At 45.1% G+C, this 57,671-nt stretch carries 34 protein-coding genes, 1 tRNA gene, 1 rRNA gene and 1 pseudogene (1 of these 37 running past the window's edge); 32 read left to right on the forward strand and 5 right to left on the reverse strand.

All coding sequences use genetic code 11. From position 1 onward, the window contains the following. The first annotated feature begins 4 nt into the window (after positions 1 to 4). Positions 5 to 121: ribosomal RNA gene (gene rrf, locus CLHUN_RS18675) — 5S ribosomal RNA — on the forward strand. 278 nt (positions 122 to 399) lie between these two features. Here the strand turns inward: rrf and CLHUN_RS18680 are convergent. Continuing rightward, positions 400 to 792, reverse strand: coding sequence for a pyridoxamine 5'-phosphate oxidase family protein (locus CLHUN_RS18680; protein WP_080066147.1), 393 nt, complete (start codon positions 790 to 792; stop codon positions 400 to 402). A gap of 128 nt (positions 793 to 920) precedes the next feature. On the opposite strand from CLHUN_RS18680, the gene CLHUN_RS18685 reads away from it, so the two are divergent. Together CLHUN_RS18685 and CLHUN_RS18690 are read left to right on the forward strand one after the other, a co-directional pair. Then, complete coding sequence (locus CLHUN_RS18685) at positions 921 to 1,253, forward strand: winged helix-turn-helix transcriptional regulator (RefSeq protein WP_080066148.1); 333 nt, start codon at positions 921 to 923, stop codon at positions 1,251 to 1,253. A gap of 218 nt (positions 1,254 to 1,471) precedes the next feature. Continuing rightward, the gene (locus CLHUN_RS18690; RefSeq protein WP_080066149.1) at positions 1,472 to 4,123 is read left to right on the forward strand and encodes a translation factor GTPase family protein; all 2,652 of its coding nucleotides are present in this window, start codon (positions 1,472 to 1,474) and stop codon (positions 4,121 to 4,123) included. 117 nt (positions 4,124 to 4,240) lie between these two features. Here CLHUN_RS18690 and CLHUN_RS18695 read toward each other — a convergent pair whose 3' ends face one another. Beyond that, positions 4,241 to 5,959, reverse strand: coding sequence for a methyl-accepting chemotaxis protein (locus CLHUN_RS18695; RefSeq protein ID WP_080066150.1), 1,719 nt, complete (start codon positions 5,957 to 5,959; stop codon positions 4,241 to 4,243). A gap of 1,059 nt (positions 5,960 to 7,018) precedes the next feature. On the opposite strand from CLHUN_RS18695, the gene CLHUN_RS18705 reads away from it, so the two are divergent. From CLHUN_RS18705 to CLHUN_RS18745, 9 genes are all read left to right on the forward strand, one after another. Continuing rightward, complete coding sequence (locus CLHUN_RS18705) at positions 7,019 to 8,218, forward strand: glycosyltransferase family 2 protein (RefSeq protein ID WP_080066152.1); 1,200 nt, start codon at positions 7,019 to 7,021, stop codon at positions 8,216 to 8,218. A gap of 132 nt (positions 8,219 to 8,350) precedes the next feature. Then, positions 8,351 to 13,804, forward strand: coding sequence for a non-ribosomal peptide synthetase (locus CLHUN_RS18710; protein ID WP_080066153.1), 5,454 nt, complete (start codon positions 8,351 to 8,353; stop codon positions 13,802 to 13,804). A 43-nt stretch (positions 13,805 to 13,847) separates the two neighbouring features. Continuing rightward, the gene (locus CLHUN_RS18715) at positions 13,848 to 19,544 is read left to right on the forward strand and encodes a type I polyketide synthase (RefSeq protein WP_080066154.1); all 5,697 of its coding nucleotides are present in this window, start codon (positions 13,848 to 13,850) and stop codon (positions 19,542 to 19,544) included. Continuing rightward, entirely contained in the window at positions 19,541 to 20,986 is a 1,446-nt protein-coding gene (locus tag CLHUN_RS18720) for an MATE family efflux transporter (protein ID WP_080066155.1), read from the forward strand. Before CLHUN_RS18715 ends, CLHUN_RS18720 begins: the two co-directional genes overlap by 4 nt. Beyond that, positions 20,973 to 23,744, forward strand: coding sequence for a type I polyketide synthase (locus tag CLHUN_RS18725; RefSeq protein WP_080066156.1), 2,772 nt, complete (start codon positions 20,973 to 20,975; stop codon positions 23,742 to 23,744). The genes CLHUN_RS18720 and CLHUN_RS18725 overlap by 14 nt, the downstream gene beginning before the upstream one ends. 40 nt (positions 23,745 to 23,784) lie before the next feature. Beyond that, positions 23,785 to 26,292 (forward strand): penicillin acylase family protein, encoded by a 2,508-nt coding sequence (locus CLHUN_RS18730; RefSeq protein ID WP_080066157.1) that lies wholly within the window; start codon positions 23,785 to 23,787, stop codon positions 26,290 to 26,292. Positions 26,293 to 26,372: 80 nt separating this feature from the next. Beyond that, the gene (locus tag CLHUN_RS18735) at positions 26,373 to 27,341 is read left to right on the forward strand and encodes an NAD(P)-binding domain-containing protein (RefSeq protein ID WP_133051122.1); all 969 of its coding nucleotides are present in this window, start codon (positions 26,373 to 26,375) and stop codon (positions 27,339 to 27,341) included. Between the two features lie 24 nt (positions 27,342 to 27,365). Then, the gene (locus CLHUN_RS18740) at positions 27,366 to 33,491 is read left to right on the forward strand and encodes a condensation domain-containing protein (protein WP_165755797.1); all 6,126 of its coding nucleotides are present in this window, start codon (positions 27,366 to 27,368) and stop codon (positions 33,489 to 33,491) included. 21 nt (positions 33,492 to 33,512) lie between these two features. After that, a complete protein-coding gene (locus tag CLHUN_RS18745) occupies positions 33,513 to 34,742 on the forward strand; it encodes an adenine nucleotide alpha hydrolase family protein (protein ID WP_080066160.1) in 1,230 nt (409 codons plus the stop codon). 143 nt (positions 34,743 to 34,885) lie between these two features. On the opposite strand, the gene CLHUN_RS18750 is transcribed toward CLHUN_RS18745, so the two are convergent. Continuing rightward, entirely contained in the window at positions 34,886 to 35,374 is a 489-nt protein-coding gene (locus CLHUN_RS18750; protein WP_080066190.1) for a hypothetical protein, read from the reverse strand. Between the two features lie 396 nt (positions 35,375 to 35,770). Between CLHUN_RS18750 and CLHUN_RS18755 the strand changes: the two genes are divergently transcribed. Continuing rightward, the gene (locus CLHUN_RS18755) at positions 35,771 to 36,010 is read left to right on the forward strand and encodes a hypothetical protein (protein ID WP_080066161.1); all 240 of its coding nucleotides are present in this window, start codon (positions 35,771 to 35,773) and stop codon (positions 36,008 to 36,010) included. Between the two features lie 259 nt (positions 36,011 to 36,269). Continuing rightward, complete coding sequence (locus CLHUN_RS18760) at positions 36,270 to 36,953, forward strand: single-stranded DNA-binding protein (protein WP_080066162.1); 684 nt, start codon at positions 36,270 to 36,272, stop codon at positions 36,951 to 36,953. 143 nt (positions 36,954 to 37,096) lie between these two features. Here CLHUN_RS18760 and CLHUN_RS18765 read toward each other — a convergent pair whose 3' ends face one another. Then, entirely contained in the window at positions 37,097 to 38,851 is a 1,755-nt protein-coding gene (locus CLHUN_RS18765; protein ID WP_080066163.1) for an NAD(P)/FAD-dependent oxidoreductase, read from the reverse strand. Positions 38,852 to 39,080: 229 nt separating this feature from the next. Between CLHUN_RS18765 and CLHUN_RS18770 the strand changes: the two genes are divergently transcribed. The 17 genes and pseudogenes from CLHUN_RS18770 to CLHUN_RS18850 all read left to right on the forward strand — a co-directional run bounded on the left by CLHUN_RS18770 (position 39,081) and on the right by CLHUN_RS18850 (position 55,619). Beyond that, a complete protein-coding gene (locus CLHUN_RS18770) occupies positions 39,081 to 39,491 on the forward strand; it encodes a NusG domain II-containing protein (RefSeq protein ID WP_080066164.1) in 411 nt (136 codons plus the stop codon). Continuing rightward, positions 39,488 to 40,024, forward strand: a complete 537-nt coding sequence (locus tag CLHUN_RS18775; RefSeq protein WP_080066165.1) for a Gx transporter family protein — start codon at positions 39,488 to 39,490, stop codon at positions 40,022 to 40,024. Before CLHUN_RS18770 ends, CLHUN_RS18775 begins: the two co-directional genes overlap by 4 nt. 177 nt (positions 40,025 to 40,201) lie before the next feature. Further along, entirely contained in the window at positions 40,202 to 42,673 is a 2,472-nt protein-coding gene (gene priA, locus CLHUN_RS18780; RefSeq protein ID WP_080066166.1) for a primosomal protein N', read from the forward strand. Between the two features lie 30 nt (positions 42,674 to 42,703). Continuing rightward, entirely contained in the window at positions 42,704 to 43,180 is a 477-nt protein-coding gene (def, locus tag CLHUN_RS18785; protein ID WP_080066167.1) for a peptide deformylase, read from the forward strand. A 13-nt stretch (positions 43,181 to 43,193) separates the two neighbouring features. Continuing rightward, entirely contained in the window at positions 43,194 to 44,132 is a 939-nt protein-coding gene (gene fmt / locus CLHUN_RS18790) for a methionyl-tRNA formyltransferase (RefSeq protein ID WP_080066168.1), read from the forward strand. Next, positions 44,122 to 44,868, forward strand: coding sequence for a DUF116 domain-containing protein (locus CLHUN_RS18795; protein ID WP_080066169.1), 747 nt, complete (start codon positions 44,122 to 44,124; stop codon positions 44,866 to 44,868). The genes fmt and CLHUN_RS18795 overlap by 11 nt, the downstream gene beginning before the upstream one ends. Positions 44,869 to 44,915: 47 nt before the next feature. Beyond that, the gene (locus CLHUN_RS18800) at positions 44,916 to 45,614 is read left to right on the forward strand and encodes a zinc metallopeptidase (RefSeq protein ID WP_080066170.1); all 699 of its coding nucleotides are present in this window, start codon (positions 44,916 to 44,918) and stop codon (positions 45,612 to 45,614) included. Between the two features lie 58 nt (positions 45,615 to 45,672). Beyond that, entirely contained in the window at positions 45,673 to 47,022 is a 1,350-nt protein-coding gene (rsmB, locus tag CLHUN_RS18805) for a 16S rRNA (cytosine(967)-C(5))-methyltransferase RsmB (protein ID WP_080066171.1), read from the forward strand. A 167-nt stretch (positions 47,023 to 47,189) separates the two neighbouring features. Next, positions 47,190 to 48,224 carry a dual-specificity RNA methyltransferase RlmN gene (rlmN, locus tag CLHUN_RS18810; RefSeq protein ID WP_080066172.1) on the forward strand — a complete coding sequence of 345 codons (1,035 nt, stop codon included), beginning with the start codon at positions 47,190 to 47,192 and terminating at the stop codon, positions 48,222 to 48,224. A gap of 30 nt (positions 48,225 to 48,254) precedes the next feature. Beyond that, positions 48,255 to 48,989 (forward strand): Stp1/IreP family PP2C-type Ser/Thr phosphatase, encoded by a 735-nt coding sequence (locus tag CLHUN_RS18815; protein ID WP_242656561.1) that lies wholly within the window; start codon positions 48,255 to 48,257, stop codon positions 48,987 to 48,989. Positions 48,990 to 49,002: 13 nt separating this feature from the next. After that, complete coding sequence (gene pknB, locus CLHUN_RS18820; RefSeq protein WP_080066174.1) at positions 49,003 to 50,820, forward strand: Stk1 family PASTA domain-containing Ser/Thr kinase; 1,818 nt, start codon at positions 49,003 to 49,005, stop codon at positions 50,818 to 50,820. A 26-nt stretch (positions 50,821 to 50,846) separates the two neighbouring features. Further along, complete coding sequence (gene rsgA, locus CLHUN_RS18825) at positions 50,847 to 51,764, forward strand: ribosome small subunit-dependent GTPase A (RefSeq protein ID WP_080066175.1); 918 nt, start codon at positions 50,847 to 50,849, stop codon at positions 51,762 to 51,764. Continuing rightward, positions 51,761 to 52,408: pseudogene (rpe, locus tag CLHUN_RS18830) on the forward strand (ribulose-phosphate 3-epimerase); the annotation flags it as partial. The gene rsgA and the pseudogene rpe, both read left to right, overlap by 4 nt. A 342-nt stretch (positions 52,409 to 52,750) precedes the next feature. Then, complete coding sequence (locus CLHUN_RS18835) at positions 52,751 to 53,386, forward strand: thiamine diphosphokinase (RefSeq protein ID WP_080066177.1); 636 nt, start codon at positions 52,751 to 52,753, stop codon at positions 53,384 to 53,386. 72 nt (positions 53,387 to 53,458) lie between these two features. Further along, positions 53,459 to 54,016 carry a prolyl-tRNA synthetase associated domain-containing protein gene (locus CLHUN_RS18840; protein WP_080066191.1) on the forward strand — a complete coding sequence of 186 codons (558 nt, stop codon included), beginning with the start codon at positions 53,459 to 53,461 and terminating at the stop codon, positions 54,014 to 54,016. Positions 54,017 to 54,339: 323 nt separating this feature from the next. Further along, positions 54,340 to 54,415: transfer RNA gene (locus CLHUN_RS18845), tRNA-Ala, on the forward strand. Positions 54,416 to 54,674: 259 nt separating this feature from the next. Further along, positions 54,675 to 55,619: a DUF4062 domain-containing protein gene (locus tag CLHUN_RS18850; RefSeq protein ID WP_080066178.1), complete on the forward strand. Its 945-nt coding sequence runs from the start codon at positions 54,675 to 54,677 to the stop codon at positions 55,617 to 55,619. Between the two features lie 688 nt (positions 55,620 to 56,307). Here CLHUN_RS18850 and CLHUN_RS18865 read toward each other — a convergent pair. Then, positions 56,308 to 57,027, reverse strand: coding sequence for a MurR/RpiR family transcriptional regulator (locus CLHUN_RS18865; protein WP_080066180.1), 720 nt, complete (start codon positions 57,025 to 57,027; stop codon positions 56,308 to 56,310). Positions 57,028 to 57,427: 400 nt separating this feature from the next. Between CLHUN_RS18865 and CLHUN_RS18870 the strand changes: the two genes are divergently transcribed. Next, on the forward strand, positions 57,428 to 57,671 hold the start of the coding sequence (locus CLHUN_RS18870) for an FAD-binding oxidoreductase (RefSeq protein ID WP_080066181.1). Its footprint extends 1,235 nt past the window's final position; 244 of the gene's 1,479 nt are visible here — the first part of the coding sequence; its start codon is at positions 57,428 to 57,430; the stop codon falls past the right edge of the window.

Raw genomic sequence — 57,671 nt, forward strand, 5'->3', positions numbered from 1 at the left:
ATTTTCTGGTGGAAATGACGAGATGGATACACCCGTTCCCATACCGAACACGGCAGTTAAGCATCTCAGTGCTGATAATACTTGGCTGGACACGGCCCGGGAAAGTAAGTCTCTGCCAGATTTATATCAAGACCTCAAGTTCAAAACTTGAGGTCTTGTTTGTTTTGAGGCGATATATTTTGTTAATCACTTTATTTATCCTTGAGGCTTTTGGTCTTATGTGTTAATAGCGCGAAGACTTGTTTTATTTTTGGATATGTTGGGCATATTTGCTTATGAGGCATTTCGGTGATTCATGTGGGGTTTAAACTTTGTTTTTGCATAGGAAAAGCCTGAAAGAGATATATATAATAAACACTTTCGTCCTTTTCCTATGCACCTTTATATTTCAAGGTCGTATTAGAATTTAACGGTTTTTGTCTCTCCTCCAAAGGATGCAAATACGGCCTCGGCATCTTTCATATAATAGAGCTGTGTATTTCCGTCTCCGGCTTTATACATTCCCTGCAGACTGGGATAGGCATCCAGCATGGACTGTTGTGCCTCAATACGGTTATCCTCCACAAGAACAGCCGAAAGACGAATCCATGTCTTCCCGTCAAAGGCGCTTATCTCTGTCTTTGGATTCAATGAAATCTGTTTTGCTACATTCTTAACTTTACCTGTCTGAATGTAAAGCTTGCCCTCAAAAATATTTACTGTGCCGAAGGGGCGTACTCTTGGCTGATCTCCCTCAACAGTGGCAATATAGTAGGTGTTGCATTTTTTTAAAAATTCGTAAGTTTCCTGCATGTTTTATTCCCCTTTAATATAATTTGACGTTCAAAAACCTCAATGATACAATTATATAGCTTACATTATTATTTTCAAGTACAATTTTTTATTATAGTAAGTATCTTTTGAGATACTAATGGAGGAATATGAAAAAAGACTTATTTGGGATATGTCCCTATACAACTGCTCAGAAAATATTGTCCGGTAAATGGACCTTGCTTATTCTATATCTTCTGAGCTGCCAGACAATGCGATTTAATGAGCTTCAGAGGGCTCTGGCCCATATGACGCAGGCCACCCTGGCAAAGCAGCTTCATTTAATGGAGGATAACGGGCTGATTATCCGAAAGGCGTACAATCAAATACCGCCGAAGGTGGAATACTCCCTGAGTGAGCTGGGGCTAAAATTTCTTCCGGTATTAACCGCTTTGGAGTCCTGGGGGAACGATTATATTGAGTATCTTAAGGCTAGAGAATAAGCAGTTATTGTGAAAAAAGCTTTTGCCAATTGTATCTCCCTGACCGGCAAACAAATATCTACCTGCCATAGTACAAAAAACCAGACTGAGTAATGAAGGTTGAAACCCTGGGTTTTAACCTTCATTGACTTTATGTAGCTTTTACTAGTATCATATTGGTAAGAAGTTAATGCAGCATACAGACATACTAAAATATAAAAACGGAAGATTTGATATAGATGACAAATAAACTGGTGGTTGGAATACTGGCGCACGTGGATGCAGGCAAGACAACTTTATCTGAAGGAATGCTTTACCTGAACGGAAAAATCGGAAAACTTGGACGGGTGGATAACAAGGATGCCTATCTGGACACCTATGAACTGGAGAGGGCAAGAGGAATTACCATTTTCTCAAAGCAGGCGGTGTTTGGAATGGGAGACATGCAAATAACACTGTTGGATACTCCTGGCCATGTGGACTTTTCTGCCGAGATGGAGAGAACGCTTCAGGTGCTTGATTATGCCATTTTGGTGGTAAGCGGCGCCGATGGGGTTCAGGGTCATACCAAGACCCTGTGGCGGCTTCTGGACATGTACCGGATTCCTGTTTTTATCTTTGTAAATAAGATGGATCAGGCAGGTACAGACCGTAAAAAACTGATAAAAGAACTGAAAAGTCAGCTTGATGAAGGTTGTATTGATTTCGGACAGGACCAGTCCGAGGTGTTTTATGATCAACTGGCCATGTGCAATGAGGCCATAATGGAGGACTATATTACAGCGGAAAGCGTTGGGCTTGGTAAAATAAGGCAGGCGGTCCGGGACAGGCAGGTATTTCCGAGCTTCTTTGGTGCGGCACTGAAACTGGAGGGTATTGAGTCTTTTATGCAGGGAATCATGAGATATGCCGTTATTCCAGCGTATCCGGAAGAATTTGGAGCGAAGGTATTTAAAATTTCCCGTGATGAACAGGGCAACAGGCTCACACATATGAAACTTACCGGCGGCAGGCTTAAGGTAAGGGATGTTGTAAAAAACAAGGGCTGGGAAGAAAAGGTTAATCAGATACGTATTTATTCAGGCCAAAAGTTCCAGCCGGTAACAGAAATTGAGGCCGGATCGGTATTTGCGGTGGCAGGACTTACTCAAACCAGACCGGGAGAGGGCCTGGGAGCAGAGGAAGAGTCCGATGCACCTGTATTGGAGCCAGTGCTGTCCTATCGGATTATGCTTCCGGAGGGTTGTGACCCAAGAATGTTTATTCCAAAACTTCGCCAGATCGAAGAAGAGGAGCCCGAGCTCCACATAGTCTGGGATGAAGAACTCCAGGAAATCCAGATGCAGATAATGGGAGAAGTTCAGTTGGAAATCATGCAGAGCCTCATACAAAGCAGGTTTGGGATTTCAGTATCCTTTGACTCGGGAAGAATAGTCTATAAGGAGACCATTGCAAATGTAGTGGAGGGGGTGGGACATTTTGAACCACTCAGGCATTATGCCGAGGTACACTTGCTGCTGGAACCGGGTGAACCCGGCAGTGGTCTTGAGTTTAGAACTGACTGCAGTGAGGATGTCCTGGGGAAAAGCTGGCAGAGGCTTGTTTTGACCCATCTTATGGAGAAATCTCACAAAGGGATTCTGACGGGTGCTGACATTACAGACATGAAAATAACCCTTGTTTCAGGCAAGGCACACAACAAGCATACAGAGGGCGGAGATTTCAGAGAGGCCACGTACCGGGCGGTTCGTCAGGGCTTAATGGAAGCACAGCCGGTACTGCTGGAACCGTTTTATTCCTTTCAACTGGAACTTCCTGAAAAAATGGTGGGAAGAGCCATGACCGACATTGAGAAAATGCACGGCTCCTGTGAAATCTCAAGTACAAACGGGGAACAGGCCATACTTACGGGAAGTGCACCGGTCATTGCCATGAAAAATTATCAGAAGGAAGTGGTTGCGTATACCAGGGGTATGGGTAGACTGTTTTGCACCCTGAAGGGATATGAGCCGTGTCATAACACCGAAGAAGTTATAGCCGAAATTGGATATAATCCTGACAATGATTATGGGAACCCCACAGGATCGGTTTTCTGCGCCCAGGGCTCAGGTTTTATTGTGAGCTGGGATCAGGTGAAGAAGCACATGCATTTGGAGAGTTATCTTCAAATAAAAGCGGGAACTGCTGATGAAACGGCTTCCAGACCGGTTTCCTTCAAGGGGGAAAGAAATATCAGCCCACAGGAGATAGACCTGATCCTAAACCGGACTTTCTATGCAAACCAAGGGAGGAAGTCTTCCTGGAAAAAGCGCAGAACAGCCCGGGACAGCTATTATGAACCTTCAAACCGCAATATCAGGCGGGGAGAAACTGTGGTAAGGAAAGAATACCTGCTTGTGGACGGTTATAATGTGATTTTTGCATGGCCTGAGCTGAAGGCCCTTGCGGAGGAGAACATGGATGGTGCCAGAACCCGGCTGCTGGATATCCTGTGCAATTATCAAGGAATCCGAAAGTGCCGGATTATTGCGGTTTTTGATGCTTACCGTGTGCAGGGGCACCGGGAGGAAACGGCTGTATATAACAATATTCATGTGGTCTACACCAGGGAGGCCCAGACTGCAGACCAATACATTGAGAAGTTTGCTTATGACAATCAGATGAAATACAACATAACGGTGGCCACCTCCGACGGACTCCAGCAGATTATTATCCGGGGGGCAGGCTCTTCTCTTCTGTCTGCTCGAGAATTAAAACTGGAGATTGATGGTGCCAATCAGAGGATAAAGCAGGAAATCAGTGAAAATCAGGCAAAAGACAGAAATTATCTTATGGATGCCCTGTCAACGGAAATAAAAGGACACATGGAGAAATTGACAAAGGGTGAGTAAGGGAAAATATATTAATTTTCCCTCCTACCTGTTCTGCTAAAATTATTTGCTGGAAAAAAGTCCGTTGGGGACTTTGGCCTCAAAGCCCATTGACCTTTTAGGGCCTGTACCGGCAGCTCAAAGAGTAAAAGCAGCTACCGAACGTATTATTGTTTCTGAGCTTTCGGTTACATTTTGGGATAAATTAATGGTTGTATTGGATAAATGAGATATATTCATTGTTTTTTCCGCTATGTAATTCAACTCAGATACTCCCTGGTTTGTTGCCCTTGATATTTCCATAACAGCCTGTACCATATTCTGGATTGAAGCCAGTAGCTGCTGGCTTGTGGCACTCAGCTCATTGGAAATATCGTTATAAAATTTTGCATCATTGCTATATTGCTCGCTGGTGTCTATTAATATGGAGTAATCCTTATAGACCTTGTCACTCACAAAATTCAACATTACGGTGGAGTTTTCCACCAAGCCGTTTACAGAAGAGGTAATTTCATTTGACAGCTCCTGCATTTTTGCAACGGTATTTTTTGATTCAACAGAAAGCTTTTTAATTTCATCCGCAACAACAGCGAACCCTTTGCCGTGCTCCCCTGCCCTTGCGGCCTCTATGGAGGCATTCAGAGCCAGCAGATTTGTCTGCTCCGTAATTGCTAAAATTGAACTGTACATTTCATGCAGATTTTTTACCTTTTGGACACTGTTTATGGCAAGCTGCATTTTTTCCTTTGCTTCCGCAAAGGCCTGCTGTGTGTCATTTAGGGACTGTACTGCCTGACTCTTGGTATGCGCGGCTCTTTTACTGATATCGGAGGAATTGCTTGCTCCTTCATAAGCCTTGGATGCCACAAATTCAACTGCTTTTTCTATTTCGCCTGCGGTTGAGGTTATGTCCTGGATGGATGAAGCGGTTCCCTCCATCTCGGAAGTCAACTGCCGGGTGATATCGGAAATTTCGGATATTTGTGAGTTAAGGTTCAGCATGCTTTCATTTGCCTGTATTACGTTCTCCTGAGACTTTTTGGATTCCATTATCACAGACCTGACAATAGCTATAAGGGAGGACTGCATAAAGCTCAGAGAACGGGCTATTTCTCCGACTTCATCCATATTCTTTTCATATGTATCGGGTACGACGGCTGTTAAGTCGCCGGAACCTATCTTTTTAAGGTGCCCGGAAACAATGCCCATGGGTTTTGATATGTTTCTTGCAATAAAATATATAAAGGCAACGGCCAGTACGGTTGCCGCAAAAAAGGCCACAATAAGGGCAACAACAGCTTTATCCAAATCCTCCGTATTTTTATTGTATATGCCTTCGGATAGTTCTATCATATGCGTTGCCATATCACGGTATTGCTGCTGGTAATTTTCTATAGTCTTTATATTTTCATTCAGGTAGGCTTTGGCCTCCTCCTGCTTACCCGCCATTCCCAGCTCCACTATTTTATTATATATTTCATCATATTCCGATATATTGGTAGAGGCGGATGAAATGGCTTCTACACCAAAAAGATTGGCATTGATTGCTTTTAAGTTATTAATATCGTCATTTATTTGCTGATTTAAGGCCTTGATATCCTCCAGCTTTTGCTGCTGGAGCTTCGCGTTATCCTTGCTTAGAATAATATAAAGTATATTTGCCTCATTTGCGCGTGCGCTTGCTCTTATGTCATTTATGTACTGGGTTCCTTTAAGATAATCGTTGTATAAGCTGTCTATATCCTTGTTGGCCTTATTGAGATGAAAATATGATACTATACCCTCAGCTAGCAGTAATGCCAAAACAAGTATTGATAATAAAGATATTTTTTGAAATACTTTCAGTTTTTTAAACATAACATCACCTGTCCCTTTGTAATTGATATATTGATTACTTTGTATATTTTACTGTATGTGAATATTTTGACACTCAATTTAATTTTATTACTTAACATAAATATTTTCAATCAATTTGGGGGCTTTTTAAAAATACTTTTTATAAAATAAATTATGAAAAGATTAAAAAAAACGCACCAGTAAAAAAGTTCCGGTTCCGGCACCTATCAGCCCGTATAATATTTACCGGCTCAAAAAGATTTGCCAAAAGGCGTGTAAATCAATTCTGAGCGCTTATAAAAGCTGAATATCCAGTGCTGATTTACCGGTATTTCAGTACTGCTGTAAATATATGTTGATAAATGTAAAATATTAACGTATAATAATATAAATGGTAATTATGGATTTGTTTTGGTAATACAATGTTGTGAGGTGTATTTTTATGTAATCAAAATACTATTTACAGATATAATACATTAACTACCTGACATGGATTTGTATGAATTGATAATGCTTGTACATTCGCAGATAAACCTGGTATGGAAATTTATTGGGTACTTGGCTGATTTGAAGAAGAACTTTGGACTACTTGTATGACTTAATGAATGATGAAAGGCGTTATTTACAATTTAATTTTTGGCAGCTCCATCATAAGCCATTTCAGTCTTAAGTTTTTCAAGGATTAACTTGGGAATAGGGACAAAATCAACATGAGCAGATATTATAAATCGCAGTTGCTGCACTTTTATTAATGCGCGCAATTTATGCGGCAGATTGCCGTATTGCAATTTGTACGCTGTAATCGGCATGCTGCAATGTCCTTGAGCCTCCGGAAAAATCCTCAAATCAGAATAGAACAAAATGAATAATATTATGTACTCTTTTATTTTCATAGTTAACAATTGAATATAGCGGTTATGATTAGTTTCACTGTCCTTTTTAAATATATTTTAATTATGCATTATATCAATGCATACAAGCCAAAGTTTTACGCAGTCACGTACCTCAGGGTTGTCCGTAAACATGGTTTTGCTTCAGTTGGTTACAGCTTGAACTGAAAGAAAGGGATGGAGCAGGTATATGAAAAGGTTTAGTTTTGTTATCCCGACTTATCAAGGGAAGAAGCTTGTAAAAAATACACTGGAAGCCTTAAATTATCAAGAAGGCTATTACAGTAAGGATTACGAGGTTATTTTAGTGGATGACGGCTCCACTGATGGCACAGGGGAACATATAAAAGGTGTCAACAGAAATTACCATATGAAATACATATATATTGAGCGAAATGCCGAGTCCAGCAGGGCAAAGGCCAGAAACCAGGGGTGGAAGGCTGCTGAAGGCGAAATCATCATATTTATAGACGGGGATATTCTTGTAAAAAAGGATTACCTTATGGAACTGGACAGGTGCTATGGTCTGGATAAAGACATACTCGTCATAGGAAACAGGATAATGCTTGGGGAGGATCTGTCTTATGAGAGTGTACTGAACAGGACAGCCATGGAGGGACGGATTTTTTCCATGGACAGACGTTCCCAGCTTGAGTCCAGATATTATAAATATTACAGGTTCTCCTACAATATAAATTACCAGCTCTATCCATGGCTGGATGTGTTCAGTTGCAATATGGCAGTCCCCAGATCATGGCTGGAGAGAACGGGAGGCTTTGATGAAAGCTTTAAAGGCTGGGGTCTGGAGGATGTGGAAGTGGGCTATAACATGTACAAAAAAGGAATAAAAATAGTCCTCAACAGCAAGCTGGAAGTCTTCCATCAGAATCACCCCGGAAGTGACAGCCTGAAACTCAGCAAAAAGAAATATGGAGATATTGATAAAAATATAGGCCATTTCTTAAAAAAGCATCCTGAAGCTTTTACTGCTTCGGAAAATTTAATATACAAAGTACTGAAGGGCTTGGCGGAAATAGATTTGACTCCACGAAAAAAGCTCTTTTCAAAGAGGGTTACACTGGACTTTATGGACAAAAGCACACTTGCGGACTTAAAGAGGACAGTTATGGAGTATTCGGCCCAAAAGGACATAAGGCTCAAAATCATCGATCATCTGGAAGAAACCGATCTGGACATATGGGTTCAACTGCTTGGCAAGAGAGAATCCACACCACAATATGTACCGGTTTCAAAAAGAAAAGAGTTCCGGCGCTTGCTGGGTTTTACCCGACGGCTGATATATTGGTGCTTTGTAGCCAAAAGGCTTTTATTAAAAAGCCTTTCAAGGGGTCAGACCTATTTGGCTTCACATGAGTGGGTTACTGATTAAATTTGTAAAGAAACTATAAATCAAAGAGGATTAAAAGTTTATTTTATGTCTTTAGTTTATAAATAAAGACATTTGTATTATCAATTTACATTTTTAATTGCTGCTTAATGAAAGGAGGGCTGACCGTATTCAATGACTAATTATGAAAAAAACAATCCCTTCGAAAAATTCGGAACGCTCATTGATGTAATAGGCTGGAGGGGAAACAATCAAGCTCAAAAAACAGCGTATCGATTTCTGACGGATACAGACAGCGAACAATGCCTTACCTATGCTGAACTGGATCAAAAAGCAAGAAAAATCGGCGGTTACCTGCAAAGTATCAAGGCTCCCAGTGAACGGGTATTATTGTTTTTTCAGCCGGGACTGGAGTATATCACCGCTTTCTTCGGCTGTCTGTATGGAGGTATGATAGCTGTACCGTCCTATCCTCCTAAAATCAACTCACAGGATCTGCGTATGAGTACAATTATCAAGGATGCAGGAGCAACAGTGGTTCTGAGTACAGGAGGAATACTGTCAAAGCTTGGCCGGGCCATGGACAGGCAATCCGCATTAAAAGAACTTGAGTGGGTTGATATCTCCAACATTCCCGGATATTTCAGCGATAAGTGGCGTGCTCCGGGGATGACCAGAGAGGATACGGCTTATTTGCAGTATACCTCGGGTTCCACTGCCCAGCCCAAGGGCGTAATAGTCAGCCATGGAAACATAATGCATAACTCGGAAATGATTTACAGGGCTTTTGGGCATTCAGATGCCAGTTGCGCTGTGGATTGGCTTCCACCCTATCATGACATGGGATTGATAGGTGGCATTATTCAGCCTGCATATGGCGGATTTCCGGCAGTTCTCATGTCTCCGTTCAGATTTCTTGAAAATCCATTGGCATGGCTCAAGGCAATATCCCACTATGGTGGAACAAGCTGCGGCGGACCAAATTTTGCATACGAGCTATGCATGCAGAAAATACCGGAAGAGCTGAGAGCAGGCCTTGACCTGAGTTGCTGGGATGTGGCCTTTAATGGAGCAGAACCGGTCCGTGCGGATACCCTGGAAAATTTCTCAAGGGAATTTGCCCCTTATGGCTTCCGTAAAGAGGCCTTTTATCCATGCTATGGCCTGGCAGAGGCTACTCTGCTGGTGTCCAACTGCGGAAAAAGTGATATTCCCACAGTATTATCAGTTGATGAGCTGAAGCTGAGCCAGCACCAGGTAGAGACGGATGACTCGGGCAGCGGAAAAAAGCTGGTAAGCTCCGGTCAGCCATTTCCGGGAGAAAAATTGCTGATTATAGCACCTGAAACCGGACTTCCCTGCCAGGAAAATCAGGTGGGGGAAATATGGGTTCAAAGTGAAAGTGTTTCAAAAGGTTACTGGAATCTCCCGTTTGAGACGGCAAAAACCTTTGGGGCACTTCCGGAAGGTCCAGTGGAGGGGACATATCTGCGAACGGGAGATCTGGGGTTTTTAAGGAACGACGAGCTCTATGTAAGCGGACGCCTTAAAGACCTTATTATAATCAGAGGAAAAAATCATTATCCCCAGGATATAGAACTGACGGTGGAAAGAAGCCATGAGGCATTTCAGCCGGGGAGCGGCGCGGCTTTTTCCATTGAGGCTGACGGAGAGGAGCGCCTGGTAGTAGTGCAGGAAATAAAGCGTACCTTCCGAAATCCAGACGTGGAAGCAATTGCCGCAACTGTAAGGGAAGCTGTAGCGGAAAATCATGAAATACAGGTATATGCTCTTGTTTTAATCAGGGTAATGAGCCTTCCAAAGACATCCAGCGGAAAAGTACAGCGCCAGCTTTGCAAGAAAAAATACCTGGCCGGTGAACTTATAGTAATAGGTGAGAGCGTTGTTGACGCATCTGCCGGTTCAAGGGGCAATACTGTGAAAAATGAATCCCAGGACGCTGAAGAAAATACCCAGGCCGAGGATTTTATCGTAACAGCATTAAAGCTTGTCTCCCAACCCGAGGACAGGAAAAAATTGATAATAATTTACCTTAAAAAGAAAGCTGCGGCCATCTTAAAAGTCGGAGAGTCGCAAATTAATGAAAGTATGCCTTTAACCGGCCTTGGACTGGATTCACTAATGGCTGTGGATTTGATTCACAAAACAGAAAAGAGCTTTGGTGTATTAATACCGCTGTCCCAGCTTTTGGAAGGATTAAGTCTTGGAGACATGGCCGGAAGGATTGAGGAAAAATTGTCCTCTATTAATAATGAACGCGCTTCCCACCACATGAAGGAGCAGTTGGATGCCTTCAGAAAAGGACAGCCCATGCCTCTTTCACATGGCCAACAGGCCCTGTGGTTCATTCATCAGTTGGCAAAAGAAAGTGCGGCATATAATCTGGCTTATGCAGTTCACATCCATAAAGAATTACAGCCGGAATTACTGCACAAGACCCTCCTATTGATTGTGCATAGGCACCCCATATTAAGAACCTCCTTTGAGTCCACCAATTCCGGACTTACTCAGATATGCATGCCTGAACCTGGATTTCTGCTGGAGCAGCGGTCTTCTGCGGAATTTACGGAGAAGGAATTGATTCTGGAACTGGAAAGATTGTCAGTTCTGCCTTTCGATCTGGAAAAAGGCCCCCTGTTTAAAAATTATCTGTTTAAAAACAGTAAGGGTGAATTTACCTTGCTGATGGTAATTCACCATATTATTGCGGACTTTTGGTCCCTGTCCACACTGCTTAAGGAATTGGGAAGCATCTACAGGTGTCTGGAACTGGCAAGACCAGTGGAACTGGCTCTTCCTCAGAGCAGTTATTTCGACTACATACAGAAACAGGACAGCTTGCTTTCAGACAACCCTGGTTTGGAGGCCTACTGGAAGGAAAACCTGAGCGGTGAATTACAGTCGCTTAACATGGCAGCGGATTACCGGCGGCCGGCAGTTCAAACTTACAATGGGGCAGCCAGCAGCAGGCTTCTCAGCCGGGAGCTGTTTGACAGAATTAAAGGCTTCAGCTCCGAAAGGGGAACAACTATATATATGACCTGCCTGGCGGTATTTTCAGTACTGCTTAACCGCTACACGGGACAGGAGGATATTTGTATAGGGACTCCCACAGCAGGCAGGAACAGCACAGCTTTTTCGGACAGCATAGGTTATTTTGTAAATCCGGTGGTACTCAGGGTTCTGATGCATGGCAATCCAAGCTTCAATCAACTGCTGTCAAAGGTAAAAGCGCTGGCTTTACGCGCTTTTGAACATCAGGACTACCCCTTCGAACTGTTGGTTGACAGGCTTCAAATAAAGAGAGATCTCAGCCGCTCACCGGTTTTTCAGGCAATGTTTGCTTACCAGAAAGCCCCTGATCCGGATATGCCGCAGTTGGCAGCATTTGCTTTTAACCAGCAGAGAACTGAAATGGAATTGAATGGGCTTCCGTTGGAACTGATACCAATAAAAAACCCTTCGGCCCAATTTGAACTGTCACTGACCGCCGCAGAACTGGAAACAGGCCTGGGACTGTCGGTGCAATACAACAGGGATATTTTCAAGCCCGGTACCATGGAACGGCTGCTGGAGAATTTTGAATACCTGTTCCGGGATATACTGGATAATCCATATAGGCAGCTTTCAGAGCTTTCACTGCTTTCACCGTCACAAAGGCAGGTGGTCTTATATGCTTGGAACAATACAAACACAGATTACAATAAGACTTCCTTGCATGGGCTGTTTGAGGCTCAGGCTGAGATAAGCGGAGATGTCCGGGCAGTCATATGCGGAGCGGCAGCACTTACATATGGTGAGTTAAATGAAAGAGCCAACCGGCTGGCAAATTACATAAGGCATCTGAAAGCCGATGAACCGGGTATGATTGCCGTATTTCTGGACCGCTCCACCAATCTGGTGGTGGCTTTGCTGGGGATATTAAAGTCAGGAGGCTGCTACCTGCCGCTGGACCCTGTCTATCCCAGGGACAGAATTGCCTTCATACTGGGAGACGCCGGAAAACAAGGACATCCGCCCCTGGTGATTACTGAGAAAAAGCTGCTGCCTAATCTTCCGGATAATGCCGGAAAGGTTATTTGTATTGACCGGGATTGGAGTGAAATTTGCCTTTGCAGTGCGGAAAATCCCAATGTGGAGGAAAATCCGGAAGCTTTGGCTTATGTTATTTACACCTCCGGTTCCACCGGCAATCCCAAGGGAGTCATGATATCCCACAGGGCTGTGGTCAATTTCCTGAATTCCATGCGGAAGCTGCCCGGTATGAAGCCTCAGGATATTTTACTCTCGGTAACTACAGTTTCCTTTGATATTGCAGGACTTGAAATCTTTCTTCCGCTCACTACCGGCGCAGGAGTCGTACTTGCCGGTTTTGAAGACACCATATCAGGCAGGCGCCTGACAGAGGAGCTGGAGAAGAACAATATAACAATCATCCAGGCTACTCCCTCACTGTACAGGCTGTTGCTGGAGGCCGGCTGGCAGGGAAGCCCGGATTTGAAGATTTTATGCGGAGGAGAGGCTTTTCCGCGCGATCTTTCGGCCAAATTGGTCAAAAGGTCCAGTGAGGTCTGGAATATGTATGGTCCCACAGAAACTACCATATGGTCAACCATCCACAAGGTGGAGTGTGAAGACGATGCATTGTATATAGGCCGGCCCATTGACAATACACAGGTGTATATTCTGGACAGGCATTTGCAGCCGGTGCCCATAGGCGTGATCGGAGAATTGTACATTGGAGGAGATGGAGTGGCTCAGGGCTATTTCCAGAATGCTGATCTGACAAGGGAGAGATTCCTGCCAAACCCATTCCGACAGGCGGATAACAGCCTGATTTACAGGACCGGTGATCTGTGCCGCTATCTGGAAGATGGCCTTATAGAATTTCAGGGAAGAGCAGACCACCAGATAAAGCTTCACGGACATCGTATCGAGCTGGGAGAAATTGAAGCGGTGCTGGGCAGGCACCTGCTGGTAAAAGAAGCCCTGGTGGTATTGCAGGAGGATGCAGCCCAAGGCAAACGGCTGGTGGCATATATAGTTCTCCGGAGTTTACAGGGGGAGGCGGGCTCTTCAGCCTTTGAAACTGTCAGTATATCGGAACTGAGGGGCTTTCTGAAGGAGAAGCTGCCGGAGTACATGATTCCTTCTTACTATATGTTTATTGAAAGTCTTCCAAAGACACCCAACGGTAAAATTGACCGGAAAGCACTGCCTCAGCCCGACAATACAAGGCCTGAGCTGGAAACCCGGTTTGAAATGCCGCAAAACGATTTGGAAAGGCTTATGTCGGATATCTGGAAGGATAAGCTGAAGCTTGACAGGATTGGCATTAATGACAACTTTTTTGATCTTGGAGGACATTCGGTATTACTGGCCCAGATATACCAGGAACTGGGCAGGGTGCTTCCCGACAGGGAGCTTTCAATAGTTGATTTGTTTCAATATCCTACTGTACATTCCCTTGCCCAATATCTGAATCAAAGCAAGGCTGAACCTGAAACGGGACTGCAGGAGGAAGAACGGAGCAATATACGCCGGAACAGGAGAAATACCTTGCGGGAGGACAGAGAATTACGGCGAAAAGCCCGTTTTGAGAATTAATACTCATACAGGCAATTCCTGATTTTGAGAATGGGAGGATAGCATGGAACAGAAATATAAAAATTACAATGAAAATGATATAGCAATTATCGGAATGTCCTGCAGGTTTCCAGGGGCTGATTCAGTAGCAGACTTCTGGGAGAATCTTAAAAATGGAGTGGAGTCAATTACGGTTTATACTGATGAGGAACTGGAGGCATCAGGTGTAAACCGGAGTCTGCGGGAAAACCCGAAATATGTAAGGGCCAGCGGCAGTCTGGAGCAAATTGAAAACTTTGATGCATATTTTTTTGATTACAGTCCCAAGGAAGCCTCAATGATTGATCCGCAGCACAGGCTTTTTCTGGAACAGGCCTGGATAGCACTTGAGGATGCAGGCTGCAATCCGGAGCGGTATCCGGGGCTTATCGGAGTGTATGCAGGTACCGGAATGAATACTTACCTTTATCGCAATTTGCAGTCACATGCCAACCTTTTGCAGGAGGGGAGCGGATACTATACCATGGTGGCCAGTGACAAGGATTTTTTGGCCACCCGTGTTTCATATAAACTGAACCTGACCGGGCCAAGCATGACTGTACAGACAGCCTGCTCAACCTCTTTGGTTGCAGTACACCAGGCCTGCCAGAGCATACGTGCCGGTGAGTGCGATATGGCCCTGGCGGGGGGTGTATCCCTGCGAATACCACAAAAAGCGGGTTATTTATACCAGGAGGGCATAGTTTTATCTCCGGACGGTCATTGCAGGGCCTTTGACGCCAAAGCCGGCGGAACAGTCATAGGCAACGGAGCAGGTGTGGTGGTGCTGAAGATGCTGTCAGACGCTCTGGAGGACGGAGACCGGATATATGCTGTAATAAAGGGCTCGGCTCTCAATAATGACGGTTCGTTAAAAGCAGGCTATACGGCGCCCGGCCTGGACAGGCAGGCGGCAGTTATCACAGAAGCCCTGGCCGTATCAGGCGTGGAGCCTGATACCGTTTCTTATGTCGAGGCACATGGCACAGGTACTCCCATAGGTGATCCCATAGAAATAAAGGCACTGAATAAGGCGTATGGAAATACCGGCACCCAAAAGTGTGCCGTGGGCTCGGTAAAGACCAATATAGGGCATCTGGACGCCGCAGCAGGAGTAGCGGGACTTATAAAGACCGCCCTGTGCCTTCACCATGGGCAGATACCTGCAAGTCTCAACTTTGACCAGCCAAATCCCAAGATTGATTTTGCAAATAGTCGCTTTTATGTAAATACAAGCTTTAAAAAGTGGGAAAGTGCAGGTCTACCCAGGCGTGCCGGGCTCAGCTCCTTTGGCATCGGAGGCACAAATGCCCATGCCATATTGGAGGAAGCCCCGGTCAGCATTATTCCCGGACCGGCACGTGAAGTGCAGTTGCTGGCGCTTTCAGCCAGAACCGAAGCAGCCCTGGAAGAAATGCGGCAACGCCTTGCACAGCATTTATCCGGCAGGACCGGGCAAGAGCTGGCCGACATTGCATTTACACAAAATATTGGCAGGAAGACCTTCAAACACCGGTTCATACTTACCTGCCGCAGCAGGGAGGAAGCTGCGGGCTGTTTGCTGGAATCCTCTCAAAATAGCTGGACGGCAGTGGAAGAGGCTGTGGACCGCCCGGTTGCCTTTCTCTTTCCGGGACAGGGCTCTCAGTACGTTAACATGGGGCTGGAACTATACAGAACCGAGCAGGTTTTTAAGGATGTTGTGGATGAATGCTGTGATATCCTGCTGCCTGAACTCAAACTGGATTTGCGGCATATTCTATTTCCGGAAGCTGCAGAAAATGGTGCTGTAAAGCTGAAGGAAGCAGCGGAACTCCTGGGACAGACACAATATACCCAGCCGGCGCTTTTTGTGATTGAATATGCATTGGCTAAGCTATGGCTCCATTGGGGAATTCAGCCCCATGCCATGATCGGCCACAGCATAGGTGAATATGCGGCAGCCTGCCTGGCAGGAGTCTTTTCCCTCAGTGATGCCCTGTATCTTGTAGCACGGAGGGGAAGGCTTATGAACAGTCTGCCTGCCGGTTCCATGCTTATGGTTGCATTACCTGAGGAACAGGTAAATGGAATGTTGAACGATAAAATATCCATAGCTGCCATTAACGGTGCTTCACTGTGTGTGGTCTCCGGAGAAAATGAAGCCATAGGCTTGCTGGAAGAGAGCCTGTCCAAAACAGGAGTAACCACAAGACGACTGCACACCTCCCACGCCTTCCACTCCGCCATGATGGAGCCGATTTTGCCGGAATTCAGGGAAGCCTTGCAGCGGGTTACACTTAATCCGCCTCAAATACCATGTATATCAAATCTGAGCGGAGAGCTTCTGAAACCGGAGGAAGCTGTAAACCCTGAATACTGGGTCAGGCATCTGAGACAGCCGGTACGGTTTGCGGATGGGCTTGTGCAAATGCTGTCCCAGCCTGACCGGATTTTGCTGGAGGTGGGGCCGGGCCGCACACTTTCCACCCTTGCAAAGCGCCATCCAAAGAAGGACCCCGCCCAGGAGGCCTGCAATTCACTTCCAAACGGGGATGAAACACAGCCGGCAGATGCATATACTATTGCTGTGCTTGGAAAACTGTGGCTCAAAGGCGTAAAAATCAATTGGAACAGATATTACCAGTATGAGGAGCGGAAAAGAGTGTCGCTTCCCGCATATCCTTTTGAGAGACAGCGTTACTGGTTTGATTATACTGCGTCAGGTGCGGCAGAAAAAAATGTTCTGGAAAACAAACGGGCTGATGTCCGGAGTGACAGGTCGGACTGGTTTTACCAGCCCTCCTGGAAAAGGGCCGATCTCCCTGTTCAGGTAAGGCAAACCCGTAAGACGGAAGAACCCCGGGCAAAAGAGCCTCAGAATGAACAGTGGCTGGTATTCTGCGATAACGAAGGCTTTGGGGACCTGTTTCTTGAGAAGACATCCGGAGTTGGGGTAATTACGGTCAGACAGGCGCAGAACTATGAGAAAACGGGCAGCAGCTCCTTTGCTGTCAATCCCGTAAAGCAGGAGCATTACCTCCAATTGTTCACCGAGCTCAAAGAGCAGGCTGCAAATATTACTAAAATAATACATATGTGGAGTGTGGACCAGGGCATTGCCGGAGGAGAAATAAGGAATAATGTATCCCAGACGGCCTTGGACCTGGGCTTTTACAGTATCTTATACCTGGTACAGTCCATAGGTATGAAGAATTTGTCACAGCCAATGGAACTGGACATAGTCACTTCCCTGCTTCAGGAAGTTACAGGCGAAAGCATTGACGAGCCTTTAAAAAGTGCTGTTCTGGGTGCGCTGGCAGTGATTCCCTATGAATACCGGAATATTACCTGCAGAAGCATCGACTTGGAAGGGTTGTCCGCAAAAGATGCAGGGCTGCTTTCTGCTGAATTGTCTGCAGACGCAGGCAATGAGACGGTAGAAATGGTGGCCTGCCGCAGGCAGCACCGGTGGATACGCACTCTTGACCCGGTGCGGCTTGCTCCTGGAAATGAGGACCCCATACTGCTCAAACATGGAGGAGTATATCTTATAACAGGAGGAACAGGTGGTATCGGACTGGTTCTTGCAGAGTATCTTGCCCGGAGATTCCAGGCCCGCCTGCTGCTTACAACCAGGTCGGAATTTCCCGGGGCTGATGAATGGTCTAAGTGGCTTGCTGCACATCCTTCGGGCAATAAATTCAGCCGCATCATCACAAAGATAAGGCAGATAGAAGCTTTGGGAGGAGAGGTCCTGGTGCTCCGGGCTGATGTTTCGGACCGTGGAGCTATGGCAGTTGCTCTGTCCCTGGGGATTGAAAAATATGGAGTAATAAATGGAGTATTTCATGCAGCCGGCATTGAGGGCAGCGGAATGATACAACTGAAAACAAGAGAAATGGCGGAGGAAGTATTTGCACCAAAGCTCAAGGGCGCACTGGTGCTTCAGGAATTGTTCAGCACAGTTCCTCCGGATTTTATGGTTTTGTTTTCATCCATAAATTCCATAATCGGAAGAATAGGGCAAATGGACTACAGCGCAGCCAACATGGCTTTAAGTTATCTGACGCACAGGGAAGCAGCAGATTACCCGGTCCTGGCCATAGCCTGGGATACCTGGAAGGAGGCGGGGATGGCAGCCAATCCGGTATATCATCCGCTTTTGGACAACTGCCTGCTGAAAAGTGAAAGTCAGGCTGTGTACCTGACCCAATACAAGGTTGACACTCACTGGGTGCTGAATGAGCACGGCATCATGGGGAAAGCAACTGTACCGGGAACCACCTATATGGAAATGGCTCTTGCCGCATTAAGTGACTATCAGGGCTGCTCCCGGGGTGAGATTACAGATGTTCACTTTTACACTCCCCTGGTGCTTGCAGATTATCAGCGCCGGGATACTTATACAATAATAAAGAAAAAGGACAGGGGATACCAGTTCTATATTGTCAGCAGACTGCAGGGGCAGAAGCCTCAATGGCTTTCTCATGCAGACGGGATTATCCGCCCCGGCATGGCGGAGGTAAATCAAGGCAATATGAAGCCTCAGCAATTTGTCACAGACACCTGGAAAAAAATAATTGAACCCCTCAAACAAGGCTTTTTGGGGGATATGGCTATTCAAAACCGGGCAATTTCCCGGGGTTCCGTTACAGTTCCCAGCATGGTTATAGGAGCGGCACAAGGGGACCGGGATCTTTTCATGGAATTCGGACCCAGGTGGCAGTGCCTGAAGGAAGTACAGTTTACCGGAAAGGAAGGCCTGGCTCTGTTTGAACTTGACACCGGACTTATGGAGGAGGCGGGCAGTTACGTGCTCCATCCGGCATTATTGGATTTTGCCACCAGCTTTTTAAGGCTGTTTACCAATCAGGGCAGTTACCTGCCTTACGGGTACAAAAGGCTGGAGGTCTATAGAGCGCTGCCCCCGGCTTTGTACAGTCATGCCAGAATGCTGGACAAGGCGGGTTCTTCTCCCCGGGAGGATGAAAAGACACTGCAGTTTGATATTGCGATTTATGACAAGGAAGGAAATATATGTGTCAGGATAGAGGAATTTTCTGTTATGAGGGTTCAGGATAGTCATAAAATAACCGAACTCACAGAAATAACAGCAAGCATTCCTTTCAACAATCCCGATCCGGCTGTTATTAATGACAGTCTGCTGCTGCGCCGGGAGCTTTTTGAAGAAAATATGGATTACGGCTTGACCAACGCGGAAGGCATGGAAGCACTAATGAGAATTCTGTGGGGAGGCCTGAAGGAAGTGATAGTCTCCAAACAGCCTTTGGAGGCCAGGATGGCACGAAACCTGGAACGCTACCGCAACATATTCAAGCAGACTGACCGGGCGGAAGTTCAAGCAGCAAAACATGCAAGACCCAAGCTCTCCACCCCGTATGCACCTGCCCGTGATGAAACTGAAAAGGCCATTGTGGGCATCTGGGAAGAAGCACTGGGCATAGACAGGGTTGGCATATATGATAATTTCTTTGAGCTGGGCGGAGATTCCTTGCTCATCTCTCAGATTCACAGCAGGTTCAAGGAGCATTTTGAGGACGATGTTTCGCTGGCCAATTTGCTCCAGTACCCCAATATATCCGACCTGGTCCAATTCATGAAAAAGGAGGAGCCGGAGCAGGACAGGCTCAGTAGTGTCAAGGAATTGACCGGACAGCAGAGGGGCGCCCTTAAGAAAAGGCAGGAAATGATGAAAAACAGGCTGGAGGCTAAAAAATGAGTTTTGCCCGAGAAAAAGACCAGATTGAAAAGCAGGGTGAAGCTGGGCCTGTTCAGACAGAGGTGATGACTGAAATATTTGAGGGGCCTGTTTTAAGAGCCGTTCTCAGGTTAAGTGTTCCTATGTTTGTTTCATTGCTGCTCTCCTTTTTATACAATGCAACCAATACTCTGTTCCTGTCTTATGTGGACAGGAACTCTACAGCAATTATAAGCGGAATTACACTGGCCACACCCATATACAATTTTGTGGCTGCATTGAGCAACGGCTTGCGGGTGGGTATAAGCACAAGAGTGGCTATAAGCATCGGAGAGAAAAACCATGGGAAAGCAGATGTTATTTTTAATTCCGGCTTATTGATTGCAGTGCCTGTTGCGGTGGTTGTCGTTGGTATGGGATATTTGTCCTGTGCTCCGGTTATCAGGCTGATGGCGGGAGATGCTCTGGAGCCGGAAGCAATCCGGGCGGGGATTGAATACCTCTATTACATGCTGCCTGGTTTTGGACTGTTCATATTAGGGCAGGTCTTCATGGGAGTTCTCTGGGGCGAAGGGAGGACAGTCCCTTTGGGGATTGCCATGCTCATATCAAATTGCGTAAATATTATTCTTGATCCTATATTTATATTTGTTTTCCATATGGGGCCGGGGGGAGCCGGTCTGGCTACCTCGGTTTCCATGGCATTCACGGCAGTCTATATTATTATTGTTTTCACAAGGCGGAAATCCGGAGCTCCTGTCAAGCTTAAGCCTTCCGGCGCCAACAGCCGGACAGTGCTGGAAATATGCAGGACAGGACTGTCGCAGGTGCTGAGCATGGTTTCAGTAACCTTGTCCTTTATTATTCTGAACAGGGTTATAGGCTCCATAGGACAGCTTGAAATGAACTCATGGGGCCTGTGCAACAGATTGGATCAGTTTGTATTTATCCCGTTGTACGCTATTTCAAGTGCCAACCTTGTAATGACAGGTCAGAACTACGGTAAAAAAAACTGGAACAGAATCAGGGAAATATACCGCTGCAATACCCGATATGCTTTGATTTCCGTCCTTATACCGGCGCTGGTATATATGGCAGGAGCACCTGTTTTCTTCAGGCTGTTTTCCGAGGTGGGCCAGGTAATTGCAGAAAGCGTTCTGCAGGTTCGGATAGTAACCCTTTCATTTCTGGGGATTGCAGTGGAGACAATTTCAATGAATACCTTCATGGGTCTGGACCAGCCGTTGAAAGCGTTTGCACTCATTACCTTCCGGATGTTCGTCCTGTCCATACCTCTGGTATACATAAGCATATATGTGCTTTCTCTGGGAATGGCCGGTGTTTTTATAAGTCTCTGCACTGCACATGTAATAAGCGGCTGCATAGCATACTTTTGGATACAGAGAAGTTTTCACAATATCATTTTAAATGAAAGAAGGAATAAACCCTATGGATTGGAATGACTTTTTAGAAGATTACCAGGGAAATCCGGAGGAGCATATTGCAATTATCGGTATGGCAGGACGGTTTCCGGGTGCCGGCAGTGTGGACAGCTTTTGGGAAAACCTGAAAGAAGGCAGAGAATCCATTACATTCTTTACACGGGAGCAGCTTGAGAAAACCAACCTGGAAAAGCGGCTGCTCAATGATTCGCGGTTTGTGGGAGCAGATGGTGTAATAGAAGACATGGACATGTTTGATGCCGAATTCTTCGGGTTTTCACCCCGGGAAGCCGAGATTACCGACCCGCAGCACAGGCTGTTTCTGGAATGTGCCTGGGAGCTGATGGAAAATGCGGGCTATGACTCCGAACACTATACTGGCCGGGTAGGAGTATATGCCAGTGCAAACCTGAGCACCTATCTGCTGCGGAACCTTATGGCAAACCCTGAACTTCGGTCCCAGGCTACAAGCTTTCAGACAGTTCTGGGCAATGACAAGGATTTTATTGCCACAAGGGTATCCTACAAATTAAATCTTAAGGGCCCCAGCGTGAATGTGGCAACACTTTGCTCCTCTTCGGCAGTTGCAATTCATCTTGCCTGCCAAAGCCTGCTTACCTTTCAATGTGATATGGCCCTGGCCGGGGCGGTATCCTTGCAGGCCTCACCCAACGAAGCCTTCTTTTACCAGGAAGGCGGCATAGGTTCGGCTGACGGACATTGCAGGGCATTTGACAGCGAGGCAAGCGGCACGGTAAGCGGCAGCGGCCTGGGCCTGGTGGCCTTGAGGCGGCTGGAGGATGCAGTGAAGGACGGGGATAATATACTTGCCATTATCAGAGGAACTGCCCTCAACAACGACGGTGCAAATAAAATGAGTTTTACTGCTCCGGGTATGGAGGGGCAGGTGGGAGTAATTGCAGAAGCGCTTAATCTTGCGGAGGTTGCTCCGGACACCGTCAGTTATGTTGAAGCCCATGGCATGGGTACCCCGCTGGGAGATCCTATGGAAATCGAGGCATTGACCAAGGCTTTCAGGCTGAGTACTGAGAAAAAAGGCTATTGCGCCATAGGGTCTGTTAAGACGAATATTGGGCATCTGGTAAATGCAGGAGGGGTAGCCGGTCTTATAAAAACCGTACTTTCACTTAAAAATAAGCAGATACCTGCCAGTTTGAATTACCGGAGCCCCAACCCCAGGATCAGATTTGAAGACAGCCCGTTTTATGTAAATACCCGGCTTTCAGAATGGAAAACCGGTCCGGCACCACGCAGAGCAGGAGTGAATTCCTTCGGAATAGGGGGAACCAATGTACATATGATTTTGGAGGAAGCTCCGCAAAATACAGCATCAGGCAGTGCCAGACAATGGCAGTTGCTCCCTCTTTCCGCGCGGAATGAGGAGGCTCTCAGACAGAAAATACAAAATCTGAAGGGCTGCCTGTCTCAGGAAACACAGCTAAATGCGGCGGATGTGGCTTACACACTGCAGGTAGGGCGAAGGTCCTTCCCCCACAGGGCATTCTTAGTGTGCCGGGATACGGAGGAGGCCGTACGGATTATTGATAATTCCAGTGAAAATAAAATCTTTACATGCCTTCAGGAGAACCGGGAGCAGCCGGTGGCATTTTTGTTGGACGGGCTTACAGCACCTTTGCCTGAAGCCTTTGTAAAGGAACTGTATGAAAGGGAACCAGGTTTTAAAAAAGCAATGGATGCCTGTATTTCAATTATAGAAGATATAATGCATTACGATCTCAGGAAGCAGTTATACGATGAGAGTGCCGGTGATGAAGGGAATAATGCCGGCAGCCTGGACAGGGTGGAGGCTTTTGCAGCACAATATGCCATGGCAGCTTTGTGGCTGGAATGGGGTATAATGCCCCGGGCCGTTATGGGGCTGGATTGGCTGGGCAAATGCATGGCGGCTTGTGCTGCCGGAAGCCTGTCGCTGGAGGATGCCATTGCCGCAGCGGCTGCCGGAAGTTTTGGAGCTGTTGGGGGACTTGAGCTGAAGCCGGCGGGAATTCCTGTAATATCAGGTAAGGACGGAACTCTTATGGGTGAGCAGGATATCTTGAACCCTGAGTACTGGGACAGCCCGGAGGAAACGCTTTCTGCAGGCAGTCTTAAAACACTGCCCGGCTCATTTCACTACATCTTTCTTGAAATAGGGTGCGGACGCGCAGAATTTCAAAATAAGGAAAATACCATACTGTCTCCGGTGATTCCGGCCTCCTTTGACAGTACTGCATCTGAAGAGGCTCTTTTAACAACCCTGGGGAAACTATGGCTGGCGGGAGCGGCAGTAAACTGGAACGGTTTGCATATGCACCAGCATCGCCACAGGCTGCCTTTGCCCACTTATCCCTTCCAGAGAAAACATTTCTGGATAGAACCTGCCCCGGAAAACAAGGCGGAAGTCCGGGAAATGCAGGCAGCAGCCCTTACTTACCATGAAAGGCCTGTATTGCCTACAGAATATACAGCTCCCAGAAATGATACGGAAGCGGAACTGGCCCATGTATGGCAGGAATTAATGGGGATAAAGCCAATTGGAGTCTTCGACAGCTTTATTCAACTGGGAGGACATTCCTTGCTTGCAGCTCAGGTTATTTCCCGTGTAAGAGAGCTGTTTCAGATTGACGTTCCATTAAATCAGATTTTTGAAGAACCGACTATTGCCAATGTTGCCGCATATATAGACGCTGTCCGGTGGGCGGCCGCAGGAACGGAAACTGCTGCGGCCATGGAAATCCGTGAAGAGGGCGAGCTGTAATGCCGAAACAGGTGGCTATAAAAATGAAAGGGGTTCAGATATGAAGAAAAAAATCTTCCTGAAAGTATTAAAAGCGGCAGGTATTGTTCTTGCTTCTGTAATCTTGCTGGCAGTAATTGCCGGAGCATGGTTCATTATTAATCCCTGGCCAAAGACCAGCGGCAATCTTTCTGTCAAAGGACTGCAGGCTCAGGTAACTGTTGACAGAGATGAGTGGGGAGTTCCTCAGATTTACGCAGATAACCCTCATGATTTGTTTTTGGCTCAAGGCTATGTCCATGCACAGGACAGGCTGTTCCAAATGGAAGTCAATAGGAGGCTTGGCACCGGAACCCTCAGCGAAGTAGTTGGTTATCCGGGGCTGGATACTGACAAGGTTTCCCGTATTATGGGCTTGAGACGTATTGCGGAAAAATCACTTCCGATGGTGGATAAGAGTACAAAGGATATTCTGGACGCGTATTGTCAGGGAATCAATGCTTTTATTGATGACAACAAGCACAGTCTTCCCGTGGAATTTACCATTCTGGGCTTCAAGCCTGCTCACTGGACTCCTCTTGATGTAATGAGCTGGGCCAATATGATGGCCATGAATAATGGATTGAATTATGAATATGAGCTTTTCCGTGCCCAAATAACAGCCAAGCTGGGAGAAAAGCTTGCCAATGCTGCCCTTCCGCCCTGGGACAACAGCAATCCTTTGATAGTTCCAAAGGAGCTGGAAAAATACCAATGGCTGAATAATGATAAGATTACAGGAGTCCTTGACATGGAGAAGGCCTTCCCGGGTTCACAGACCTTCGGCTGGGCCAGCGGCGCCTGGGTGGTAAGCGGGAAGTACACACAGACCGGCATGCCCCTGCTGGCCAGCGATGTCCATATGAGCCTGTCAATGCCTTCGCTCTGGTATGAAAATGGCCTGCATGGAGGAGGCTTTGACGTGACAGGCTACTCTCTTCCCGGAGTGCCCATGGTTATGATCGGGCATAATTCCAGTATAGCCTGGGCCTTTACAAATATGAATGCTGATGTTCAGGACCTGTATATGGAAAAGTTAAATGACCTGCAAAATCCCACTCAGTATGAATATAAGGGCAAATGGGAAAATCTTGAGAAACAGACTGAAGTAATCAAGATAAAGGGACAGGAGCCTGTAAATCTGGAATTACTTTTTACACGGCACGGGCCGCTGATAAATGACCTGGTGGAGGTTACAGACGGTGATATTCAAGCTGTTAAGAACTACCAGCCTACAAATGGCGACTGGTCTGCCTTGAGGCGGAACCGTTGGGAGGGCGCAGAACCGGTTGCACTCAACTGGATGGTGCATGACCGCTGTATTGTAATAGATTCCATACATAAGCTGAACCTGGCCGGCAACTGGGAAGAATTCCGCGAGGCATTAAGGGATTGGGATTCCCTGAGCCAGAATTTCGTATACGGAGATGTAAAAGGCAATATTGGCTATCAGTCGGCAGCCAGAGTACCCGTGAGGGTCAAGGAACATCAGGGAACCGTACCGGTACCGGGCTGGACGGGTGAATATGACTGGAAGGGTGTAATTCCTTTTGATGAGCTGCCCTCACTTTATAATCCTCCGACCGGATACGTGGCAGTAGTCAACAATAAAACCATAGGTGACGACTATCCGTATAATCTGTCCTACGATTGGTTTCACCCGGGCTACAGGGCTCGAAGGGTAAATGAAATGCTGGAACAGCTCATTGCAAAAGGGGATAAAATCTCCATGGAGGATATGCGTGTAATACAGGCCGACAACTATTCTTACGCCGATGCAGCCTTATGGCCTTATGTAACTGCCGTAAAGCCAAAGAACGAGGTTGAGGCCAAGGCGATGGAATATATCAGGAAGTGGAATATAAGCTTTGACAATGATAGTGTAGGCGGCGCTATTTTTAAAGTCTGGTATTGTTATATGGACAGAAATGTTTTTGATGATGAACTTCAAAAAGCCAATGTATGGGGAAATTATTATCCTTTAAAACGTACCGAAGCACTGGTTGAATTGATACCCGATGCACAGAATGCCTGGTTTGACGATGCAGGAACACCGGAGACTGAAAACAGGGACGACATGATAAGCAAGAGCTTGACGCAGGCAGTAGACTGGCTTTCAAAAGAATATGGTGAAAATGTTGAGAATTGGACACTTGGCCGTATCCAGACAGTTAACCTGCAGCACCAGATTTTTGGATATGTGCCATATCTCAAGGATATATTCAACAGCCGGAAGAGCCTGCCCTTCTCAGGAAGTCCTACCTCCGTGGCATTTGCCTACAGCTACCGGACTCCGCCCGGAAGATTCAATATAGGCTTTGGAGCCAACCAACGCCAGATTATTCCAATCGGCAATTGGGATGATATGCAGTCTGTCAATTCCACCGGAGCCAGCGGCCATATTTTCAATCCGCACAGGGAAGACCAGATGAAGCTATGGGCAGATGTAAAATATCACGGAATGCCATTTTCAAAGAATATTATTGAAAAGGAAGCCAAGGATATTTTGGTTATGAAGCCTGAAAAATAAAAGTCCCGATTCTGCGATTGGGTTGACCGGGGGAGGCTTCCCCCATAAAATTCGGGAATAGTTAAGGAGGTCTGAGGCCTTTGGAAGGTAATAAACTAATGAAGGTTATGTCTGTTCATGCTGACAGGGAAACAGCAAATAGTCAAATAGGCTTTATAGGCTTTGGTGAGGTGGTTTACCATACTCTGGCAGGTTTGAGTAAAGAAGGTATCAGGGGTATGAGGGTTTATTCCCGTTCGGCAAAAGATCCGGCACGGAGTCTTCTGCAGCAAAAGCGGGCCGGCGAGGTGGGAGCTGAGCTTGCCGTGAGTCTTGAAGAACTGGTAAGAAGCTCAAGGGTGATTATATCCTCTGTAAAAGGAGATGTTTCACTGGAGGTTGCGGCAGAGGCTGCCAGATATTTATCACCGGGACAGATTTTTGCCGATCTCAACAATGCCATACCCTCGGTAAAAAGACGGTCAGCAGAAATTATCAATGCCTGCGGTGCAGGCTTTGCGGATGTGTGCCTGCTGGAACTGCCCATTCAGGTGGGCAGCAAAGCGTTAATGTATGTTTCCGGAGACAGCGCCGAAAGATTTAAGAATATAATGGACTGCTATAACATGAATATTCAGGTCATTCCCGGAGAGGCGGGAATAGCGGCAAGTATAAAAGCCCTGGTGAACATATACCAGAAGGGTGTCCAGAGTGTTTACCTGGAATTCGCAGCCTGTGCCCATAAGGCGGGTATTGATATCCGGCTGCTGGAGCCATTGCTGGTGAAGCCTCTGGTAAATCTGCCCAGGGAAAAGGATATGGCTTTCTGGCTTATAAGGGGAGCCTTGCTGGCCAAGAGGAAAGCAGGAGAAATGAAAGAAGTGCTGAAGATGGTTGAGGAATTGGGAATCCACCCCATAATGCTGGAGGCAACCATCCAGCGTTTGGCCTGGGTAGCCCGGTTTGAAATGAATAAGTACTTTGAGGCAGATATGGAACTGGATAAGTACACTGAAATAATTGATAAAATTTTTGAAATCAGTCGCGATATAGAGCTGGAAGTCAGATAAGCGGCCTTGATGAAAGGAGGAAACATGTCTATTACAGTATTTTTGGCAGAACTTCAAAAGATGGATATAAGGCTGTGGCTTGAAGAGGGACGGCTGCGCTACAGCGCGCCTGAAGGAGCTCTGACGGAAGAAGTAAGAAAAGAAATACTGGCCCGCAGGCAGGATATAATAGATTTCCTGCAGGCAGTGAGGCATAGTGAAAGGACCAGGGAAAACAGCCTCATGCCTGAGCCCCGGCCGGAAAAAATACCCCTATCCTATGCTCAAAAATGGCTTTGGTTGTACAGCCAAAAGGAATCCAGCAGCTTTGCCTACAATATTCCGGCTGCCCTGAGACTGAAGGGGCAATTGAAGGTTGCTGCCCTAAAGGCAAGTATTGATGAAATAGTGCGCCGGCACGAGGTCCTGAGAACTACCTTTCACATGGACGATAATGAATTGTATCAGGTAATCCTGCCTGAGCTGGAAATCCATTTGCCGGTAACCGATTTAAAACATCTGGAAGCATCGCAGCGGGAAGAAAAGGTAAATGAGTACCTGAACATGGAGACCAGGCTGCCGTTCAGTCTGGAAGCAGGTCCCTTGCTGAGGGCGGCATTGCTGGTGCTGGCTGAGGATGAATATGCTCTTTTGATTACACTGCACCATATCGTAAGTGACAACTGGTCCCTGAATGTATTTATGGGTGAACTGGCTGAACTGTATAAGTCGTATTGCACAGGTGTGCCTGCCGGGCTGCCCGCACCGGATATCCAATATGCCGACTATGCCATATGGCAGAAAACCTCTCTGTCAGGGGATTCACTCAAGGAACATCTTATCTATTGGAAGGAACGGCTGAAAAACATAGCTGCCGTTCCTGCCTTGCCTACCGACTTTATGCGGGCCGGAGTACAGACTCATAACAGTATCCGGCAGTATATGCTTCTGTCCCCGAGGCTTACTCAAAAGTTAAAGGAAATGAGCCGGAGCCGGAATTGTACACTGTATATTACAGTATTATCCGCTTTCCAGGTATTACTGCAGCAATATACCGGTTTCAAGGACATATTGGTGGGCACTCCTGTTGCGGGGCGTACCCATAAGGAGCTTGAGAAGCTGATTGGAGTTTTTATTAACACGGTAGTGCTTTGGAATTCTCCGGAGCAGCAGGAAAGCTTTGTAGAATTGCTTCAGAAGGTGAAGAAGACCACAGGTGAAGCCTTCGCCCATCAGGAAGTACCTCTGGAAATGCTGGCCGAGGAGCTTCAGGACCCACAGAACCCACAGGGACAAAGCAGGCGTCCTTTGTTTCAGGTCTTGTTCAACATGTTCAGCGCATCCTTTGAACTGGAGCTCCCCGGTTTGAAAATGACTCCTTTCTCGCTGGAGGTGATAGGTGCCCAGAATTTGAATTCAAAATTTGACATTGCACTGCTGGTCATAGAACATCGTGAGGGCCTTCAGGTGGATTTCTCCTTCAATGCGGATGTATTTGCTGAAAGTACAGCCATTTGGCTTATGAAGCATTTTAATGCCTTGCTGGAAGCAATTGCTGAAAATCCTGACGGACTTTTGTGCCGGCTTCCTGAACTTAAGCCCTTGGAGCATTTGAAAATAAGGCCTGACAATCCGTTTACCCCATTTGAGAGAGCGGAAATTGACCAGACACTGATAGAAAGATTCGAACAGCAGGTTTCAAAATGGCCCCGGCAGGTGGCCCTGCAATCCGGTACGCGTTCCTTGTCCTACTCTGAATTGAATCAGTTGGCAAATGGTATAGGGCGTATGCTATTGGAAAAACATGACCAGGGACCGGGACTTTCGAAAGAGGAAAAGCTCCGGTACGGCAGGCAGATAATTCTGGACGGCTGGGGAATCGAAGCCCAGGAAAAATTGAAGGAGGTTACTGTCTTTGCTGCCGGTGCAGGAGGCTCCGGCTCACCAACCATAATGCAGTTGGCTTTGCTTGGTGTGGGCAATATAATCATTTGCGACTTTGATAAAGTTGAGCTGTCAAATCTGAACAGGCAGGCTCTCCATGACGAATCACGGCTGGGAATGAACAAGGCAGAATCGGCAGCCCTGACAGTCAGAAGAATGAATCCCAATGTAAATGTAACGGCCAGGGCCGAAAAGCTCACCAGGGAGAATATTGCAGAGCTGGCAGGCGGTGCGTCGATTATTTTTGACAACCTTGATGACCTGGAAGCCAAATTTGTGGTATCTGAGTATGCTGTTACCAGAGGAATACCCCATGTCATTTCGTCCATGATTGAAAGGAGCTCCTATTCGGCGGTGCTGCACAGTCCATACACACCCTGCTTTCATTGCCTTTATGACAGCGGCAGGCTTGAAACCGTCCGTCAACTGCGAAGGGAAAAGAGCGGCTGGGACAAGGTGCCAAATCCGGTTGCATCACCGGCGCTGTTTTTAAGCACGGGTTTTGCCTGCAATGAAGCGCTGAAGATTATTCTGGGGCTCGAAAACGTAGCCTATAATAAGTACTTTTTCTTCAATCAGCAGGCTTCGGAGCGGCTTCCCGCCACAAACGGTTTTAAAATTGTCACCTATCCCTTCTCAGAGCATTTCAAGGAGCTGTGCAAAAAGCAGGGCTTTGATTGGGAAAAGGGTTTCAGCGGGCGCTTTGTTGAAGAAATCACTATTGAAAAAAATCCTGCCTGCCCTATGTGCGGCAGCAGGGCCGAGGATGTGCCGGGCAGGCTGCAGGGTATTCCTGCTTCAACCGGTTTTCAAGCCGGCAGGGAAGGTTCAGTTGACAGGTTGCGTTCCGCTTCTCCTGGTCAGCAGACTGTCGCACTTCTTCTGGAGCATGATGTGGAGATGGTGGCGGGTATATTGGGAGTGCTGAAATCGGGCAATATATTTGTGACCATGGATTCGTCATACCCGGAGGAGCGCCTGGCATATATTCTGGAAGATACCGGCTCCCGCATTATTTTAACCGATGATGCCAATCAGGCTCTGGCGTATAGTGTCAGGGACAAGGTAAGTCCAGGCATAAGAGTTTTGAACATGAAAGAGCTGCAACATGCCGGAAGTTCTGAAAATCTGCCCGTTATGGGGCGACCGGAGGCATTGGCCTATATCATGTATACTTCAGGTTCTTCTGGTCATCCAAAGGGAGTAATGCAGAGCAACCGGAATGTACTGCACTATATAATGAACTATACAAACGGTACACAAATAAGTCGGCAGGACCGGCTTTCTCTGATACCTTCCTTCAGCTTCAGCGCTGCAATGATGGATACCTTTGCGGCATTGTTGAACGGAGCTGCCCTATGCCTGTTCAACTTTCGGGAAAAGGGCCCTGCGGAGCTGGGAAAATGGCTGGTAAATGAGGCAATATCGGTATATCACTCAGTTCCCACGGTTTTCCGCCAGCTTATGGCCGCAGTTACAGCGGATATGAGCTTTCCTGCCTTGCGCCTCATAGACTTTGGGGGAGAAGCGGTATCAAGTGCGGATGTACAGCTTTATAAAAAATACTGTCCTGATTCCTGTATTCTGGTTAATGGCCTGGGAGCCACAGAACTTAATGTAATCCGCCAGTACTGCATAAATAAGGAGACTGATATTTCGGGCAAGCTTGTACCGGTTGGCTATCCTGTTGCAGATACCGAAATTATGCTGGTAGATGAGGATGGCAGGGAGGTGGGCTACAATTGTCCCGGAGAGATAGTAATCAAAAGTGAATTCCTGTCCCCCGGCTACTGGGGGCTGGAAGAACAGACCGGTCTGGTGTTCAGGACCGACCCGGAAGACAGCACCAGGAGGCTTTACTATACGGGAGATATGGGAAGGCTGAGAACAGACGGATGTTTGGAACACCTTGGAAGAAAGGATTTACAGGTAAAGATAAGGGGAATCCGCATAGAGCCCGCAGAAATCGAAACTGCCTTGCTGGAGGTGGCGGCAGTCCGGGAAACCGCCGTGGTTGCCGAGGATAATATACACGGTGACAGGCAGCTTGTGGCGTATATGGTGGAGGACAGTCAGACAGGTCTGGAGCTCCGGGAACTGCTTGACCATTTGAACGAGAGGCTGCCGGGGTACATGGTGCCGTCAGCCTTTGTAAAGGTGGAGGCCTTTCCGTTGACATTGACGGGAAAGGTTGACCGCCGCAGGCTTACCCAACAGAATTCAGGACTGAAGCAGACGGGGAAGGCTTCCACGCTGACAGCCTCCCAGCCACACAGCGGTACGGAAGCAGGCCGGAACACCCGGACAGAGGAACTTCTGTGCAATATATGGAAAAAGGTCCTCAAGCTGGAACAGGTGGACGTCAATGACGACTTTTTCCAGATCGGAGGGGATTCTCTTTCCGGACTTCGCATGATTGATCTGGCCCACCAGGAGGGTTTGAAGCTTAACCCTTCTCAACTGTCTCAATGCAGAACCATATCAAAGCTGGCTTGCACCATTTCAGAAAAAGCCCAGGCTGTTTCTGAACAGACCGCTGATGCACACAGGCAACAGCCGGCAGGAGAACGAATGGAGACAAATACCCTCCCTGCTGCACCACAGGATGAAACGGAGGAGTTACTCTGGGTTATCTGGCAAAAGGTGCTTAAACTTGAACAGGTGAATGTACATGATGACTTTTTCCAGATCGGAGGGGATTCCCTTTCGGGGCTGCGAATGATTGACCTGGCCCATCAGCAGGGTTTGAGGCTTACCCCCACCCAGTTGTCCCAGAGCCGGACCATTTCCAGGCTGGCCCAGGTATTGAGGAGCGCAGGGGATAAAAACACCGCTGTAAATACCGGCTCCCGCTCTGAGGAAACCTCAGCCCCAGACGGCAGGATTCCTGTTACCAGCAGCCAGGCATGGTATTTGAGTACCGCTTCCCAACGCAATGAACCGGAACGCTTTAACCTGTTTACATTGCTGGAGGTGGACCATTCCTTCAAGCCCCTGCTGCTTAGGGAGGCCGTTGTCTGCATTATGGACAGCCACCAGGCATTAAGAGCACGGTTTGCAGAGGAAGACGGCTGCTGGAGACAATACATAGTGGAGGTGTCCGAAGATGTTCCATTTGAAACCTTTGATCTTACCGGTCTGCCGGAAAATGAACAAAAACTGGCTATAGAAGACGCATGCCACCAATTGCAGGACTCCTTCGACCTGACAAACGGACCGCTTTTCGGGGTTGCACATTTCACCCTGGGAGCTGAAATACCGGAGCGGTTGTTTATTGTCATGCATCATATTGTGGGTGACAATTATTCCTTTGGCATTATATTGAGAGAACTTCAGAATTATTATTTCCAACTGGTGCAGACGGGCCATGTTGAGCCACGTAAGGAAATAACAGCCTTTCCGGAATTCGCAGGGAACTTGTTTGCCTACTGCAGGTCTCCGCGTCTGGAGGCGGAGGTTGACTATTGGATGGGTTTGCCCTGGGAAAAGGTTGCAAAGCTGAAAACAGATTTTCCACAGTATGAAGGAAAAAACAGTGAGGGCTCCAACCGGAAATTTACGGTGTGCTTAAGCGAAGCTGAAACCAAAAAGCTTGTTTCCCATATACCAAAGCTTTATCAGACTACTCCCGAGAAGCTCTTGATAATATGCCTGGCTGAGACCATAGGGCAGTGGCTGGACAAGGATTGGATATATATTGAGGCGGTAGACCTTGGAAGGACTTCAAATCTATTTTCTGAAAACATGGACCTGAGTCATACGGTGGGCTGGATAAGTTCGGCACGCTCTCTGGTGCTGCAGCGTCCGGACGAGGAAACCGCACCGGTTTACAACAGGATTCGATACCTGGATGAACAGATTAACAAGATTCCGGGACAGGGAACAGGGTATACTTTCCTGGCCCGCCTTGGGGACGAGGGCAACAGTGCAGTGAGAAGGCTCCAGAGCGAGTATCAGGAGCGGCAGTTGTTTTTCAACTATCTGGGACAGGAAGAAAATGAACCTGCCGGAATCAGAATTGCAAAGGAAAATCCTGGTTTACGCAACCACCCGGATGAGCTCCGGACTTTCCTGCTTGAATGTATCTGTTTCATAAAGGAAGACCGGTTGTACCAGCAGTGGAATTACAGCTGCAATATACATCGCCAGTCCACTATTGAATTTATTGCGGACAAATATATGACCTACTTGAAAAATGTAATTGAACAGGCAGAAACCTTCAAATAAATCATTGAAAGGAAGATGAAAATGGGAAGAAAATGTATCCAGTGCGGAATGCCGGATTTAAAGGTGACATACGGAAGAAAGCCCATCCACATACATGAGGATGGGGTATGTGACTACTGCAGCGAGTATAACAAATACCAAAGCCTGTATACCATGGATTTCCGGAAAAATCAGCAGAATTTTGCGGAGTTGTGCGATCGGATAAGAGGAAAACAAGAATATGATGCGGTGCTTATGTATACCGGCGGAAAGGACAGCGGTTATGCCGCTTATTACCTGAGCAAGGTATTGAAACTCAAGGTGCTGGCTGTTACATGGGATAACGGCTTCTTCGGAGAGGAGCACCATGGAAATCTGACTACTTTGATTAAAAGCCTTGGTATCGACCATAAGTTTATTTCAATAGGCAGCCAAAACCTGGCTCAATTCTACAGGAACAGATTTGAAAAGCTTGGGAGGTTTTGTGCCTGTACCCAGCCGGCGCTGCTTTTCTGTGCTGAAGAAATCGCTAAATCCCAGGCTCCGCTGGTTATTATAGGGGTTTCCTTCGGGCAGCAGCTTTCCTTGACACAGAACAGGATGATGTATGAATTTGAGCCTGATGAAAGGGGATCAGTTCTCCAGATGCTGGCTGACAGGGGAATGGGCATATTCCATTTTCAGGACCCAAGCTTTTACAATCTTGCTTTGCTGGATGTCATCAGCGGTGAGTTTTCAAGTGAAATGGAGTCCTACTTGAAGAACTGTTTCCATCACTTTCAGCAGATGAGGCAGCAGGACAGGTATATTATTACTCTATCTTTAATTTATAATTTTGATCATCAAACCATGACCGAGACACTTTCCAAATACGGGTGGAAAAAGCCTGAATCAGCCCATCAGGCCGGGCATACCAGTTGTATAATGGAACCCCTGAAGGGCTATATTGCCTGCAGACAGGGGATGCTGAACCTGGACTATCTGGAGCTTACTGCCGAGAGAAGATGGGGAAGGTTTTCAAAGGAGATGTTTGAAAGTGTACTGCCCACAATATACTATGATAACGACAGGGCGCCGGCAGAGCTGGAAACTTTTCTGAAGCTTATAGATATGTCCCTTGAGGATTTCAATGAAATACTGGCTGAAAAACCCTTCGCACGGGAAAAAATGCCTGACATAAATTGGGGGCTGGCAGAACGGCTTGAACTGCAAATGAGCAGGGAACTGCTGCAAAAGAATATGGAACTTTCCTATAACAGGGCAATACCGTAAGTTGTAAAGCCAGCGTACATTTTGAGCACGTTGAGGCGTATGAACCGAATTTTTTCCGGAGGCTGTTGAAGCTGTTGAGAGGCAGTTTTACGGCCTCCCTCCTTTGGGGCGTTTCAGGTTCACATGGCTTTTTGTTTATACGCTCATTTTACAGGCTCAAGAATGGCATTTTTGTCCTGCACTGCTTTAAGCAGGGCTAAAAGCCGGTCACCATTTATGCATTCAATTACATTTTTGTGACAATAAATTTTTGTACAGGTTTTAAAATCGCCCAGAGTGATGAGCATTCCACGGTAAATGGAGTTATCCCTCATACACTTGGACAGGTTCATAGCCAGTTCGATATCCACCATTTGCTGGAGACCATGCTTCCATACTTCGGCAAACTGTATATTATTAAGTTCAAGGCCGCTGCCTTCCACACCGCAGGAATCGGTAAACCTGACCTTATTGCCCGACCGTTTCAGCACCTCGACAATCACCGACATATAGTCCCTGAAGCTTAAATAAAGCAAATCCTCCTTGGAGGCTATACAGTTTACAAGCTCACATATTTTTCTTTTGTACAGCAGTTGCCTGAACAATTCTGTCAACTTGTACGTAAGGAGTGCTGCAACTAATAAAAACAACATATAATCACCTAAAGTTATTTTTGTCCATATGCTGTTTATTATTCTGGTATAAATAGCCAATGACGGGTAAAAGACCCTCCGGCATCCTGCCGGATTGGCTTACATATTCAGCTTCACAACATATTATGTCAAATTGTATGGCTGTGGAAATGGTATGTAAGGGGTATTTTTTCTATTATATAAAGAGACAGTCTGCTGAAATGTTTTTGGCGTTTTTGCCGAAATACGGGCAGGAAACTGCATGTCCAGCAAAACAGGTTTTCTGTCCTTTCCTATGGAAATTCCGCATTTGTTTTAAATAAATAGTTTCCATAATATTAATGACTGTAAGTAAAGCAGCAAAATCAGCGGCAGCACGGTGGGGTAAAAATAGTTTAAATCAGGCAGAGACTGCGATTGAAAACTGCAAGAAACCAGCAGGAATTCCTGCTGAAAATCTGGTCCGGCAGAAGCACCAAAAAAGCTTCAAAGCATTTAGTTAACAATAAATACTACTATGGTGGAATAATAAAACCAATAAAACCGGTTTCACAAAAAGCAGCGCCTGAACACAGCAATTCAAGCAATATGAACTGGTTAAAAATGCTGTTTTTTGTTATAAAGCAATATAAAATAACAGTATTTTTTGTAGAATAAAAGATTTTCAATTTATTAATTATGTAATATAATATTAAAAGATTGTATTTATTTGGCATAGATGCAGTTCCTTCATTCTTAAATGCAATAGGGCTGGACTGTACGGCTGATGAATAAAAAAGTTTCCCTTTTTAATTTGTTAAGTTCAGTTTTAAAAAATAAGTTAGAAAAATATTCTAAATTGCGTATCAGTAGAATACATATTACATTAGATAAATCAAAGAGATACACAACAGCAAAAGAGAGGAGTGGGGGGAAAATGGTCGGGAATGTAATAGAGAACAATGTAGTGACCATTTCAGGAAAAGTTGTATCAGAGGTTGAATATAGCCATGAAGTATATGGAGAGGGTTTTTATTCATTTTATTTAGAGGTTCCTAGATTAAGCGACAGCAGCGATAAAATATCTGTTACATTTTCAGAGCGTCTTGTGCCAAAAAGTAAACTTCAATTAGGTGTTTCCTTGGAAATAGAAGGCCAGTTCAGATCCTACAACAGCTATAAAAGTGATTCCAATAAGCTTGTGCTGACTGTATTTGCAAGAGAATTGATTTTTACCGAGGATGAAAAGAGAATTAAAAATCCAAATCAGATATATTTAAATGGATACATATGCAAAAATCCCATATACAGGATGACTCCGTTTGGCAGGGAAATAACAGATATACTTGTAGCGGTCAACAGACCCTATAACAAGTCGGATTATATCCCATGCATAGCCTGGGGACGGAATGCCAGGTATTCCCAAAATCTCGCCATAGGTGACAATATTAAGATATGGGGGAGAATACAAAGCAGAGAATATCAGAAGAAGCTGGAAAACGGCGATACCATTTCCAAGACTGCATATGAAGTTTCGGTATCAAAGATGGAAATCTCCGACGAGGTGAACAGCAAGCAGGATAAAGACGAGATTCAACAGACGGAGGAACCGGAGGAGTGAGCCCCCGGCAGCATTACGCCTGCAGGTTGAATAGGGTAAATTTGATATTGCATGGTTTTATATAAAGTTTTATAAAAGCAAAAAGTGCGAAAACCGGGGTTTTCGTACTTTTTGCTTTTTAAGACAGCGGTTGCAAGGGAGGACTAGGAGCTTCGTCTTACTATATATCTCCAGCCCTTCATAAGAAAGGGCATAAGGTGTGCGTCAAGGCCAAAGGCCCTGCCTGCGCCTGCCAGCATTGCAATTTCAGCAGGTATAAGCCACCAACTGGTTTCATACAAGCCTGTTGACAGCAGAAAATTCACATTTAGAGCCAATGCGGCCAATGCAGCCAGAAAAGTAAAGGTTCCGGATACAAAAGCAAGACCCAGAGCGATTTCTGCCAGAACAATCATTATCTGAAAAAACAGTGCGTTGGGTATTACCAGCTTGTCGGCAATCCAGGCATACCAGCCGGGAGTGTGAGCTGAAACTATTCTGAATACCTTGTCCCCGGATTCGGTTACGGATGCGCTTGAAACCGAGTCTGCCGCAAGTCCTGCCAGCATTGGTTTTAGCAGCCAGCCCTCGGCTATTTTGTTGTAGCCCTCCATAAACCAGGTATAGCCCAGAAACAACCTGAGTGGTACCAGCCAGAAAGCAAGCGTCCGGAAGGTGTAGTGATATTCCAGAAAGTTAAGCCTGTGCCTCTTGTGTAAAAGCTCATGGCCAAGATATTTGAAGACCAGTTCAAAGCCGCCTATTCCAAATAAATAATGGATGTTTACCATATATTTCATAATAATGGACAGCCAGATGGGGAATATTCTGCCCATTATTTCACTGACTGCAAAATTACTGCCTACGGAAACCATTACACCATGAAGCTTGGGCTGCAAGGGGGTCTTTTCCCTGTTCCTTATGTCAGCCAGTATGTTTACGGCTGCATTTTTTCCTGTCTGCACCGCCGACTCCACCAGCGGGGGAAGTACCTTGCCCTCATAGGTAAAGGCACTGACATCACCAATGGCATAGACATTTTTTACAGCGGTTTTAGTATATTCATCTACGACAATCCGGGAAGCTCTGGTTTTCTCAAGGTCAACCTTGTCAGTGAGGGAGGAGGCCTTTATACCTGCTGTCCAGATAAGTGTGCAGGTGCTGATGGACCTTCCGTCCTTAAGTTCGACGCTGTCACGCTCCAGCTTTGTAATGGCGCTTTCCAGCAATACGTTTACCCGCAGCTTACGGGTGAGATATTTCATTGCAGCGTCAATGTTCCTGTCCTTGAGAATATTAAGAATTTTAGGCAAAGCTTCTATTAAATATAGCCGGACTTCATCCCGGTCAATGTGGAACTGTGTGCAGAGCTTTCTTACCCATATGCCCAATTCTCCAATCATTTCCACGCCTGTAAAGCCGCCGCCTCCCACAACAAAGGTCAACAGTGCGCTTCTTTTCTTCAGGTCCTCCTCCTGGCTGGCTTTTATGAAACAGTCATAAATCTGCTCCCTGACTTTAATTGCATCCTTAAAGGACCACAGGGGGAAGCAGTTTTCCTTCATGCCCGGAATTCCGTAGTAATTTGGTTCACTTCCGAAGGAAAGTACAAGATAGTCATATTTGTATTGCTTTTCTTCTGAGAAGACGGTATTGCTTTCGAAGTCAAATTTTACAGCCTGGTCTTTTACCAGGCTGATGCCGGTATAGTGAAATATGTCCCGCAAGGGTACGGTTATTCCGTCTTCGTCTATCCTGTTGCCGGCAACCTCATGCAGTTCAGTGAGCAGGGTATGGTATGAATTTTTATCAATTACGGTTATTTTAATGTCCTCGGTTTTCCGTTTTTTCTTCTGCAGGTGAAGGGCGGCTTCTATTCCCGCATAGCCGGCACCGACTATAACAACATTTCTGGGCATAAACTAATCTCTCCTAAAAGTTATAAAAGTAGCAATTGCAGGGAAAAATTATTCAATGTGATAAAAGTCAATTACTATCCACTGAAAGCCGATAGCTCGGTTTGAACCGTAATTGACTTTGGTAATCAACCTGCATCATATATAGGATGTTTATTTTTTGTAAATTGTATTCAGACAATATATAGCTGGACGGTCTTCACTTATATGGACGAAAGCGGTGAATATACCTATGCTGAAAAAGGGTGATATAATACTGGTCCTGATACTGGTATTCGGAATTCTTCTGGCGGTTATCAGCAGAAATGACAGTGACGAAAGCAGGATAAGCTGGAATAATGCAAACGACCCGGGAAGAGAAGAGGTTCTTGCCATTATAAAGCAGGATGACAGGCTTATCAGAACCGTAAATCTTTCAAAGCTTAAAAAGCGGGAAGTCATCAGGCTTCCAGGCCAATTCAACGAATTTATAGTTGCTGATCAGAAAAAAATATGCTTCATGTCTGCCGACTGTCCCGACAGGCTGTGCGTTAAAGCCGGCTGGATAAGCAAACCCGGGCAGCTTGCAGTCTGCCTTCACAACAGGGCTATGATAAAAATAGTCAAAAAGGGCGATAAGGAGCTGGAGGGTATTACGAAATGAAAATGTTTTTTAGAGGAAATACAGACTATAAAAAAATAATATTTCTGTCCCTGCTTGCCGTCCAGGCAATTGTCCTGGCCCTGGTTGAAGCTCAACTTCCCTTTCCCGGCGGAATCCCCGGCATAAAGCCCGGACTTGCAAATATGATAACAGTGGTGGGCTTGATATTTTTCAGCCTCTGCGATACCGCTCTCATAGTGCTTGTAAGATGTATCACGGCAACCCTTTTTGTAAGCGGCCCCATATTGTTCATATTCAGTGCGGCAGGAGGAATGCTGGGTGCTGTGGTTATGTGGCTGCTGCTTAAATACGCTCAAAGATTTTTCAGCCTTATTGGAATAAGTATTGCAGGAGCAGTTGCCCACAATGCGGCGCAGATATTGGTTGCCTGTTTTATTATGAGCGATCTGTCGGTAATGTCGTATCTTCCCGTGCTTTTGACATGGGGTATATTTATGGGAGTTTTTACAGGGGTTTGCAGTACATTCATGGTCAAAATACTTAAAAAACTCAACTTCATAGCCAATATCTGACCGGGAAAGACTTCAAATATTGTTCTGAAAGTAAAATCAAATAGATTTTGATGAGTAAAATACAAATGGATTTTGATAAGTAAAATGCAAATGGATTTTGATAAGTAAAATACAAATGATATAATAAACAAGGAATAAAACAAATCCTATTGAGAATATTTTTCGGAGCGATTAAAAATGACTGTTATGACAGCTTCTTTGGTATTAATAAATACTGCAAGAGCATATGACAAAAAATACACATACATTATTCCAGAGGACATGACTGGAAAGGTGACTGAGGGCAGCAGAGTTCTGGTGCCCTTTGGCGGGGGCAGGACCTCCAAGGAAGGTTTCGTCCTTGAGATACGTCCCCTGGAAGAAGCGGATCAGGGCCAGCAAGGCAAAAAGCTGGAATACAAGTCCATAAAACAGGTGATTGACCCATATGCACTCCTTAAGAAGGACATGCTTCTGCTTCTGGAATGGATGAAAAGAAGATACATATGTACATATTCGGATGCCATAAGATGCATGCTGCCCCCGGGTATAAATGTCAAGGCGGTAAAATCCGTTAAACTGACGGGTAATGGCATAAAGGCATTTAAGAAACAGGAACTGAAGGGGATTTTAGATAATTTGAGTTCTCTGGGCGGAGAATGTGAGCTGGAAGAGCTCAGGAGCATGTGTGGCGCAAAGGGCTTCAAAACCTGTATCCGGCAGCTATGTGAAAGCGGCGCCATAACTGTGGAGGAATGCTACCAGCAGAAGGTGAATGCCAAGGAGGTAAAAGGTGTAAGCCTTGCAAGACCCCGGGAGGAAATAGTGGAGGAGCTTGAAAACAATGCTGTCAGGAGAATCCAGCATATAAGGGTTCTGGAAATACTCCTTGACAATGAATTGGTTTCAGTTGCGGATATCCAGCGGTTTGCGGGAGTGACTTCCTCAGTGCTTGACACACTTTGCAGGCATGGTTACATATACTATAAAAACATAGAGCTTTTGAGAAATCCTATAAAAGACAGGCATTATGAAAGAACCCAGCACCTCACTCCCACAGGCGAACAGGCGTCGGCGCTGGAAAAGCTTACCCGCCGGTTGGACAACGGTATTTTTAAAGAAAGCCTTATTCACGGTATAACCGGCAGCGGAAAAACGGAGGTTTATCTCCAGTTGATTTCACATTGCTTCAGTTTGGGAAAGAGGGCTATACTGCTTGTACCGGAGATATCACTTACCCCGCAGATGGTGGAGAGGTTTGTTTCAAGATTTGGAAAGCGGGTTGCTGTAATGCACAGCAGACTTTCACTGGGAGAGAGATTTGACCAGTGGAGATTGATAAGCGAAGGCAAGGTTGATGTTGTAGTAGGGGCCAGATCTGCGGTCTTTGCTCCGGTGTCCGAGCTGGGGCTGGTGATAATAGACGAAGAGCATGAGGGCTCTTATAAGTCGGAGTCCATGCCCAGGTACAATGCAAAGGATGTGGCGGTAAGAAGATGCCGGATAAGCGACGGATTGTTGGTGTACGGTTCGGCAACACCGTCTGTGGACACCTATTACAGGGCTGTAAATGGGGATGTTGAACTGATTGAAATGAAACATAGGCCAAATACCGCGAAACTGCCTGAGGTGGAAATGGTGGATATGCGCCTGGAGCTGGAAGACGGCAACAAGACACCTTTCAGCAGAAGGCTGATGGAGGAGCTGCAAAAGAACATAAATAGCAGCCAGCAAAGCATTCTATTTCTCAACAGAAGAGGCTTTTCCACCTTTGTAATATGCAGAACTTGTGGATATACTATGAAATGTCCGGAATGCAATATCGCCCTGACTTTCCACTCCAAAAGTGAAAGGCTGATTTGTCACTACTGCGGCTTTACGGTGAAAAATCCCGAAACCTGCCCGTCCTGCCAAAGTAAAAGCATCAGGCATTTTGGCGTGGGAACTCAGAAGATTGAAGAGGAAGTAAAGTCAAGGCTTCCTGAGAGTTCGGTAATTCGAATGGATATTGATACCATAAACTTTAAGAATGCCCATGAAGAGATATTAAACAGATTTAAAAATGAGAACATCAATATAATGGTGGGAACTCAGATGATCGCCAAGGGACACGATTTTCCCAACGTGACACTGGTTGGTGTCCTGGCTGCAGACGGTATGCTTAATACCGGGGATTTCAGAGCCAACGAGAGGACTTTTCAGCTTCTCACACAGGTTGCAGGAAGAGCGGGAAGAGGGGAGAAGGCAGGAAGGGTAATAGTTCAGACTTATAATACGGAGGAATACAGCATATTGGCTGCCTGCCGGCAGGATTTCATCGGGTTTTACAGACAGGAGATATTGATAAGGGAACGGCTTGGATATCCTCCCTTCAACAATATAGCAATAGTTGCCTTCAGCGGCAGGAAGGACAGACAGGTTTTCGAAACAGCCAGGGACATAAAGCCACGACTGTTGGAAACCCATATGCCCGATTTTGAGGTATTGGGCCCATCCAGGTGTCCTATACCCAAGATTGCAGGGAAATACCGCTGGAGGGTGGTAATAAAGGCCAAAGAACTGGACGGGTTGCTTGACCGGCTCACAGAGGTATCGGATAATGTATGGAAGAAAATCAAGGATGAGGATATTGCAATGAGCATAGATATAAATCCGTATAATATGCTATAATTATGAAAAATAGATTGGCGGAGGTAAATAATGGCTTACAGGGAAATAAGAAAAGACGGTGACGATGTTCTCAGAAAAAAGAGCAGGCCGGTTGATGTTATAGATAACAAGATTTTTACACTTCTGGACGATATGGCCGACACCATGTACAAAGCTGACGGCGTAGGCCTTGCGGCTCCACAGGTGGGCATTTTGAAAAGAGTTGTGGTCATTGATGTGGGGAACGGATTGTTTGAAATGATAAATCCCGTAATACTGGAGCAGAGCGGGCAGCAGGACGGCATTGAGGGCTGTCTCAGCATACCGGGAACTTCCGGAGATGTGGTCCGCCCAATGCATGTGAAGGCAAAATATACTGACAGGAATGGTGAGACGGTGATAATTGAGGCAGAAGAACTTTTCGCAAGAGCCATATGCCATGAGCTGGATCATCTGGACGGGATACTTTATAAAGATAAGGCTCATAAGATGTACACGCCAAAAGAAATAGAGGAAATGCAAAAGTAAGGGAGGATTTGATTTGAGAATAGTATTTATGGGCACTCCCGATTTTGCAGTGCCAAGTCTGGAAATGCTGGTTAAGGATGGATATGAAGTGGTTGCCGCTGTTACGCAGCCCGACAAGCCAAAGGGCAGGGGAAACAAGCTGGCTGCTCCGCCGGTAAAGGAATTTGCTTTGAAAAACGGAATACAGGTATTGCAGCCTGAAAAGATAAAAACTCCAGAGTTTATAGCACAGATTCGGGAATTGCAGCCAGACCTCCTGATAACAGCGGCTTACGGGAAAATTCTTTCAAAGGAGCTTCTGGAGGTTCCGGCACAGGGCTGTATTAATGTGCATGGCTCACTATTGCCGGCATACAGAGGGGCTGCTCCCATCAACTGGGCAGTTATAAACGGAGAGAACAAGACAGGCATTACTACCATGTTTACCGATGTGGGCCTTGATACGGGAGATATGCTTTTAAAAAAGGAGCTTGCCATAGGGCAGAACATGACTGCGGGAGAATTGCATGATAAAATGGCGGTGCTGGGCGCTGAGGTTTTAAGTGATACTCTTTTGGAACTTAAAAAAGGTACTTTGCAAAGAATCCCCCAGGACGATTCCGTCTCCACATATGCCCCCATGATGAACAAGGAGCTTGGGCTCATAGACTGGAACAAAAAAGCTGGGGAGATACACAATCTGGTAAGGGGAACCGACCCCTGGCCCGGAGCCTACACCTTTCTGGACGGAAACAGAATGAGGGTATGGAAGACCTCTCTGATAAAGGAAAGTGCTGACAGCAGCAAGGAAAATGGCAGAATCCTTAAGGTTGATGACGAAGGAATCCTGGTAAAATGCCCGGATGAAAACCTATTGCTCCTGGAGGTTCAGTTTGACTCCTCCAGAAGAATGAGTGTAAAGGAATATATAAGAGGACATCAAATAAAAACAGGTGAAACACTTGGAAAGTAATCTAAGAATTTTTGTAAGGACATCAATTATAATAATTGCGGCTTTTACTGCTCTGCTTGTGGGCTTTAGTGCTGCATATGCATATGCGACGCTGGCGGCTTACAACATAATACTGATTTCGTTTATTGCAGTGATAGGATTGAGTTTGCTGATGCTGCTGTCAATGAGTCTGGCGATTATTATGACCTGTGCCAGCCGGAAGGCGGAAGGGCTGCTGCTGCTTTTAACCAGGGCAGGCATGCAGGTGATGCTTCCGCTGGCCCTTATATTCTCAAAGGCGGACAAAAAGCTGACAAAGAGCATACGGCTCCTATATATAGAGCTGAACAATATAGTCGTGGAGTCCGGGAATAAAAAGTACAGGGCCCAGGAGGTCATGCTGCTGTTGCCGCACTGCTTGCAGAACAGCCAGTGCGGTCTGAAGGTCACCAGCAATCCTGAAGTCTGCCGGAGATGCGGCAGATGTAAGATAGGAGAATTGCTGGACTATACGGAGCAAAAAAAAATCAGCGTATTTATAGCTACAGGCGGAACTGTTGCCAGAAAAATAATAAAGGAAAACAAGCCCAGGCTGATAATTTCAGTTGCCTGTGAAAGGGACCTGATGAGCGGAATACTGGATGTAAAAGGGATTCCGGTAATAGGGGTGGTAAACAGGCAGCCCTGCGGACCCTGCTTCAACACGGATGTGGAATTTTCCGACATCAGGAAGCGGGTGGAGCAATTGATTTTATGATAAAGGAAACTGTGGCGGCATGGGATAAATACTGAAGGGAGAACGGCATGGGATTTTTTTATATGGACCAGTATTACCTGACTTTGGTTGTGCCTGCTGTAATTATTTCAATGATAGCATCCTTCCGGGTCAGGGGGACCTTTAACAGGTACAGGAAGACGGGCAACTCAAAAAATATGACCGGAGCTGATGTGGCAAGATACCTGCTTCAGGCAAACGGCATACGTGATGTCAGGGTTACACAGGTGGGCGGAGAGCTCACAGACCACTATGATCCTCGAAAGAGGGAGCTGCGTTTGTCGGAGGCCACCTATTCAAGCATTTCAGTAGCCGCTGTAGGCGTGGCAGCCCATGAAACCGGACATGCCATACAGCACAGTGTAAGCTATGGGCCACTGGCTCTGAGAAGTTATCTTGTACCCGTTGCAAACCTGGGCTCGCAGGCAGGCCCTACCCTGGCCATCCTGGGTCTGGTGATGAGCTGGCCTGTCCTGATAAACATCGGCTTGCTGCTTTTTGCCGCAGCAATACTTTTTTATCTGATAACGCTGCCGGTGGAGTTCAATGCCAGCAAGAGAGCTATACAAGACCTGGACAGGCATAATATTTTAGTAAATGAAGAGCTGATAGCTGCAAAGAAGGTTTTGAATGCGGCAGCCTTAACCTATGTTGCATCGGCGCTGGTTGCGATTGCCAGCTTTTTGAGATTGCTGCTGCTGGCAGGAAACCGCAGAAATAGAGACTAGTGGTCTGTATGTTACTACAGCCGCTGGTAATACAATAATTATCAGTATTGGAGAATTTATGGCTATAGATCCGGCTAGAGAAACAGCCTTGAAAATATTATATGATATAAATGAAAATGAAGCTTATTCAAATATTTCAGTGAATAAATATCTGGAGGCCGGAGAGCTGAGGGAAATAGACCGGGCCTTCGCCACAGAGCTGGCATATGGCACTGTAAAGTGGCTTATGGAGCTTGACTATATAATAGACCGCTTTTCCAGTGTGAAGGCGAAAAAATTGTCGCCCTGGATTAAAAACATTCTGAGACTGGGCATTTATCAACTGCTTCACACCGATAAAATACCCTCATCCGCTGCCTGCAATACCAGTGTCGATCTGGCCAAGAGGTATGGGCACCAGGCTTCCAGCCGCTTTGTAAACGCAGTGCTGAGAAACATCGCAAGAAGCAGGGACAGTATACCCTATCCCGAAAAGAAGGATAATGCCGGGTATTTAAGCATTGTTTATTCACACCCCAGGGAACTGGTGGACAGATGGCTTGAGCTGTTTGGCGGGGAGTTTACCGAAGCGCTGCTGAAGAGCAATAATACCGTACCTGACTTTAACGTAAGAGTCAACACGCTTAAAACAACACCGGACGAATTGCTGGAGGCACTCCGGCAGGAGGGCTGCACGGCCAGGCTGGGAAATTATCTGAAGGATGCAGTAGTGTTGGAAAACCCATCCTCAATATCCAGACTGGAAGCCTTCAAAAAAGGGTATTTTACAGTGCAGGATGAAAGCTCAATGCTGGCGTCGGTGGTGCTGGAGCCGGCGGAAGGGCAACTGGCCGTGGATGTGTGCAGCGCTCCCGGCGGCAAGGCTACCCACCTTGCCCAGCTTATGAACAACAGGGGAACCGTGCTGGCACGGGATATACATGAGCATAAGCTGAGGCTTGTGGAAGGTACTGCCGCCAGAATGGGAATAGGGATAGTCAAGACCCAGCTTTTTGATGCCGCCGGCTTTGATGAAAGCCTTGAAGGGAAGGCGGACAGGGTTTTGGTGGATGCACCCTGCACGGGTTTTGGAATAATAAGAAAGAAACCCGATATAAAGTATTCCAGAAACCTGTCACAACAGAAGGAAATAGTGGCGCTCCAGAAAAAGGTGCTGGACAATGCCGCAAGATATGTAAAACCCGGAGGCTGTCTTGTATACAGCACTTGTACCATACAGCCCGAGGAAAACCTTGAAAACGTAAAAGCCTTTCTGGGCCAAAACAGGGACTACAAACTGGCGGACTTTGAACATTTACTGCCTGAAAAGCTTAAGACAGCTACGGCACAGGAGGGATATATCCAGCTATACCCCAACACAAATCAGACAGACGGCTTTTTCATAAGCAAGCTGGTAAGAGTAAAGTAGCTGGAAGCTTTCACGGCTTGAACAGTCACTTTTATATAATTGTAAAGAAAAAGCAATAATTTTTGCTATATATTTGGTATAAAATAAAATAGAATAATTTGCCTGAAAACAGGCAGGGAACCAGCATATTTATTATGCGTGCGTTATGGAGAAGCCAAGGAAAACATATGAAAAATTTGATGGACATGAACCTGGAGGAGCTGGAACAACTGCTCCTGCAAATGGGTGAACAGAAATTCAGGGCAAAGCAGATTTTCAAATGGGTGAACAGTGGTATAAAATCAATAGATGAAATGACAAACCTTTCAAAGCAGTTAAGGCAGGAATTGGGCAAGGTCGGAAAAGTCAGCAGGCTTAAGCTGGTCAACAAATTACAGTCCAAAATAGATTCAACGGCCAAATACTTGTTTGAACTTGATGACGGGAATATAATTGAAAGTGTGCTTATGGAGTACAAGCACGGCTATACCGCCTGTATATCTTCACAGGCTGGCTGCAGGATGGGCTGCACCTTCTGTGCTTCGACAGGAGCCAGCTTTTCCAGAAATCTGACCGCCGGAGAGATGCTGGATCAGGTTATGTCAATGCAGGAGGATTCGGGAAACAGAGTGGGGCATGTAGTTTTGATGGGTATCGGAGAGCCTCTGGACAATTATGAAAATGTGGTGAGTTTCCTGAGAAAGATAAATCATCCCGAGGGTTTGATGATAGGTATGAGAAATATTTCTCTTTCTACCTGCGGAATTGTTCCCGGGATACTCAAACTGGCGGAGGAGAATATTCCGGTCACTCTTTCGGTGTCTCTTCACAGCGCAAGAGATGATAAGCGCTCTGCCATGATGCCTGTCAACAAGGCCTATTCTATTGACAAATTAATCTCAGCATGTAAGATATATACTGAGAGCACTAAAAGAAGGATAACCTTTGAATATGCAATGATTTCAGGAGAAAACGATTCGGAGCAGGATGCCAAAGAACTGGCAGGTTTATTAAAAGGAATGCTTTGCCATGTTAATCTCATTCCGGTTAATACTGTTCAGGGCAACGGATATAAAAAAAGCTCGCGAAATCAGATAGACAAATTTAAAAACATTATGGAATCAAGAGGAATTGAAACTACTGTTAGAAGAGAGCTAGGCAGCGATATAAATGCTGCATGCGGTCAACTTAGAAAAAACAGACTTGACAGTAATGCAAATTGAGCTTTTGGTATTTAGGTGTTTGTTTCAGGAGTGATTGTTTTGAGGTACGGCATTAGAACAGATAGAGGATTAAAAAGACAACTGAACGAGGATAACTGTAATGTGCTGGTTGGATATCCGGGCATACCAGCCTGCTTTGTTATAGCTGACGGAATGGGCGGCCACAAATGCGGAGAAGTTGCAAGCAAAATGGCGGTAGATTCGGTGTGCAATTTATTGCTTAAGGCTGATTGGGGTCAGGAAAATATTTCCGGAATGCTTAGTGCTATAATTACAAGTGTTAATGACGAAATATATAATTTTTCCATACTGGATGAAGCCACCCAGGGAATGGGTACAACACTGATAATCACCGTACTTAAAAACAGAAAACTTTACATAGGCCATGTTGGTGACAGCAGGGTGTATATAATAAAAGATGACTCCATTGAGAAGATTACCTGGGATCATTCCTTTATCGAAGAACTTGTTAAAAACGGCTCCATTACAAAGGATGAGGCAATCAACCATCCCAAGAAAAATCTTATAACCCGTGCTGTTGGCTGCGAACCCGGATTGCAGGTAGATACATATGAACAGGATGTCAAAGAGGAGGATGTAATACTTCTTTGCACAGATGGTTTGACAAACATGTTATCAGAGGAAGAAATACTTGAAATAATCAGGAATAACGAAGAACCGCAAAATGCTTGTGATACTTTGGTTCAAAATGCTAATAATAGTGGTGGAGAAGATAATATAACCGTGATAGTTGGTAAAATATAAATAGAGGTGAAATATGGAAGGTCAAATATTGGGAAACAGATACCTTTTACTTGAAAAAATCGGCGGCGGCGGAATGGCAGTGGTATACAAGGCAAAATGCACTCTGCTGAACAGGTTTGTGGCAATAAAAGTATTACGTTCCGAGTTTACTAATGACGAAGAATTCGTGAAACGCTTTAAGGTAGAGGCTCAAGCGGTTGCAAGCCTGTCTCATCCGAATGTTGTTTCCATCTATGATGTAGGTCACCAGGAGGACATACATTATATTGTCATGGAGTATGTTGACGGTATGACATTAAAGGAGTTCATAAACAAGCATGGTGCCATAGACTGGCAGGATGCCATAAAAATAACAATCCAGATATGTTCGGCAATTGAGCATGCCCACAAGAACAACATCGTACATAGGGATATAAAGCCCCATAATATACTGCTGACAAAAGAGGGCATTGCCAAGGTTACAGATTTTGGGATTGCAAGGGCTGTGACTTCTTCTACCATAACGATGGTAGGCAGTACTATCGGTTCTGTACACTATTTTTCCCCTGAACAGGCAAGAGGCGGGTTTATTGATGAAAAATCAGATCTGTATTCCCTTGGTATAGCCTTATATGAAATGGTGACCGGCAAGGTGCCTTTTGACGGGGATACTCCTGTTTCGGTTGCACTGAAGCACATTCAGGAAATACCTGTGGAGCCGCATAAGCTTGTTCCCAGTCTGCCCTATGGCGTAAATGAAATAATAATGAAGGCAATACAGAAGGAACAGAACGTAAGGTATCAATCGGCCACCTCAATGATAAATGACCTGAACAGGGTTCTGGTGCAGCCCCAGGGAGGCTTTGTGGGCAGGGACAATATAAACGGCCAGTCCACCATCCGTATGAAGCCGGTCAATTCCTCAAGGGGATTGAACGAGTCCAGGAGCAATGAATACAGCAACAAGCAGAATGAGCTTAAGAAAGAGAAAAAGAAAACCAATGTTGCCTATTGGCTGGCAGGTATTACAAGTGTGGCTGTAATAATATTCGTAGTTATCATGGCCATCAGCCTGTTGACAAAGGGTGACAACACCGAGCCATACAAGCTGGACAATTATGTGGGAAGGGAATATGAAGCAGTAAAGGCAGAATTGGAAGGAAAAGGCTTTAAGATTACTCCCACCTGGCAGGAAAGCGAAACAATTGCCAAGGGTATGATAATCGACCAGAGCATTCCCCCCGGAACAGATTACAAGAGCGGAAATTATACAAGCCTGGAATTGACTGTAAGCAGCGGACGCAGAATGTCAAAGGTGCCGGAGGTTAAGGACCGGGAATACAGGGAAGCCCAGAAGGAAATGGAGTCAAGCAATCTGAAATCCAGGATTGAAAAGGAATTCAACGACGATATTGAGGCTGATTATGTAATCAGGACCGAGCCGGCTGCAGGAGAAGAGGTTGATGAAGGAACGGAAGTAATAATATATGTCAGCAAGGGAAAAGAAACAAAGCGTATCAAGGTGCCAAATCTGGTAGGTAAAAATGAGGAAGAGGCACAAAAGGCTTTGGCGGATAACAAGCTGCAGCTTGGAACAATAATTCCGGCAGGGGCAAAAGGCATTGTAAACAAGCAGTTGCCTGCGGCATATTCCGAGGTTGAAGAAGGAGAGACAGTTACAATATGGCTGACGGTTGAACAACAGTCTCCCGCCACCGACACTTCACAGCAGTCCCAGCCTTCTGATAATTCTTCCGGGAAGGATACCGAAACCCAGGGGCCGGCTGACACGTCCCAACCGTCGTTACCGGTAGATAACCAGAATAAAAATACAGGCAATGAAGGAAATTAGGACACGGGCAAACAGGAGGTAACTTATTGCCAACAGGAGTGATTTTAAAAGGAATTGGTGGTTTTTACTACGTAAAAGAGGATATAAGCGGAGACGTGTTTGAGTGCAAGCCAAGGGGTATTTTCAGAAAGGATTCCATAATTCCGCTTCCGGGTGACAAAGTTGTTTTCAGTGTTCTGGACCTACAGGAGAGATTGGGAAATATCGATGAAATCCAAAAACGTACGTCAGAATTGCTGCGCCCTGCAATAGCAAACATTGACAAGATAGTTATCGTAGTGGCGGTTAAGGCACCAAGTCCTGATTTCATGCTGCTGGACAAGTTGCTTATTACGGCAGAAATGAAAGGTTTGAATGTTCTTATCTGTATTAATAAAATAGATATTGACGATGGCAATGCCAGACATATACGGGAGGCCTACTCGCTGGCAGGCTATAATTGCATAGATATCAGTTCGGTTAAAAATATGGGCTACAGACATCTGAAGGAGGAGCTGAAGGACCATACCAGTGTCTTTGCCGGACAGTCAGGAGTTGGAAAGTCTACTATCCTCAATCATATTATGGATGCCTGGGTCATGGAAACCGGAAGTGTAAGTCACAAGATTGAAAGAGGAAAGCATACCACCAGACATGCTGAATTGATGGAACTGAAATACGGAGGCTATGTTGCTGATACTCCGGGCTTCAGTTCCTATGAATTGACAGATTTGCAGTACAGTGAGCTTCAGAACTATTATCCGGAATTCAGAAAGCATATAAATACCTGCAGGTTCAGCTCCTGCAGCCACATTACCGAGCCTGACTGCCCCGTACGTGAAGCAGTTGGCCGTGGTGAAATTGATAACAGCCGTTTTCAGAGATATGCGCAGTTGTACAAAACTTTAAAGGATATTCCGCAGTATAAATCGAAAAAGTCAGAATCCAGGAGAGTGATAAAGTGATTAAGATTGCGCCATCCATATTGGCTTCGGATTTTTCCCGTCTTGGGGAAGAAATAAAAAAGGTTGATGAAAATGGAGCCGATTATATTCATGTAGATGTTATGGACGGGCATTTTGTTCCTAATATTACAATAGGCCCGGAGGTTGTAAGACAATTAAGAAAGGTGACCGACAAGCCTTTTGACGTGCATCTGATGATAACCGACCCTGACAAGTATATAGAAAAGTTTGCCGCTGCCGGTGCTGATATTATTACCGTGCACGCAGAGGCCTGTGTACATCTGGACAGAACAATACAATTGATAAAGGGCTGCGGGAAAAAGGCCGGAGTGGCACTGAACCCGGCTACTTCACTGTCCGCCCTGGGATATATATTGCAGGAGCTCAGCATGGTTCTGATTATGACGGTTAATCCCGGTTTTGGAGGCCAGTCATATATAGGGTATGCCACGCAAAAAATCAGAGAGCTCAAAAGGATGATTGAGAGAAGCGGGCAGGACATTGATATCCAGGTAGATGGCGGTATTGATGCCAATACCATAGGTATGGTTTCTCAGGCCGGGGCAAATGTATTTGTTGCAGGCTCAGCGGTGTATGGAAAGCCGGATGTGGGAGAGGCAATCGCACAGTTGAGAAAAAATGCAGAGGAAGGAAATATGCAGCGCAGGAATACTGCAAAAAAACCACCCAGGAGGTTTGCAGATTATATTGCAGTTGCTGAGGCGGCAGCAATAGCTCAGGATTACGATATTTCCCATGAAATTGGGTTGTTGGATAAGGATGAGTTGCTGGAGGCCATAAATAAATTGGATACCGAGACTATAAAAGAAATACTGTTTAATAATAAGCCAAAGCTGCAAAGAAGTGTAGAAAGCAAGCAGCATAAAAAGGCAAAGGAACCGCACCTGATGGGCGAATAGGCTTTAATTGAAATGGAAAATCAGAATTATATCGGAGTGATTATGTACGGAAGCTGCGGTGGATGAATGAAGGCTGTTATTGTATGCAATGGTTCTATAAGAGACTATGAGGTTATAAGAACTTTTTTTAATAAATATGATTATGTAATATCTGTTGATGGGGGAGCTGCTCATCTGCGCAGACTGGGAATCGTGCCCGATATGCTTCTGGGGGATTTTGATTCGGCTCAAAAAGAGGATATCGAATATTTTAAGGGACTTGGAATCCAGGTTGCCCAATTCCCGGCGGAAAAGGATATGACCGACTCCGAGCTGGCAATTGAAAAGGCGCTGGAACTTGGGGCGAATGAAGTTGTTTTCATAGGTGCAGTAGGTACCAGGTTTGATCATTCCATGGCCAATATTTTTCTCTTAAAAAAGCTTATGGATAAAAAGGTAAAGGCTTATATTGCCGATGAACACAACCTGATTTACATGTTTGACAAGACCTTTTCCCTGCCGGGTATGGAGAGCTACAAGCTGTCGCTTGTGCCTGTTTCTCTGACGGTGACGGGAGTTACCACAACAGGTTTGAAATATCCCCTTGATAATGCCACAATGGAGCTGGGGACTTCCTGGGGAGTCAGCAATGAGTTTGTTGCAGAGACGGCTACCGTAACCATAGGTGAAGGAATACTTCTGGTTTGTGTTTCAAGGGACTGACAGGCTGTGGAACTGATATTTTTTAGAATTAAAGCTTTTTGGGAAACAAGGGAAACAAGGGAAACAAAGCTGATGGGAAATTTCGTAACAGATACGACAATTTATAGAGGAAAGCCGGAGAGCGGTCTCTCTGAAAGACAGCAAAGGGAACTGGCTGCCTATGAGCTGCTGGAGGAACTGGACATAGGCTATTTGAGGCTTGACCACGGAGAAACGGCCACCATTGAGGATTGCCACGAAGTTGAGAAGCTTTTGAAAATAGAAATTTGTAAAAATCTTTTTTTATGTAATTCTGCAAAAACAAGCTTTTATCTTTTGGTTATGCCAGGGAGTAAAAAGTTTGACACAAAGACAGTAGCAAGGCAGATAAACTCTTCAAGACTGTCCTTTGCTCCTGCTGAATTTATAGAGGAGTATCTGAATATTAAGCCCGGTTCTGTAAGTATACTGGGCCTCATGAATGACAGGGAAAAAAAGGTGAAGCTGCTCATAGACAGGGATATTCTGAAGTCGGAATATTTTGGCTGCCATCCCTGTGTTAACACCAGCAGCCTGAAAATAAAAACCGGGGACCTGCTTTCAAGGTTTTTGCCATATACGGGCCATACTCCGGTATACGTGGATTTATAGGATTTGAAACATACCGCAGGTAATAATATGGAGGATTATAGTTCGGATTATAATCGGACTGGAAAAACATATGGAATTCCGTTGCAGCTTTAAAAAGTTTTTAAAAGTTAAAAGTTTCTGAAGTTTTTGAAAAAATTCTGCTGCTTATGAAAAAACATGGTTGCATGTGCGGTGGAATCATGTTAATATATTTAAGGTAAAAGATTTGGGGCATTAGCGCAGTTGGGAGCGCAAGCTATCGGATGTGCAACCCCACAGCAAGAAAGAAATTTAGAAATTGAAAAAGCCGGGAAACTGCATAAATAACGGGTTTTCCAACATATGGGGGTGTAGCTCACCTGGGAGAGCGCTTGACTGGCAGTCAAGAGGTAAAGGGTTCGATCCCCTTCATCTCCACCACAATACAAAAAACCACAAGGCCAAAACCTTGTGGTTTTTTACTATGAAGTGCTGGGCACTTAATATGTTCCATTATATGAGCTATACAGATGTTGCAGTCCTGCTGCGGCCCTAAAACTCTTCTGCAGATTGATGCCTATTGAAAAATATGGTATTATTTTTTTGGTAGTATTATACATTATCTATCATGTGAAGTTGATAATTTTCTATATTTGATTGGCTTGACTTGTATGCATTATATTATTGGGGGGACTTTATTATGGCAAATACAATTATAAAACAACATGTTCCGGTTTTTATATCATCGACCTACGAGGATTTAATACCGTATCGTGATGAAGTGCAACGTGTTTTAGTAAGACTAGAGCAAATTATAAAGGGAATGGAATACTTCGGATCAAGTCCTGAAAGTTCCCTTGATGTTTGCTTAAAGCAAGTTAGAGAAAGTAAAATATTTATTTCTATTATCGGAATGAGATATGGTTCAATTAATGATGATACTGGATTGTCTTTCTCACAACTAGAGTATGAAGAAGCAATAAAAAATAGTATACCAACATTAATATATATAATTGATGAAAATCATCCAATAGCGCCTAAATATGTTGATATCGGAGAAAAGGCGAAAAAACTGATCGATTTTAAAGACTATCTGAAGAAAAAGCATACGGTAAGTTTTTTTACAACTCCAAATGATTTAGGTGAAAAGATATCTCATGATTTAGTCGAAACGCTATCATCTTTTTGGCAAATTGAAGCTGAGCAAAAAGATAATACAATGATAGAAAATGATATTTTATCTATTATCGATAGATTTCGATTAAGACCTGCTAAGTACTATGGCCAAGAAGTTCAGCTCAGAATGAGGATTTTAGAAGATTTAAAGGGAAGTACACTAAAAGATGAACTTGTTTTAAACTTAGGACTGTCTCTAGGTGATACTGTTGCTGTTGATGTTATTGTTGTAGATAGCAAAAATAAAGCTATAAATAGACCTATTTCTTTGTATGCTGATGGTGAAAATGCCGATTGGCTTGAAAATATTGCTAAAGGTAGCATAATAGAGGCAAAGGTCAGACTATCATTTTGCACTATTAAAGAAATTAATAAATATGATGGTGGAACAATACTAAGAAACTCCACATATCTCGGTTTTATAGTGATTAATGGACTTTCAATCGAGGGGCAAAATAAAGTTGGCTAGATTAGTTTATAATTGAGAATTGTGAATATAAAGCTAATATGACATACCACTAATACAACTCCCACATGGGGGTTCAGATGAGAGAGCGCTTGACTGGCAGTCAAGCGGTAAAGGGTTCAATCCCCTATGCTCCACCAAAAGACAAAAAACCACAAGGCCAAAACCTTGTGGTTTTTACTATGAAAGGCTGGACACTTGATATGTTCCATTAACGGGCTACTGCTTAAGCGTAGCGGTTTTGAGGATAAGAAATGGTGATTTGCCACAGTTTGTTGGTCATATTGATATATATATGGAATTACTGACATGAAAAGCCTCTGGTATACTTCTTTGATAAGATTAGAAAAAAATCAAGGTTATTACTTAACCTATATTATTGATTATATATCAAATTCTTTTGAAATTAGAATGTGGCTGGTTGATATCTTAAAGAGCATGAGTTCAGATAAAAGAAGTTCTATTGTTAAAAGGCTGGTATTCCTCAGATTATTATAAACAACAGATTTGCATAGCCAGGTGCAATAGTGGGCCCTGGCTTTTGTCTACGATATAAATAATTTCATCAGAATTATATAGTTCCAGTCTTTCGATGATTGTAGCTGAATCAGTGACGTTATACAGTGCTGCTTCATAGATTTTACCATAATACATGGTAGAATTTCCTTTATACTGCTTTCATCAGTACTGCCTATTCAATAGCTGCCTTGTTCTTTCTCATTAACTTCTGTATTACCTCTTCAAGAAAAATAAAGAAGACAGTCCGTGATTTCTCATAAGGCAATAAGTCATCAGGCTGATTATACTTGGAAAGCCAGAAAATATGGTCACATTGTTTAAACAGTTCGGTATTATATTCTTCGACTACCATTGCAACCTGGCAAGACTTTGATTTTGCAGCATTATATATGTTTTCAAAGGTACGAAAGGAACCGGTAACTGTAAGCAGAATAAGTAAGGTAGACTCATCTGACATTGATGAAATAGATATTTCATCTGTTACAGCGAAAATTACCTTATTTGTTATGGTTCTTAATCTATATTCAAAATATTGGGCACAAATAAGTGACGGTCCATATCCGAATAAAATAATCTTTTCACGAGATTCAATAAGGCTAATTAGTTCATCAACCTTTTTCTCATCAAAATTATCAATAAATTTTGAAATCCTTGTCAATTCATCAGAATAATCTTCAGAGGGTACTTCTCTTTCGTATAGGAAATCCAAGTATTGTTTATAATTTTCAAATCCAAGTTTTTTTACAAATTTGGATATCTTTGAAACAGAGCAGTCGCACAACTCCGCAGCTTCTGAGATCCGTATATTCGAATTCTGTCTGCTGTAATCATAAAGCTTTGCGTGAATTTGCTGCTCTAAAGGATTCAGAACACTTAAATTAACATTAATCATTTAGGCACCTCAGCTTGATTTGATAAAGCATAGGTTCAAAGAAAAATTTTCGGTTGTAGAAAATTTTTCTTACCCCAGATGCGTTTCAACGAGGTGGGAGATATTCACTCACCGTCTGAAACCCGATGCGGAACCCACCTATAGAGGCGGGGGACATCTATTTCCTCGTTATAAAAGTTATTTTATCATTAAGAATATGCATTGTAAATATAAACGGAAAAGTTTCCATTAAAAGCATTGAATTATTGATAAAACAGAAAATTTTCCGTATTTTTTATTGACATCCAATATTACTGGATATATAATCAGAGCATGATCATAAATAATTCACAAAAAAAGTGCACTTGATGCAAGAAATTTTGGTTATTTTTCATACCAAGAAAACAAATTGGAGGAAGTTATGTTGAACACTGATATGATACTTAAAACATTAGCTGATATGCTTTTGCCGGATCAAATCAACATTAATGAAGATGAGCTTTATGATGCGGCTGCCGACAGGTATAAGAAATATGCCAAGGCTAAAAAGGTATTAGATGTGCCAAGCCCGATTGCTATTGTATACCCTAAAAATACTGAGCAAGTCAGCAAACTGCTTATGTTCTGTAACGAGCATGGAATCAATGTTATTCCGAGAGGTGGAA

Origin of the sequence: Ruminiclostridium hungatei (assembly GCF_002051585.1) — a bacterium.
In the GTDB taxonomy this organism is placed as follows: Bacteria; Bacillota; Clostridia; order Acetivibrionales; family DSM-1351; genus Ruminiclostridium; species Ruminiclostridium hungatei.

Excerpts from the sequence above, each read along its gene's own strand:
- CLHUN_RS18680 (WP_080066147.1), bottom strand. The coding sequence starts at position 792 with ATGCAGGAAACTTACGAATTTTTAAAAAAATGCAACACCTACTATATT.
- CLHUN_RS18685 (WP_080066148.1), top strand. The coding sequence starts at position 921 with ATGAAAAAAGACTTATTTGGGATATGTCCCTATACAACTGCTCAGAAA.
- CLHUN_RS18690 (WP_080066149.1), top strand. The coding sequence starts at position 1,472 with ATGACAAATAAACTGGTGGTTGGAATACTGGCGCACGTGGATGCAGGC.
- CLHUN_RS18695 (WP_080066150.1), bottom strand. The coding sequence starts at position 5,959 with ATGTTTAAAAAACTGAAAGTATTTCAAAAAATATCTTTATTATCAATA.
- CLHUN_RS18705 (WP_080066152.1), top strand. The coding sequence starts at position 7,019 with ATGAAAAGGTTTAGTTTTGTTATCCCGACTTATCAAGGGAAGAAGCTT.
- CLHUN_RS18710 (WP_080066153.1), top strand. The coding sequence starts at position 8,351 with ATGACTAATTATGAAAAAAACAATCCCTTCGAAAAATTCGGAACGCTC.
- CLHUN_RS18715 (WP_080066154.1), top strand. The coding sequence starts at position 13,848 with ATGGAACAGAAATATAAAAATTACAATGAAAATGATATAGCAATTATC.
- CLHUN_RS18720 (WP_080066155.1), top strand. The coding sequence starts at position 19,541 with ATGAGTTTTGCCCGAGAAAAAGACCAGATTGAAAAGCAGGGTGAAGCT.
- CLHUN_RS18725 (WP_080066156.1), top strand. The coding sequence starts at position 20,973 with ATGGATTGGAATGACTTTTTAGAAGATTACCAGGGAAATCCGGAGGAG.
- CLHUN_RS18730 (WP_080066157.1), top strand. The coding sequence starts at position 23,785 with ATGAAGAAAAAAATCTTCCTGAAAGTATTAAAAGCGGCAGGTATTGTT.
- CLHUN_RS18740 (WP_165755797.1), top strand. The coding sequence starts at position 27,366 with ATGTCTATTACAGTATTTTTGGCAGAACTTCAAAAGATGGATATAAGG.
- CLHUN_RS18745 (WP_080066160.1), top strand. The coding sequence starts at position 33,513 with ATGGGAAGAAAATGTATCCAGTGCGGAATGCCGGATTTAAAGGTGACA.
- CLHUN_RS18750 (WP_080066190.1), bottom strand. The coding sequence starts at position 35,374 with ATGTTGTTTTTATTAGTTGCAGCACTCCTTACGTACAAGTTGACAGAA.
- CLHUN_RS18760 (WP_080066162.1), top strand. The coding sequence starts at position 36,270 with ATGGTCGGGAATGTAATAGAGAACAATGTAGTGACCATTTCAGGAAAA.
- CLHUN_RS18765 (WP_080066163.1), bottom strand. The coding sequence starts at position 38,851 with ATGCCCAGAAATGTTGTTATAGTCGGTGCCGGCTATGCGGGAATAGAA.
- CLHUN_RS18770 (WP_080066164.1), top strand. The coding sequence starts at position 39,081 with ATGCTGAAAAAGGGTGATATAATACTGGTCCTGATACTGGTATTCGGA.
- CLHUN_RS18775 (WP_080066165.1), top strand. The coding sequence starts at position 39,488 with ATGAAAATGTTTTTTAGAGGAAATACAGACTATAAAAAAATAATATTT.
- priA (WP_080066166.1), top strand. The coding sequence starts at position 40,202 with ATGACTGTTATGACAGCTTCTTTGGTATTAATAAATACTGCAAGAGCA.
- def (WP_080066167.1), top strand. The coding sequence starts at position 42,704 with ATGGCTTACAGGGAAATAAGAAAAGACGGTGACGATGTTCTCAGAAAA.
- CLHUN_RS18800 (WP_080066170.1), top strand. The coding sequence starts at position 44,916 with ATGGGATTTTTTTATATGGACCAGTATTACCTGACTTTGGTTGTGCCT.
- rsmB (WP_080066171.1), top strand. The coding sequence starts at position 45,673 with ATGGCTATAGATCCGGCTAGAGAAACAGCCTTGAAAATATTATATGAT.
- rlmN (WP_080066172.1), top strand. The coding sequence starts at position 47,190 with ATGAAAAATTTGATGGACATGAACCTGGAGGAGCTGGAACAACTGCTC.
- pknB (WP_080066174.1), top strand. The coding sequence starts at position 49,003 with ATGGAAGGTCAAATATTGGGAAACAGATACCTTTTACTTGAAAAAATC.
- CLHUN_RS18835 (WP_080066177.1), top strand. The coding sequence starts at position 52,751 with ATGAAGGCTGTTATTGTATGCAATGGTTCTATAAGAGACTATGAGGTT.
- CLHUN_RS18840 (WP_080066191.1), top strand. The coding sequence starts at position 53,459 with ATGGGAAATTTCGTAACAGATACGACAATTTATAGAGGAAAGCCGGAG.
- CLHUN_RS18850 (WP_080066178.1), top strand. The coding sequence starts at position 54,675 with ATGGCAAATACAATTATAAAACAACATGTTCCGGTTTTTATATCATCG.
- CLHUN_RS18865 (WP_080066180.1), bottom strand. The coding sequence starts at position 57,027 with ATGATTAATGTTAATTTAAGTGTTCTGAATCCTTTAGAGCAGCAAATT.